Below are 57,671 nucleotides of genomic sequence, written 5' to 3' on the forward strand. Positions count from 1 at the left end.
ACTCCATTTTGCGCAGCATTCCCATCTGGTACTCTTCGCCGATTCGGGTTTCTCCGGTACAGTAAGAACAGACCGAAGACGGCGTGGTGAACCTGAGCTTGTAGCCGCGAAGGCTCGTCGTCTCAGATGCAGACTCGGCATGTTTTCCGAGCATGAACGCTCCTTGCCCGGTAATTCCGTTGATGAAAACTATTTTTGCGCTGCTGTTGACCTGGCGGATGTTGAACATGAACACCTCGCGTTCCGCCTGGGAGACGATGTCTCCTTTGGTGACCACAACGATGTCGGCGAACTTGAGCATCGGCCCGATTTTTCTTGGAGTGTGAACGCCTGAGAGGTTGTCAATGACGCAGATTGCAAGAACTCCTCTGATATGCGGCGAACAGCGATTGCAGAGGCCTGCGCTTTCGGTGATGAGAATGTCAAAGCCCTGCTCTGTTCCCCATCTGACCGCGTCCTCAACATTGCTGATGAAAAAATGATCAGGGCAGAATTTTCCGGCAAATCCTACCTGTACCGGAATGCCGTACTCGGTGTACCGCTCGCGGTCAAAGGAGGTGAGGCAGTCGAATTTGACAACACCTATTGTTTTTCCTCTTTCACGCAGGACATCTGCAAGCCGCAGGATAACCGAAGTTTTTCCTGATGAGGGCGGCCCTGCCACGGTTATCAGTTTCATGGAAAACTTCCTTAATGGTATATATTCAGCTTCTTTACATAAAAATATGGGATTATTTTTTCTGAAAAATTAATCACATAGCATTGACCAAAAATAGAAAATATATTTTTCGGCCCTGCCGCTCATTCGTGAATCATCACGAGCATCATTTTGAACCGAGTAGTCGGGTGTACCGCGTGCGGAACATTTGCCGGCATAATGATCATCTGCCCTTTCTTCAGATGATGAGGAACCCCGCCAACCGGAATGTCAGCTTCGCCCTCAAGCACGATTACCATTGCATCGTAGGGTGCGGTGTGTTCTGAGAGTCCTTCGCCTGCTTCAAACGCAAATGCGGTGACGGTTCCTGATTTTTTGTTGATAACCATTCGGGAAACAACCGATCCTGGCTGGTACTCGGTGAGGGAGCTGAGATCAACCGGTGTTCCGATCAGGGACTTTGGATCATAGTTCATATCGAAATATTGGTGCAGGAAGAGATAAACCTCTGTCTCGTATCAGAAAATTTTGTTTGGGGTAACCACGTGACACAGGTGTTCTCCGTGCATTCCCGCGAAGCGGTAAGCAGGCCGGAGGCATGCGTCACGTGGTTATTCCAAATGAAATCACATGATTTTGTATTTTTCAAAAAAGTTCTTCCGCCTCAGAACCACCGCATCATCACGATCGCATCCTCGCCGTCTGCGTAGTACTCGCCGAACAGAATAACATCCTCGTACCCGATTTTTTCATAGAACCCGTGCGCCGAACTGTTTCCTACCCGCACCTCCAGACTGCAGGCCCTGCAGCCGTCGAGGAAAAAATCCCGTTCAAGTTTTCTGAGAAGCAGCCGTCCGAGGCCGAAGCCGCGAAGCTCGGGGACAACCGCAAGATTACAGATATGACCGTACTTCTCCTCCTCAGTCTCCTCAATGGCTCCAGCCGCAAACCCCACAATCCGCCCGTCCGCCTCGGCAACATAAAACGAGGTCAGAAACACCGTCATCATCTCAATCATTCCCTTGTAGTCCCAGGGGTCTGAAAAGCACATCAGCTCAATCCGGTAAATTTCCGGGATGTCCTCAATTGTTGCCTTGCGGATAATGCAGCCTGCCACCGTTCCGCCAACCCCGTTCACCACTACCATTGTTATTTTAGTATTGTCACCGAACTATATTATAGGGAGTCTTACCACGCATGGTTACCATATATCCGTTTACCGGCCTTCATCCATCAGACGCGGCGTACCCTCTCGTCCCGTCAGTTCCGTATGATGTTATCAGTGCCGAAGAGGCAGCAGCTGAGATTGCAAAGAATGACAAAACCCTTCTTCGCGTCATCAGACCCGATGCCGAATTACCGGACATCGACCCGCATGATGACCGCATCTATGAGCGTGCCCATCAGATGTTTGAACAGATGAAGTCGAGCGGCCTTCTCGTCGATGACAGTCATCCGGCATTTTACCTCTACCGCATCACTCTTGGCGGCGAGACGTTTACCGGTCTCATCTCCTGCGTCAGCGTTGCTGAGTATAAGGATGATATCATCAAAAAGCATGAGCTGACCCGCTACGACAAGGAAGAGGACCGCACCCGCCACATCGATGCCGTCTCCGCCCACACCGGTCAGGTGTTTTTGCTGTACAAAGATCCGGGCACTGTTCACGCCCACATCTCGGCCCTTGCAGACTCCATGCAGCCGTTTGGCGAGTACCGCTCTGCGGGAGGCAACCTGCATCAGATCTACCGCGTCGATGATGCCAAAGAGATCGCAAAGCTTGAACAGATGTTTGCCGCGATCCCGAATCTCTACATCGCCGACGGCCACCACCGGGCGAAGTCCTCGGCAAATGTGTTTGACCGAAGATCTGCCGAAGGCAGATCTACGCCTGACGCCGAGCGGTTCATGAGCGTTCTGTTTGCCCATGACAAAGTGAGAATCTACGGCTATCACCGTCTGGTCCGTGACCTTGCAGGCATGAATGCCGATCAGTTCCTCGGCGACCTTGGTTTACGGTTTACCGTAACGCCGGTCAAGAAGATTGACACGACGAAAAATGCTGTTCCGCCAATGGCAAAAGTTGACGGCTCGACCCATATCATCCATCTGTATCTGGAGAGCGAGTGGTATGAGCTGACCCGTCAGGTTGACCCTGCTGCAGATGCGATTGAAAGACTCGACGTCTCGGTCCTGCAGGAGTCGGTGCTTGATGACATGCTTGCCATCATCGATCCCCGCGGCGATCCACGCATTGCGTTTGTCGGTGGCATTGTTCCGCTCGCAGATGTCGTCAAAGAAGTGGACGCAGGCGAGTACTCGGCAGCATTTATCATGCAGCCGGTCACCGCCCAGGGCGTCATCGATGTTGCGGACAATGCAATGATTATGCCGCCGAAGTCAACATGGTTTGAGCCGAAACTTTTGTCGGGCATGGTCATCCACGAAATACATTAATATTTTTTCACATATTTTTTTTGAACTGTCTGGATGTGATTACTCCAAACAAAAAATCCTGTACACAAAAATTCATAAAAATATTTCATCACGATTTTTTCAAAAAAAAATTCATAAAATACGTTCACGGGTTACCACGGAACATAAAAAAAAGATTGCCGGTTACTTCCGGAACCCGGCTTTCACATAATTTTCTGTCGTGATAACTGGTGTCCCGGCCATCACGAAGTAGGTGTCATCGATAGGTTCAATCGAACAGAGCCACAGGTCCGCATATCCTGGCGTTTCATTCCACTGATAGTCATAGCTAATCCCTCCGCCGGATTTTGCATTTATCACTGATTTTCGGATTGTCGATGCTCCGAACAGATCGGTATAGTGCATGGCGTTTTCTCCGGCCATCTCCGGATGCTGTAAGTTGGCATATACCGTTCCATTGTAATCCATGATCGTCAGATCACTGATATTTGTGGATATCTCCTCAGTAAACAGTGTTCCATTTGCGCCGGGATTGTCCACAATTTTTTCGATGACACTTTCGATCCCGTTGTCATGGGCGTATCCGACAACTGCCCGGGCAACAGCCACAACATCTCCTCTGAGATTGTTATTGATCTTCGTATAATTTGTTGATCCAGGACTCACACCCACAATAAACCAGTCATCATTTACCGGCATCACATAGGCGATAGTGAAGAGTCCTGCCTCAGGTATCTGGGTATCATCCGAGGCCTTGAAGTAGGTTACGTATCCTCCACCCTGTTGTGCGGTTGTGATCATATGATCCATATAGGATGTGCCGTACCGCCCGCGTACATTGATGTAGTTCAGACCGATTTTGTCCTTTTTCTCAGGCGATGCTGCAAGAATTGTTCCGTCACTGCTTACGGCATACATTTCATAGAAATAGAAACCCTCGTTGATACGTTTCATTGCAGCATCTGATCCACTTGTCACTGCGTACCTCCACACTGCCGTCACCTCACTACGCATCTGATCCGGTTCTGGAGTAAACTGATCCTCATAACTTACTGCCGGGACATACTCTTTTTTGGTGAGATAGATGGTAAACTCATTTTTGTGGACGAACGTTTTTTCCCATGCAGTGGTGATTGAGGTGTTGTCTCCTGCATACTGATATGCGCCGGACACTCCGTCCTGAAGAACAATGATACTGTCTCCGATCTTATTTGGCACACCTTTTTCCAGTTTGGTTCCGATGTACTCCTGTTGTGTTGCATAGGTGATGACTCCCTCGTGGTTGGTGAGAAGGACGGTATAATTCCCGTAAGCGACGCCAGTATCAGAGAGGAGCTCATGCTCCTCCAGGAGATGATAGAGTTCGGCGACGACGAGCAGACATCCCTTATACTCGCCCGTAGGACTGAAAACCGGGGCATAAACCAGTTCCATCCATCCGAGATCAGGAATGTAAACCGGACCGATTCCAAAAACTCCTCCGGCAGCAATGAAGTCCTTCTCGGTTGGCACAGGAACTATATCAGATATTTTTCCCTGTGAGGAGATGGGTGCTTCAACGCTGCTTCCGGTAGCATTGTCATAGTACACAACTCTGTTCATCCAGATGTTTTTCGCATAATAATCTACTATAATATCATGTACATCCTGTTCGGTTTCCACCCTGCCTATCTGATCAGAAAGATAGTACAGGTCAAGAGTGGGAGTGAGATCTGCGTTTCTGAGATTTTTCGCGAACTCGGCAAGTACTTCTTCAGTTTGATCGTTTACAGGAACTTCGTTGTAGATGATCTGTTTTTCTGCAGTTATGCAGCCTGCAGATAGTACCGCAACCACACATCCGATCAGTACTATCAGAAGCAGTTTGTGGGTATGTTCAATTCTCATTTTTTTTTCTCCTGGGTTTAGCTCAGATGATACTTTTCCATCAGTTCCGCACGTTTTCCTGATGCTTCCAGATCTGCGAGACCTCTGTTGATGACATCCTGCAGAGGAATGTTGCCGTTCTGTATCGCAACGCCGCCGCGGTCTCCGGTTTCATACGTGGAGACGATCTCAATGTCTGTCTCATTTGCAATTACCTTAAGCAGTGGTTCGCTTACCGCGATGCAGTCAATCTCTCCTGCGTTGCATGCGTCTAGGAGATCGTTGTAGGATGCGTACTCTTTGATAACTCCGGCTTTGACCATTTTCTCGTACTGGTCCTTGCCGAACTGTTCTGTGAGCCATTCTTCGATGATGGTCCTTGTGATAAAACCGGTGACAGCTGTGCCGGACTCAAACTGGGTTTTTGTGATCAGATGATCTCCTGCACATCCGATTCCAAGGCCGGCAGTATAGTACGGTGTTGAGAAGGTAACTCTTGACTCCCGATCATCAGTGATGATCATGCCTGAGTACCACATATCGATTTTACCGGTGACGATCGCGTTGATGTTCTTTGACCATGGAATATCCACATAGGTCACGGTAAATCCGTTCCTTTCTGCAATCCATTCAAGTGCCTCAATATCATATCCGGTAAGGTTTCCATCTTCATCAAGGTAAGTGAACGGCCAGTTTTCGGTTGAGATACCGACCCGGTACTCGTCCTTCAGCTGGGCCACGTAATGTTTCTGCAGAATTTTGTCGTACTCGCCTGACGCGACGACGTTCTTGAGACCTGCATTGATTTTTGCGATCAGCTCTTCGTTTGATTTGTTTGAGGCAAATACCACATCTTTTTTATCGGAGAGGTATCCAAGGAAGGTGAGGGGTGAGTACTCGCGAAGTTTGTCGCCGAGAACATTATCTGCACCAATGACTGCTTCTGCTTCGTTGGTCAGAACTGCGTAGAGGGTGGCGTCCTGCGTGTATTTGATGATGATCTTCTTCTCATCGATCATTTTGTTGAATGTTTCCGTACCGAAGTGTTCTTTGAGCCAGGTTTCGTAGATACTTCCTCTCTCACAAGTGATAGTAACGTTTCCCGCAAGAACATCATCCATGGTGACGTTGGCATTTTTTCTGATGACAACTGCATATCCGGCAGTGATGTACGGGTCAGAGAGCAGATATTTTTTCTGATGTTCGGGTGTTTTGACGGTGGCGGTTATCAGATCAATTTCGCCGACGGTGAGTTTTGACGGACAGTCTGCATGCTCCCAGAATTCATAGATGAACTCAATACCCTGATCTTTTCCGATCGCATTGAGGAGATCGACGTCAATTCCATACGCCTCTTCGGTCTGCAAGATCTGTATGGAAAATGGAGCAAATGACGAGCTGATACCTACAGTATAGACTGGTTTTTCCTGTATGCATCCGGCTGCAACAACTGCAGCGCCGAGAACCAGGAGTACCATGATGAAAATTGGAAGGAGAGTTTTTTTCGCCACGACAATCACCTGATAATATTTCTATATTATTTGACGTCATTACATATTCTCTTTGTGCAGGTCTCGACTCTGAATTTTGATCATTTCTCTCTATAAACTAAAAAATTGTCTTTTTACTTCTGATGATGAAGTTCGGTTGTGTGCCGACTTTTCTGTAAAATATCTGTGTTCCGTTTTTCATTTATATTGAGCAATACCGTCCCTGCCAATCGCATAAATGATTCGTCACTTGGCGTCTCTCCAACTTTCCTCACTCTTCTTTTAATCTCGGCATTTATGATCCAACTCGTTTGCGTTTCCGTGAGACATTTGAGGCAGATAACTCATCAACGTCAAGAATTTCTTGACGGATTTTATTTTGCAGGTGTTAACCCCTTAGATATGATTCAAGATAGAGATGCTATCTGGAAACCATAAAAAATATTTCATCACGATTTTTTTTCAAAAAAAATTCATAAAATATGTTCATGGCATCATCATGAAACATGAAAAAAAAGATTGCTGGTTACTTCCGGAGCCCGGCTTTCACATAATTTTCCGTCGTGATAACTGTTGTCCCGGCCATCACGAAGTAGGTGTCATCGATAGGCTCAATTGAGTACAGCCACAGATCCGCGTAGTTGGGAATGCCCCCATCATCCCACTGATAGTCATAGGCAATTCCACCGCCGGATTTTGCAATTATCACAGATTTGCGGACCACCGATGATCCGAACAGATCGGTATAGTACATGGCGTTGTCTCCATTCATCTCCGGAACCTGCATGTTGGCATGTACTGTTCCATTGTAATCGAAGATCACTATATTATTTACATTTGTGGATATATCCTCGGTAAACACTGTTCCGTTTGCTCCCGGATTGTCCACTATTTTTTTGATGGCACAGTCGACCCCTTTGTCATGGGCATATCCGAGAATTGCCCGGACAACAGTTGCAACATCCCCTCTGGCATTGTTATTGATCTCCGTATAATTTGTTGCCCCAGGACTTATACCCATAATGAACCAGTCATCATTTACCGGCATCACATAGGAGATCGTAAAGAGTCCTGCCTCAGACAGCTGGGTATCATCCGAAGGATCGAAGTAGGCTATGTATCCTCCACCCTGCTGTGCGGTTGTGATCATCTGTTTCATATAGGATATACCGTACCGTCCGCGTCCGTTGATGTAGTTCAGGCCAATAGTGTCCTTTTTATCAGGAGGTGCGGCAAGAATCGTTCCGTTAGTACTTACCGCATACACTTCATAGAAATAGAATCCTCCGTTGATACGCTCCATCGCAGGTTCTGATCCACTGGTAAATGCATATCTCCATATTGCCGTCACATCGTCACGCATCTGATCCGGTTGCGGGGTAAACTGATCTCCATAGTTTACCGGTGCGGCATTATCATCTTTGGTGAGGAAAATGGTGTACTCATTTTGGTGAACGAGCACCTTCTCCCATGCTGTGGTAATTGAGGTGTTGTTTTTTCCTACATACTGATATGCGCCGGTTAGATCATCCTGAAGAATAATTATGCTGTTTCTGATCTTATTTGGAACTCCCTTTTCCAGTTTGGTTCCAATATACTCCTGCTGTGTTGCATAGGTGATAACTCCCTCACGGTTGGCGAGGAGGATGGCATAATTTCCGTAAGTGACACCATTATTTGCGAGACGTTCGCCCTCCTGCAGGAGGAGAAAAGCTTCTGTTGCGAAGAGCAGACATCCCTTGTACTCGCCCGTGGGACTGAAGACCGGTGCATAAAGCAGCTCCATCATTCCGAGATTAGGGATGTAGATCGGGCCGATAGTGACAGCTCCGCCGGCTGAAATGAAGTCCTCCTCGGTTGGCACAGGAACTGTATCAGATATTTTTCCCGGTGAGTAAATGGGTGTTTCAACAGTGTTTCCGGTAGCATTGTCGTAGTAGACAATTCTGTTTATCCAGATCTTTTCTGCATAATAATCGTTGATGATTCGCTGCACATCTTTTTCTGTTTCCGCTTTACCGATCTGATCACCAAGATAGTACATGTCAATAACGCAGGTGGTATACATGGTTCTGATATCTTCGGTGAACTCAGCAAGTGCCTCTTCGGTTTGACTGTCCAGAGGACCTTCGATGTAGGTGATCTGTTCTTCTATGGTTACGCAGCCTGCAGATAGTACTGCAATTACACATCCAATCAGTACTAGCAGAAGCAGTTTGTGGGTATGTCCAATCCTCATAATGAATCCACCTCCCTCGGGTTTAACTCAGATGATATTTTTCCATCAGTTCCGCACGCTTTCCTGATGTCTCCAAGTCAGCGATACCTCTGTTGATGACGTCATGCAGGGGAATGTTTCCGTTCTGCATTGCGACAGCGTAACTGTTTTCCCTTGTTTCATACATGGAGACTACCTGGATGTCTGTCTGATTCACCGTTATCACAAGCTTTGCTTCATCTATTGCGATGCAGTCAACTTCTCCTGCGAGGCATGCGTCAAGAAGATCGCTGTAGGATGCATACTTTTTGATCATTCCATCTTTGACCATTTTCTCGTACCTGTCTTTACCAAACAGTTCTGAAAGCCATTTTTCGGGTATGGTATCTGTAATAATACCAATGACAGCTGTGCCTGACTCAAATTTGTCCTTGGTGATCGGATGATCTTTTGCAGATCCGATTCCCATTCCTGCGGTGTAGTATGGTGTTGAGAAGGTAACTTTGGCGGATCGTTCATCAGTGATAACCATCCCTGAGTACCACATGTCAATTTTGCCGGTGGCAACCGCGTTGATATTTTTCGACCATGGGATATCGATATACTTCACCGCAAATCCATTTCTTTCTGCAATCCACTCAAGTACCTCCATATCAATTCCGGTCAGGTTTCCATCTTCGTCAAGATAGGTGAACGGCCAGTTCTCTGTTGAGATGCCGACCACATACTCGTCCTTCAGCTGGGCCACGTGATGTTTTTGCAGAATTTTGTCGTAGGTTTCAGATCCGACAACGTTTGTGAGACCAGCATTAATTTTTGCGATCAGCTCTTCGTTTGATTTGTTTGCGACAAATCCTACTTCCTTTTTGTCGGTGATGTATCCAAGGGAGGTGAGTGGTGAGTATTCCTGAAGTTTTTCTCCAAGAACATAGTCTGCACCAATAACTGCATCTGCTTCTTTGGTGAGAACTGCGTAGAGGGTGGCGTCCTGTGTGTATTTGGCGATGATCTTTTTCTCATCGATCATTCTGTTGAATGTCTCCGTGCCGAAGTGTCCTTCGAGCCAGTTTTCGTAGACGCTTCCTTTCTCAAAGGCGATAATGGCGTTTCCTGCGAGAACATCATCCACAGTGAGGTTGGAATCTTTTCTGACAACAACTGTATATCCGGCGGCGATGTACGGATCTGAGAGCAGATATTTTTCCATGCGTTCCGGTGTTCTGACCCAGGCAGTTATCAGATCAATTTCTCCGTTATCGAGTTTTGATTGAAGGACTGCATGTCCCCAGAATTCATAGACGAATTTGATGTCCTGATCTTCAGCGATCGCGTTGAGAACGTCGATGTCAATTCCATACGCCTCCTCGGTCCCAGGTATCTGCATGGAAAATGGGGAAAATGATGGACTGACACCTACGATGTAGGTCGGTTTTTCCTGTATACATCCGGCTGCAGTAATTGATGCACCGAGAAGCAGGAGCACCACTATGAGTATTGGAAGGGAAGTTTTTTTCACGCCATAATCACCCGGTTGATATGTATAGTATTATAGGACGTCAATACATATTGTCTTTGTGTGGTTTTAGACCCAAAAATTATGACTGTTTTTTTTCACCGCTAAAAAATTATATTTTTATTTTTGATGATGTTCGGTAGTATACCGACTTTTCTGTAAAATTTCTGCTGATTGGTTTTTTCCTTGATGCTCAAACACCTAATTTTCTGTGATCCACTCTTCATTGAATCACGGCATCTATGATTCAGTTCCTTTGCGTTTCCGCGGGACACTTGAGGCAGATAAATCATCAATGTCAAAGATTTTGAGACGGATTCAATTTTGCGAGTGCTGACGCCTTAAAGATACGATTCAAGATAGAAATGTTATCTGGAAATCATAAAATATTTTATCACGATCGTTTCAAAAAAAATTGCCGGATTAGTTCCGGAGCCCGGTCTTCACATAATTTTCTGTTGTGATAACCTTTGCCCCAGCTAACGCGAAGTAGGTGTCATCGATAGGTTCAATCGAGTACAGCCAGAGATCCGCGTAACCTGGCATGTCCTCATTCCACTGATAATCATAGGTAATTCCACCACCAGATTTCGCAGTTATCACGGATTTACGGACGACTGATGCCCCGAACACATCAGTATAGTACATGGCATTGTCTCCGTTCATCTCCGGAACCTGTATGTTGGCATGTACTGTTCCATTGTAATCGAAGATCACCAAATTATTTACATCAGTGGATATATCCTTCGCAAACAGTGTTCCGTTTCCGCCGGGATTGTCCACAATTGTTTGGATGGTACTCTCGACACCTTTGTCATGGGCGTATCCGACCATCCCCCTGGCAACAGCCACAATATCTCCTCTGAGATTTTTATTGGTCTTCGTATAATTTGTTGATCCAGGACTTATCCCCAGAATGAACCAGTCATCATTTACCGGCATCACATAGGCGATCGTAAAGAGTCCTGCCTCAGCTATCTGAGTATTATCCGAAGGATCGAAGTAGGTTACGTATCCTCCGCCTTGTTGTGCAGTTGTGATCATCTGCCTCATATAAGGTATACCGTATTGTCCGCGTCCGTTGATGTAGTTCAGACCAATAGTTTCCTTTTTATCAGGAGGTGCGGCAATCATTGTTCCGTTCGTACTTACGGCATACACTTCATAGGAGTAGAAGCCCCCGTTGATGCGTTCCATCGCATTATCTTGTCCGCTTGTCAGTGCATATCTCCATGCCGCAGTCACGTCGTCGCGCATCTCATCTGGTACCGGGGTAAACTGATCCTCATAACTTACTGCAGGGGCATTATCTTTTTTGGTGAGGAAAATGGTGTACTCATTTTTGTGAACGAACACCCTCTCCCATGCAGTGGTAATTGAGGTGTTGTCTCCTGCATACTGATACGCACCGGTTACATTCTCCTGGAAAATAATTATACTGTCTCTGATCTTATTTGGAACTCCCTTTTCCAGTTTGGTTCCAATATACTCCTGCTGTGTTGCATAGTCGACAATTTCGTCATGGGTGGCGAGGAGGATGGTATAATTTCCGTAAGCGACGTCATTACCAGCGAGACGTTCGCCCTCCTGCAGGAGAAGATAGACTTCGGAGATGAAAAGCAGACATCCCTTGTACTCACCCTCAGGAGTGAAGACCGGTGCATAAAGCAGTGCCACCATGCCGAGATCAGGAATGTAGACCGGACCGAGACCGATCGCTCCACCGGCTGAGATGAAGTCCTCCTCGGTTGGCACAGAAATTACATCAGATATTTTTCCTGGTGAGTAAATGGGCGATTCAATGCTGCCTCCGGTAGCATTGTCGTAGTAGACGATTCCGTTGAGATACGTGTTTTTCGCATAATAATCGTTGATAATATCATGTACACCCTGTTCTGTTCCCGTTCTGCCTATCTGATCAGAAAGATAGTACAGGTCAAGAAGGGATGAAATATCCATGGCTCTGAGACCGCCAGCGATCTCAGCAAGTGCCTTTTCTGTTTGGCTGTCCAGAGGAACTTCGGTGTAGGTGATCTGTTCTTCTGTGGTTACGCAGCCTGCAGATAGTGCCGCAATTACACATCCAATCAGTACTAGCAGAAGCAACTTGTGGGCATGTTCAATTCTCATAATGAATCCTCCTCCTTCGGGTTTAGCTCAGATGATATTTTCCCATCAGTTCCGCACGCTTTCCTGATGTTTCTAGGTCAGCGAGACCTCTGTTGATGACGTCATGCAGGGGAATGTTGCCATTCTGCATTGCGACAGCGCATCTGTTTTTCGTATCATAGGTAGAAACAATTCTGATGTCAGTTTGATTCTCCATTACCCTAAGCAGCGGTTCATTCACTACGATGCACTCAACTTCTCCTGAGAGACATGCGGCAAGGAGATCATTGTAGGATGCATACTCTTTGATCATTCCGGTTTTCACCATCTCCAAGTACTGTTTCTGATCATACTGGTCTGCAAGCCAGTCTCCGACTATGGTATTCGTAATAAAACCGGTGACAGCTGTGCCTGACTCAAATTTGTCCTTGGTGATCGGATGATTTTTCGCAGAGCCGATTCCCACTCCTGCGGTGCAGTATGGTGTTGAGAAGGTAACTTTGGCGGATCGTTCGTTGGTGTTGACCATCCCTGAGTACCACATATCAACTTTACCGGTGGCAACCGCGTTGATATTCTTTGACCATGGGATATCGACGTAGGTCACGGTAAATCCATTTCTTTCTGCAATCCACTCAAGCGATTCCACATCAAATCCGGTCAGGTTTCCATCTTCGTCAAGATAGGTGAACGGCCAGTTCTCTGTTGAGATGCCGACCACATACTCGTCCTTCAGCTGGGTCACACGATGTTTCTGCATAATTTTGTTGTATGGTTCAGATCCGACAACGTTTGCGAGACCAGCATTAATTTTTGCGATCAGTTCTTCGTTTGATTTGTTTGCGACAAATCCTACTTCCTTTTTGTCGGTGATGTATCCAAGGGAGGTGAGTGGTGAGTATTCCTGAAGTTTTTCTCCAAGAACATAGTCTGCACCAATAACTGCATCTGCTTCTTTGGTGAGAACTGCGTAGAGGGTGGCGTCCTGTGTGTATTTGGCGATGATCTTTTTCTCATCGATCATTTTGTTGAATGTTTCCGTGCCGAAGTGTTCTTCGAGCCAGTTTTCGTAGACGCTTCCTTTCTCAAAGGCGATAATGGCGTTTCCCGCGAGAACATCATCCACAGTGAAATTGGAATCTTTTCTGACAACAACTGTATATCCGGCGGCGATGTACGGATCTGAGAGCAGATATTTTTCCATGCGTTCCGGTGTTCTGACCCAGGCAGTTATCAGATCAATTTCTCCGTTATCGAGTTTTGATTGAAGGACTGCATGTCCCCAGAATTCATAGACGAATTTGACGTCCTGATCTTCAGCGATCGCGTTGAGAATGTCGATGTCAATTCCATACGCCTGCTCGGTCCCAGGTATCTGCATGGAAAATGGGGAAAATGATGGACTGACACCTACGATGTAGGTCGGTTTTTCTTGTATACATCCAGCTGCAGCAACTGATGCACCGAGAAGCAGGAGCACCACTATGAGTATTGGAAGGGAAGTTTTTTTCACGCCATAACCACCAGGTTGATATGTACAGTATTATAGGACTTCAATATATATTGTCTTTGCGTGATTTTAGACCCAAAAACTATGACTATTTTTTTTCACCGCTGAAAAATTATATTTTTATTTTCGATGATAAAATTTTCACTCGAGTTTTTTTTCAAAAAAATATTTTTCATTTTGGTATGAAAAGTTATGCGTAGCCTGCCGGATGATCATCTTCATCGGCTGCTTCGTCATCGGAATTCCCTGCAGATTTTTTTCCATAGAATTTTTCGTAAAATGTTTTGAGATTCTCTTCGCATTTTTTCACGAGGTTTGGGTCCACGTTCTCGATTGGAATGTTTCGTCCGATCTCTGCTGCAAGAATCTCCACCAGCTGAAAGACCGAGTCGGGTGTCATTTTGACTCTGCTTTCCTGGCCTGAGTAGAGCATGACGATCATGTCGACCGTCCAGTACGGATTTTCTCCTTCCCGTTTGTAGGTGTTGACATCCACCGTGTGCCAGTCTTCGTCCATCGTTCCTGCCGAAAGCGTGTATGCCTGCTGGACGCGGTTGCCGTAGAGGGCTGTCAGATGCTGGATTACCCATGCAGCACTCCGGCTCTTTTCGTCCTTGATTGCATACAGCAGATCCTCAAAAAATGCCGCGGCGTTTACATGGCATGCGGTCATCACTACCATGGTTGCGGACGGCCCGAGCAGCATCGACATTGCATTCACGATTCTCGGGAATGTCTTGCGGTCAATCGGGTCCACGAGATGGTACTCGAACACTTCCCGGATCGGATCAAGAACGGTCGGCGTTTTTTCCAGAATGTCAGCAAACTGTGCAAGGTCAGCGAGAAACTGTGCGGGAACCGGTTTGTGCGGACGCTCCATCTCGCCATTTTCTTCAGATTTTTCTGCTGCTGCCGGAGCTTCGACTGCTTCAAGCTGGATGATATCTTTTTTTTCTGTTGCGGCAGGGGTTTCTGAGGGAAGAGGGATCGCTTCTGTTTCCGCCTTCTTCTTTGTAACCCTCCGCTTTTTTGGAGGATTTTTTTCTGCCGGTACGGTATCTGTCGGACGATCCTTCTCCTCAGTCATACATACTCATTGGCGAGAGAGCACAAAAACATCATCGGTTGTGCGAATCGTGGATGGCTCTCATGAATTAAGATGAAATGCTTGACTATGCAGAAAACTCGTGAAAACAATTTTCAAAAATAGGTTGTACCCGAGAGGGGTGGGTACATGTACAACCCTTGGGACACGGTTAGATGTATGGGTTGCGCAGTGGTTTGAGTGCAGCGTGCTCCGCGTGATTGCGGTGCTCGATGTAGCTCTTGTTTTTGTCGATCTTCTCGGTTGCGAGTTTGGTGACGAGTTCAAGTCCTGGCTTGACGCCGTCCATAGACTCTGCAACGATCCATCCTGCTTCGACTGCCTTGTTGAAGGCTGCCTCTCCTGCTGCGGAGCGGACGAAGACGGTAGACCATCCGTCTGGAGTTCCGACGGATCCGGTAGAGATATCTGCCATGTTTGCAACGTAGTCAAGACATACGTGGCATCCCGGCTGCTCGTACTTGTGGGTAACTTTCAGCGGGATCTGAGAGTTCACACCGCGCTCGGTGTAAACACTGAACTTGCCCTTTCCGATGTCCATCTTGGTGACGTTGTCGATCTTGGTTGCACAGTGGTCTTCAACCATCTGGAAGAGACCCTGGTACGGGAAGTTCTCCATACAGAAAATACCCATTGCCAGTGCAATCTTGTCTGGAACGTCGCGCATTCCGATCGGATAGAGCTGTGCCTTACGAAGTGCCTGAATCTGACAGGGAGTACCAACAATACCGATCTTATCAAGACCGTAGCTGCGGGTTGCTTCCTTGATCAGGGCCATGTTCGGAGAGATCGAGTATTTCGTTCCACGTGCTGCGAGAAGCTCGTCAACGGTGGTGGCGATCATCGGCTCTGGCTTGTATGCCTCGTCTCCTGGTCCAGCGACGATTGCTCCGTCAATAATGCCTGTCTCAAGTGCGTAGGCAAACATTGCGGTGACGATTCCTCCGTCCTGGGACTTTGCGAGAATGTCTTCACAGCCGGCTTTGGCTTTGTAGACTGCCTTGTATTGTCCAAGATATTCCATTTTTTTCGCCTCCGACCTTATGGTTTCATGACCTCTGTAATGAGGTTCGTAATCGATTCATACTGTCCACAGACGTCGAAGCTGAAGAAGCTTCTCGGGCACTGTGCATAGCATGCGCCGCATTTGATACACAGATCGCGCTCGACCTGCGGCTTGCCGTACTGCATGGTAACTGCACGAACAGTACATGCTGCTGCACAGCTGCCGCATCCGCAGCAGAGGCCCTGATTGATGACTTCGGTCATCAGGTCGCATCCGCATGCCTCGGTTCCTGCTGCTGCAAGGTTCATCAGCGGGGTAAGGTATGCAGTTGCAAGTGCCTTCTGTTCGTCGTTGCCTTTCAGCAGTAAGTATGCCATTAAGCACACGTTACGGATCTGCTGCGGGGTCGGTGCACATGCTGGGATGTAGACATCGACCTTGATCAGATCGCCGATCGGCAGGAAAGCCTCGTGCTGGGGCTGGTTCTGCTGGCCACCACGGCAGAAGCGTGTGGTGTTTCCATAGCAGGCGCATCCTCCAAGAGCCACAACGATTGTTGCGTTCTCACGGGTTTCCAGAATTTCTTCCATTGAGCACTCGTCATTTAAACAGACGGAACCCTCGACCAGTGCGACATCCATCTTCGGGATGTGGCGCACATCGGCGAGCGTCAGGCAGTAGACGAGGTCAGCGTATTTGTCAAGGATAGTAAGTAATCCTTCGTAGTTATCTGCAAGGGACACGAGACATCCGGTACATCCGCTCATGTGTACGTGTCCTACAGTAATCTTGTCAGCCACTGGCTTCTCCTCCTTTGGTTTTTGAATAATTGGCTTTTGTTCGACCTTCATGTCAGCCGGCTTTGCCTCGTTAACAGGCGATTTGTGCATTGCTGACACAGGTTCATCCTGTTTACTGGCAACAGGCTTTTCGTCCTGCGTTCCCTCGCTGACATCGCCTTTTCCGAACAGTAAGCTTTTGAATTTATCGAATAATCCCATTTTAGCTTCCTACTTCTTTCAAGATGATACTAACAGTTTTGGGAATGGCCCCTTGTACTTCCGGAGTCAGCTCAAGAGCGAACTCTTCGCTGTCCGGAGCTGGTATATACGCGGGCTGGCATCCGAGAATAATAATATCCATTTTTCCTTTCAGTCTGCCGATAGGATCCAGCAGATTTCCGGAATGGGCATCCATGTAACGCTCTTCCCTGCCCTCTGGCAGAAGGTCAACGGGGATCTTTGTCAGGTTTCCGGGTTTTCCCCCAAAATCCATGCAGTCCACAATGATCAGTTTCTTCGTCTCTTCCGGATCGATCATGGAAAAAACAAGGTGAGGGCCGCCAAGGCCCACATCCATAGCTTTTACATTGTCGGGAAGTTCATGTTCGGAAAGTGCTCTGATTACTGCGGGACCAAATCCGTCGTCGCCGAAGAGTTCGTTACCGACACCGGCGATTATTACTTCTGGAAACAGTCCATCCATGTATATACTCACTCAAGGAGCTTCTGTGCCACAAGCCGGTTGTCTTCATCCAGTACAATCATGTGAGTTGCACAGGATACACAGGGGTCATATGCACGGACAATGACTTCTGCAAGTTCCCATGGTGCGCCGGTAAGTGCACGGCTGCAGGTCGGGAAGTTCCAGGTGGTCGGAACGAGCATAGAGAACCACTCGACTTTGCCGTTGCGTACCTTTGCGAGGTGAACGTCTGTGCCGCGTGGTGCTTCGTTTGCTGCCCATCCGATGGATCCGTCGCCCTGCGGAATGACGTCTGCGACGACACTGCCGGAGGTGTTGATGGCATCTGCTGCCTCAATCATCTTGTAGACGGAGTCCATGTATTCCATTTCACGTGCAATGTTGAGTCCAATGGCTCCCTTGCGGTCGTAGTTTCTGTACGTTGCAAGACGTGCACGTGGTCCGACTTCGACGGGCTGACCGTCGTAAAGTGGGACACCAGTGCATGCCTGCATCTGTGGCCAAGCTTTTCCGCCTGCTTTGGTGGTTCCGCCAACCGGGTATGCCGGGTCTTCGAGGGTAATTTCCTCTTCGCCCATGTACCAGTCCCAGGGTCTGACTTCGAGCCAGCGTGCCGGGTCCCAGGTCGGGTGCTCGTCAAGAGAAGAGCTTCCGTAGCATGGGTCGGTTGCCATGTAGCCCTGGTCGTGGAAACCAAGGGTCTTCGGAATAGTGACTTCGCGGCCGCACATCTCTGCCCAGTCGCGTTTGCCATAGTTCTCGAAGACTGCAATCATGAACTCCATCTGTGCACGTGCAAGCGGAAGTGCCTGCTTTGCAAGATCGTAGATCTTGGTTCTCGCGCGTGGAGTGATATTTTTGTACATACCACCAACACGGGTGTTGGACGGGTGTACTGCTTCTCCGCCTACGATCTCACCAATGGTCTGACCGATCATACGCAGAGTCTGGATACGTTTTGCAACGGATCTGACCGGCTCCTCGGGAGAGAATGGGTTGATCTTCGAGTCAGTGCCTGGCAGGTACATATCCGGCAGTGCAAGAATGTCATGCAGTGCGTGGGAGTGCAGTCTGTTTGCACACTGGAGAATAATACGCAGAAGATATGCGTCGTCTGGGATCTCTACACCCATCGATGCTTCCATTGCCTCTGTTGCGGCAAGGGTGTGGGCAATCGGACAGATACCACACACACGGGATGCGATCTTGGGAACCTGCTCATAGGTCTTACCGATGGCAAGCTTTTCTACTCCACGAACCGGTGTGATGGAAAGCCAGTCTCCGCGCTCAATGATTCCTTCATCGTTTACTTTCAAAACGAGCTTGGAGTGACCCTCATGTCTGGTGGTCGGGGAAATTTCTACTACTTTCGACAATGTTATCGCCTCATCCTAAATATTTTAGGTTGTTCGATCAGCTATACAGGAAAATTACCATTGTCCTTTTGGGTTAATGACACGTACCGAAGTACGCTATCTTAATTTTCTTTCATAGGATTTATTAAAGATTTCCTCTTTCCGTGGACAGAGATTTCCCCGAATTTTCTGATATTATTTGATGATTCATACGTCACACATTACAACTTCGCCAAAGGTGTTACTAAATATGTTGTGAATAGTACTTTGTGGAAAATGATCCGGATTTTTCCGATTTTCTTCGAATTTTGTGGCATCTGATTTCTCCGTATCCGGCTCTTTCTTATGCGCTCCGGGAAAATGCCGACAAAATTTGTATTAAACAAAAGTAATTTCTAAAAAAAGTAGGTTGGGAGTGTTATATGTTCAGCTCTTCACGCAGTTCGGCAAGAGTCGCCTTGCGCTCTGCGTATGCATCATGCTGGTGAATGCTTTCCTCGTTCGTCTGGCGGATGGTGATGTGGGTGTCGCCTGGGAGATTGACGAATGTCGTCACTACCTGACGGGCCATCTCACGCACACAGTCCTCCACAAACCGTGCATTCTTGTGAGCTGCCATGACAACATAACTTTCATCCCCGCGCTTGAGGAGTTCATAGATCTTTGCACTCATGGACTCTTTGAGAACGTTCACGATCGACTCAAGCGGAACAACGATGTCATCATCTGTCTCCACACAGAGGAATCCGCGTCCGCGCTGGTTGTGGCTCGCCATCGGAACTTCCTGGAAGAATGCATCAATTTTATCGTCAGTGATCTGCAGGTCCTGCATCACTCGCATTGCATGATCCTTCATGATGTTTTGTGCACACGGGCATGCGGTAATACCGGTAACCTCTGCACCTACACTCTTGCGGACGATTGGTTTGCCTTCGGTTCTCTGGGCGATCGCATGAGCGTAAACGTTCACGACCTCCTGACACGAAGTCTTGGAGACCGGGGTGTCGCGGTTGATCATGTAGAAGCTGCGCATGAACACTTCGGTTCTGTCTGCATACTCATGATGGTCGAGAAGTTTTCGCGAAACAATTCCACACACATCTTCAATACCACGGACATCGCCGGAGGTTGCCTGCTGCAGTACCTCGTCGATGACCTCAAAGTTGCGGGAAAGGTTTGCGCCTTTCAGGCTGCTTGGGAGATCGACAAAGACGTCGAAGTCGGAGATGAATATTGCCGGGCGTGCTTTGCCTGGGCGTCCAACAACAACGAGCTTCTTGACGTTTTTCACACCGACACGGGTCAGGCTGATTCGTACGTCAGGAGCAGTGGACTGCACATCTGGTAATGACATTATACTGTATCCTTCGTTACTCCGCCAAAATATTCACAACAGGAACTGGCAGGTTAACGTGCATCTATCTGTATAGCCACGAGGGTATATAATTTATACGTGTCCTGACCTATGTTATCACTGACGCGTATGCTGAAAAAATACTATGACGCCGACGTTGATTGGGCGGTAATCGCCGAAAAAACGGTGGCGGTGATTGGATACGGTTCTCAGGGACGCGCCCAGGCCCAGAATCTTCGTGACAGCGGTCTTGCTGTTATTGTGGGGGTTAGGCCCGGAAAAAGTTTTGAAGCGGCAAGTCTGGATGGTTTTACTGTGATGCCGGTGTGCGATGCGGTGAAGGCGGCGGATGTTGTTGCGATGCTGGTCCCTGACGAGTCGGCTGCGGAGATATTCCGCCGCGAGATTCTTCCCTGGACACATGATGGTCAGGCGATTGTGTTTGCCCATGGCTTCACTCTCCACTACGGCCAGATAATTCCTCCGCCGAATCTGGATGTTGTGATGGTCGCACCAAAAGGTGTGGGCCCGCAGGTCCGCGAGTTGTATCTTGCGGATTCGGGTGTTCCTTCCATTATCGCGGTTCATCAGGATGTGACAGGGAATGCGAAAGAGACTGCCCTCGCATTTGCGAAAGGTATCGGCTCGGCCCGCTCTGTTATTATGGAGTCCAGTTGTGCTGAAGAGACCGAGACCGATCTCTTCGGAGAGCAGGCGGTCATCTGCGGAGGCGTGGTGAATCTGATGAAGGCCGCCTACGATACCCTGGTCGAGGCAGGCTACGAACCAGAGATTGCCTACTATGAATGCATGCATTCACTGAAACTTATTGCCGGTCTGCTGTCTGAGGGAGGGTTTACGATGATGCATGATTCGGTGTCGAAGACTGCCGGGTACGGCGGTCTGACCCGCGGCCCACGTGTAATAGGACCCGAGGCAAAAACCGCGATGAAGGAGATCCTCGCAGAGATCCGGTCAGGCACCTTTGCCCGCGAGTGGCTTCTCGAAAATCAGGTGAACCGCCCGCAGTACACCGCGCTCGTGCGGCTCGAGAAAGAATGTGAGCTGGAGAGAGTTGGCGGTGAGGTTCGCAGGATAATCTCCAAGAGAAAATAATTTTTTGTTTGGTTCTGATCAGCTCCGCCCACGGAACACACTGAACACACGGAATTTTACAGAAAAACATCACGGAGCAGACGTGAACAGCACGGAAATTATTTTTTCGAATATTTTTGAATTCTGTGGTGTTCACGTCTGTTCCGTGATGTTTTCTGCGATATTTCAGTGTGTTCCGTTTTTCCGTGGGCGGAGCAGCGAAACAGTGAACAGGCCGCAACCTCCAGAATATTTATTACCTCTTACCACCGAAATACCAACTGATCGAAATGGTATAGATTCTGAACCGTCCGCTATTTGGAGAATATTATAGTCGCACCTCAGTGAATACGCTGAGGCCCTCCTTCGGACAGAATCTATGATCTTCTCCATATTTTTATCGTACTCTCCACGGTTACGTGTAGTAAATGTCACAACCACTGTCTTACCCACAGGTTAAACGGAATAATTATGATTGGAACACCAACGAAACGAGAAAACAGATCGCATCCTACCGAGATGTACAGCTTGAAATCCCGGATCAATAAACATGGTTTGATTGCAAACCCTGTGCCCCAGAGATGCAACTGGAGTCAGATGCATCAGCACCGCCGTATTACCAATTACAAAAGATAACGAGGGCAATCATGCCCTCCACGTTTTTATCCCCTTCCCGGGGGAAGAACCTCAAGCCAGTAGCCGTCAGGGTCAGTGATGAAATAAATTCCCATCTCTTCATTGATAAACTCAACGCAACCCATCTTCTGGTGTTTTGCAAGAGCGCCTTCGTAATCGTCAGTACCAAACGCAAGATGAAACTCATTGTCACCGAGATCGTAGGGCTCGTCGCGGTCCCGCAGCCAGGTCAGCTCCAGCTTGTGGCATCCTGATCCGTCTCCCAGATACACGATAATAAACTCCCCGGACTCAGGAGCAATGCGTTTCACTTCAGTGAGGCCAAGGGCCTCCTCATAAAACTTCATCGACTTTTCCAGATTCAGCACATTGATATTATTGTGAATCATCGTGAACTTCATACCAAAACAGTTGTATCTGATCGGTTATCTACTCTGGGGCCTTGGCTTATCGTTGATAAACAGCCCACGGAAAAATGGAGTACACGGAAATTTCACAGAAAAAACATCACGGACCAGACGTGAACATCACGGAAATACATTATTTTCGAATTTCGTGATGTTTTTTCGCATGTTCCGTTTTTCCGTGGGCTGAGATGCGATGAATAACCAGTAGCCGAATCACACTATTTTATAATGCACCTTGCCGGATAACTAACTACACACCCCATGACGCAGGACATCCAAAAAACTCTGGAAGCGTTCTTTCACCACCAGACGTTTCGGCCCAATCAGGAAGAGATCATCAGCGATGTGGTCGCGGGCCGCGATGTTCTTGCAGTCATGGCAACAGGCGGCGGAAAATCCCTCTGCTACCAGCTTCCGGCCATGATGCTTGACGGCATGACCGTCGTAATATCGCCCTTGATCGCCCTCATGAAGGATCAGGTGGACGCTCTTCTGGCTCAGGGAGTTCGCGTCGGGACGCTTAACAGCATGCAGACCTATGATGAAAAACTCCGTGTCGAGCGGGAGATCTCATCCGGCAGTCTTCGCATCCTCTATGTCTCGCCCGAGCGTGCCGTCACTCCTGCATTTTTTCAGGTCCTCTCCCGCTGTCGGGTCGCACTTTTTGCGGTGGATGAAGCCCACTGCATCTCAATGTGGGGTCATCAGTTCAGGCCCGAGTACCGCGAGATCAAAGTTCTGCGGGAAAAGTTTCCAAACGTCCCCGTCATCGCCCTCACCGCGACCGCAACCGAACGGGTCCGCGAGGACATCGTCCGCGAACTCGGCATGAAAAATTCCCGCGAGTACGTCGGCAGCTTCAACCGGAAAAATCTCAGATACGAAGCCTACGAGGAACCGACCGGCATGGTGCGGATCCAGAAAATTGTCAGCTACGTGGTTGCCAATCCGAATGTTTCCGGCATCATCTACTGCTTCTCACGGGCAAGCTGTGAGGAGGTCGCAGAGCGTCTCAGACGCCACCGCATTCTTGCGAGCCCCTACCATGCCGGCATGCCGACTCCTGAACGCAACCGGATTCAGGAAGGATTTTTGAACAACACGATTCGCGTCATCTGTGCAACGGTCGCGTTCGGCATGGGAATTGACAAACCTGATGTCAGATACGTCATCCATGCCCATCTCCCCAAAGACCTTGAGTCCTATTATCAGGAGACAGGCCGGGCAGGCCGCGACGGAAAGCCGTCGGACTGCATCCTCTACTACTCAGCAGGCGATCGGGCAAAGATCTCGTCCATGCTGGAACGCGAGTTCACTGATGTGCAGAGGCTGCGGATTGCGAAGGGAAAAGTTGCTGATATGTACAGCTACTGTACGACGTCCGGATGCCGGCGTAAGCTCCTCCTCTCCTACTTTGGCGAGGATATTTCGCCATGCAGAAACTGTGATATCTGTGACCGGTCTAATACAAAACCAAAAAAGGTCGCGGCCCCGTCAGGAGATCTTCCAAAGATCGTGTTTGATGCTGCAAAAGATCTCAGCGGTCAGATGACGATGTCATCGTTTGTTTCGTTTCTTCTCGGCCTTGACCGGGCGCACACGAAAAGTTCCGGTCTTACGAGTCATTCATTCTATGGAGCGGCAAAGGATTACGGTCGGGCTGAGGTGATGGGTGTTGTGCAGGATCTTATTGCTGCCAAAAAACTTTCTTTGAAGGGAAAGTCAGTGATGAAACTCTGCGTTGCGGAGAAGTAATTTTTTTGAGAATCGCTCCTCTCAAATCGATTCAAGAATCTCTACCGTTCTCTTCAGAAGAGATGCCGCTTCCTTTGAGTCCTCTCTCGCACTGATGCAGAGATGCAGAACATTTCGATAAGTTAACACCGCAATCGAAAACGGCATTCCTCCTTTTGCCACGCAACTGAACTCCATGTCTGTGACTGCGACGCTCTCACCAAAGTTCAGGGCGCCATCCGGCACCACACCCGGGTTGGTCAGAAACGGAAAGCCGGCAAACTTTTTCGTGTCATCTGAAGTCAGTCTCGCATCAAAGAACGGCTTTGCCGCTCCGACACCGATTGAGTTTTCTTTCAGCTCCCGTGAGAGCTCTACTGCTGACGAAACAGTTTGGGAAAAATTTTCGCCGCAGACTACCGGCGACCAGTAGGCAACCGTGTAGTTTGCTGCGAACACACTCTCTTCTTCAGAAATATATCTGCGAAGATCAACCGTCGAACAGAGCGGAATTTTTTTTGGGCGTTCGCCTTCAAGATGATCAGACAACGCTTCCGCATATGTAGCGATGAGGAGATCATGCACGGTTGCGTCAAAAGATTTTGCAAAAATTTTCATTCGTGCTAAGGTCTCGGGTCCCAGTGCGGCCTTGAGAAGCATCGTGCGGGAACTTTGATCAGTCGAGAGAAAATAATTTTTGTACGAAATAGTTTCCCGCGTCCGCTCCTCTTCATCCAAAAATAATTTCGCAAGTTGTTCTTCTGAAAATTTTTCAAACACCACTGCAAGTGTTCGATCAATTTTTTTTGGCGAAAATTTTTTTGCAGAAAATTTTTGCATCCGATACTGATCAGCGACATGCTTCGCAACATCCAGCAGTCCACGGAAATCAGTAAGAAGATGTGCCACAGAAAAAATAAGCGTGTCAGAATCTTTGCCGCGGCAAATCGTTATCCGCAGCAGTGCATCACTTTCTGGATGCAGCGTTGTCATGACCTGATCAGGCGTCTGATCTGTTATGATAACTGGAATTTCCCCCTCGCTCAAACAAAAATCTCCCGATTCTCTTCCCCCAACAAATCTGCTGGAAAGAATTGGAAATTCCTCACCAACGCGGGACACCGCGTCACGCAGAAGATTCGCATCAATTCGCCCCGCAAATGCAACCGCAAAACAGATCTGAAATGCATTTCCCGCATCTCCCAGATACAACTGAAACAGATCCAGTGGTGATGCAGAAATTTTTGTCACTTCTTCTCTCCGATCTCCTCAAGAATCTCGCAGAGATACTCCCACACGCGATTCGCAGAAGAGATCTGCATCCGCTCTTTGGGCGAGTGGGCACCGGTAATGTTCGGCCCGATAGCGATCATATCGAGTTCGGGCCGGACTCTTTTGAACAGCCCGCACTCAAGCCCTCCATGCGTCGCCCCGACGAGAGGCCTTGCCCCGTACATTTTTTCATGCACACGAATCGCTGTCTGCAAAAGCGGTGAGTTTGGGTCAGGCATCCAGCCGGGGAATTCATTTTCTGTGATAACAACCGCCCCGCATTGTTCAAACAACTCTGCAATACTTTTCGAGACCGCGAATTTCTCAGACTCAGAGACACTTCTCTGCAAAGTTGTGATCGCGAGCGAGTTATCCTTCATCTCGATTGCCGCCAGATTGGTTGAGGTCTGCACAAGATCAGGAATCACCGCACTCATCGCAATCACCCCGTTCTGACATGCGTTCAGGGCAGCAATCAGTTCCCGGGCCACATCATTCGGGATGCTTTTCTCCTCGACCTCTTTTGGCTCAAGCGATAGCGAGATGTGCGGATCAGTCTGTTCATATTTTTTTATGGTCTCGCATTCAAACGCAGAGAACATGTCCCTGACATGTTCGACGTCCGCCTCCGGAATACCGAAGACAGCCTCTGCATGTCTTGGTATCGCGTTCGATAAATTTCCTCCCGAAAGTCTGCAGACGGTTATCGCCGTAATTTTCGCAAGAAATTCTGCAAGAATTTTTATTGAGTTCGCCCGTCCGAGATGAATCTCCATTCCTGAGTGTCCGCCGGAAAGTCCGTCGATAGTGATTCGGAAGTAGACATTTTCTGCCGGAGACGAAACTGGCGTCCACGAGATCTCAGCAACCGTCTCCACCCCTCCGGCGCATCCGGTACAGATTGCTCCCTCCTCCTCGCTGTCAAGATTGATCAAGAGCGAGCCTTCAAACATCTCCGCAGACACCGCCTTCGCTCCCGTAAGACCGGTCTCCTCATCGACTGTGAATAGGCACTCGATTTTTCCAGCCCTGATATTTTCCGTCAGAGCCGCAAGACTGTAGGCGATACCAATACCGTTATCTGCACCAAGTGTTGTCCCTTTCGCGTAGATCCAGTCGCCGACAATTTCTGTCTCGATCGGATCTGTCTCGAAGTTGATCGTCTTCGTTTGATCCTTTTCACAGACCATGTCCATGTGGGACTGCAGAACAACCGCGGGAGCATCCCTGCAGGCAGGATCCGGCTCGCGGACGATGCAGATGTTGCCTGCGGCATCCTCGCGTGCAGAGAGATGGTGATCTCTGGCAAATGCCAAAAGATACTTCCGCATTTTTTCCTCGTGCTTTGAAGGGCGGGGAATTTTTGTGATCGCCTCAAAGTACTCAAGAACTGGTCCGTGATTCATGAGAGCTCCTGCCAATTTTTTGGTTTGTAAGATATTAAGCGTAAAAAATTATCATCCTTCGGGTGAGACTCATCGGCTTTTGTATCCTTGGTCTCGTTTGGGGTAACCACGGAATGCACGAAAATTTTCCGGAGCTTCACAGAAAATTGCATATCTTCAGTCTACTCATCACTTCGTGAAAATACACGGAGAATTCCTGCGGCGCCAGAGTTCACGGAAAGATTTTCGATTTTTTTTAATTTTTCTTTTATGTTTGCGAAAATGAATAAAAAAATATTTTTCCGTGCATTCCGACTCCGCAGACATTCTCCGTGCATTCCGTGGTTACTCAAGCGAGACCCGCAACACAAACCAAACCTCACCCTACCATTTATTGCCTCCTGCCTGCTATTACTAGATTATACCATGCTTGAAACACTTTTGGACCCTTCGGTGCTGCCGTGGGTTCTCATCGTTGCCGGTGCGATTTTCCTTGTCATCGAAGCGACAACGCCGGGATTTTTCATGGCTGTGCCCGGAACCGCCATGATTGTTCTCGGACTCATGGTCCTCGCCGGAGTTGATATCTTTGCGTCACCAATCGGTGTCGGCGTTGCCGTTCTCGCCGCAATTGTTGCGGCGGTGATCAGTGTTCTGTTGTACCGGAGACTGTCTCCGGATCAGGAACCGATCACAACCGGCAGGGACTCGCTTATCGGAAAAACCGGCCATGTTGTTGTTGAGGTGGTTCCGGATACGATCTCAGGCAAAGTCGATATCGCAGGCGTTGTCTGGAGCGCAAAAAGCACGGGCGCAAAAATTGCGGCCGGAACAAAAATACAGGTGACCGCCGCGAGCGGCGTTCACATAACCGTTGAGGAGGTTTCCTAAATGGACATATTTACTCTCGTTTCTATCGTACTGATAATTATTATTCTCTATATCTTTGCAAAAGGTGTTGTGATCATCCAGCCGTACCAGAAGGGTCTCGCCATCCGTCTCGGAACGTATGTCGGCCAGATGAATCCTGGATTCAAATGGGTCGTGCCGTTCATCACAACGGTCATCAAACTGGATCTCAGAACCCAGGTCATTGATGTTCCGTCCCAGGAGGTTATCACGAAAGACAACTCGCCGACCGATGTCGATGCGATCATCTACGTCCGCGTGATGGATCCTGAGCGGGCATACTTTGAGGTCTCAAACTATCGTCAGGCAACGGTCGCCCTTGCGCAAACGAGTCTTCGTGGCATCATTGGTGACATGGAGCTTGACGAGGTTCTCTACAACCGTGATATGATCAACCGCCGCCTCAGGGATATTCTCGATAAGGAGACCGATCAGTGGGGTGTCAAAATCGAGCGTGTTGAGATCAAAGAGGTCAACCCGATTGGTGCTGTCAAGCAGGCAATGACCGAGCAGACCGCGGCGGAACGTGAGCGGCGTGCGGCAATTCTTCGTGCTGACGGAGAGAAGCGTGCGGCAATTCTGAAAGCCGAAGGTCTTCGTCAGAGTATGATTCTTGAGTCTGAAGGTGAGCGGCAGAGTAAGATTCTCCGTGCTGAAGGTGAACGTCAGAGTAAAATTCTGCAGGCACAGGGAGAAGCCCAGGGTCTGCGGATTGTGGCGCTCGGTTCTCGCCCTCTTGACAAGAGAGCGATAACGGTTCTCTCGCTGAACGCTCTGCAGAAGATGGCGGATGGCCAGGCAACGAAGATCATCTTCCCGTTCGAGGTTTCGACCCTCATCAAGCAGGGGGCAAAGTTCCTTGGAGCTGAGGATCTTACCGAGGTCGATGATGCGGCCCCGCTCGATCTTGATGAGAGCATCCTTGGCGATCTTCCAAACCCTGCAGAGATTGCGAAGGTCGTTGACTCGATCAAACCACCGGAGGATCCGGCAGCTGAAGCCGCAGCGGCAGATGAAGTTCCGCCGATTTCGGGATCAACATAATTTTTTTTCGTTTTTTTGGTTTTTCCATTACGTTCTGCTCCGCCCACGATTTGCATGCCTTCGGCCTGCTCACTGCTTCGCAGGAAAATCTGAAGACACGAAAATTTCACAGAAAAAACATCACGGAGCAGACGTGAACATCACGGAAATGATTTTTAAAAAAATATCATGCGATGCTGCAAAATGTTTCATGGCAAGTTTTCAAAAAACGAATTAAATTTTTTTGTTGTATCAATGTTTTAGAGTTCCGTGTTGTTCCCGTCTGCTCCGTGATGTTTTTTCTGTGGTATTCAGTGTGTTCCGTTTTTCCGTGGGCGGAGCAACGAAGTAGTGAGAAGGACATGAGAGTCGTGTGGCGGAGCAGAACATAACACCCCCTCTTGCCCAATACGAAACTGCATTATAGTTTTCCCTCCTAAGTATTCATCAAACGAACCGGAGGGAACGACAATATCGCTGAGAAGAATTACCCGTCGCAGATCTACAGAGCCGCAAGTACAAACTTCCCTCCCTCCTCCCTCCTCCTCCCTCACCACTCCGCCCGTGGACGACGAATCCTCAGACGACATCCCGGCGTTTTCTTATGGAAGGTTCACATTCGATTATGCCGTGAACTTTGCCGGTCTCTCCCTCGCAATTGAACAGAACCGCGGCATGTATCATTATCACCGTGCGATTGGAAAAGCAGTTCGCGAAGCAACCATCTCCTCCTCAGCAGATGCCAGAATGATCATTCATCCGGTTGAGCCGCTCTATGTTCCTGATCCGGTCACCGACTTTCTCGAGATAAAGTTCAGTGAGATGATGATCGAGCCGAACGGTAAAACTGTCATCTTCCTCACGTTCCCGATCGAGATCGGCGTCTTCATCGAGTCCAAAGGGGAGACCGATGTCATCGACGTGTTCACCTTCAAGCCGCCAAAGTACTCCATGTACGGCTCATCCCACCGCGGTGTCATCACCAAATGGCACAAATCGCAGATTCATGCCTACCCCCCGCAGGCGAAAAATTACGAAGAGGGAGTTCTCAGGCTCACCATTCAAAACACCACCGACGAATGGGTGTATGTGTCACGCGTCATCATCTATGAAAAAGGAATGTTCCTCCACTATGATAACGCGGTCGTTTCAATGGCCGCGGAGATGACCATCCTCAACCGTGAAAGTGCAGACGTTGTGGGCATTGACCGGCCTCTCAGACCTGAGATGTCCCGCTCGATTCGGCTCTACAAACCAAGAAAGATGTCGGCCTTCTCCAATGTCTCCGGTTCGATTGTCGATACCGTCTTCACCATGGACCTGGGGCTGATCTGAAATGGCGGAAATTAACGTTACCGGCATCATGGAGAGTCTGTTCAACGGGGCGGGATCGCTTACCACAAGCGTTGAAAACACGAGTTTCCTCGCAACAAAACCCTTCGAAAGTTTTGGCATCGCCATGACCTACGGCGACATCATCGCTGTTGTCGTCATCATTGCCGCGACCTTCATCATCGCAAAACTGCTCTCCAACATCGTGCGCAGGATGTTTTCCGGCAAGATTGACAAAGGCAATCTCGCCTTCATGGAAAAGCTCACCCGCTGGACCATCTACTTCTTCGGATTCCTCGCGGTCAGCACTCCGCTCGGCATTGACTTCAGCGGCTTAATGGTTGCCGGAGGAATCATTGCGGTTGCGATCGGTTTTGCCAGTCAAAGCACTCTTTCCAACTTCATCTCCGGTCTTCTGCTGATGTTCGAGCGGCCGGTCGGCCTTGGCGACAACATTGCCGTCAAAGGAACCGAAGGATATGTCGAAGACATCGGCCTGATGTCAACAACGCTTCGCACCTACAAAGGCGTCTATGTCCGCGTGCCAAACGAAGCGATGTTCACCTCAGACATCACAAACTATGTTGCCCATATTGCACGGCGCTTTGACTACAACATCACCATCCGGTACAAGGATGATGCAGAAAAAGCGATGAAAATCATCAAGGAGACGGTTGACAAACATCCGTATGCCCTGAAGAGTCCTGCCCCTTCAGTGTTCGTGGACAATCTCGGCCCGAACGGCTCGAACCTTCTGGTCCGTATCTGGGCTCCGTCCGGATACTGGTGGGATGCGAAGACCGAACTTCTCGGAAAGATTGTGCAGGCCCTTCGCGCTGCAGGCATTGTCATCCCGTTCGATCAGAATGTGGTCTGGTTCGGCCATGATCAGAACAAGTCGCTGGACCGGGCAATGTACGGCCGTCCGATACAACCCTCCTCCTCTCCCGAATACCTCCAGACAGCCGGTCCCGGCAGGGAACAGTCTGCTCCGGAAAATACTGCCCAGGTGAAATAATGGTAAATCTCAATGCATGTTTTTGCTCCCTCAATGATGAGTCCCTCGAAGTCCGCCACGCCGCTGTTGATGCAATTGCCGAAGTAGGTCGCGCCGCACCGGAAAAAATTGTGCCGATTGTGATTGCGGAAATGCCTGATGCAACACTTGACACCCGCTGGTATCTTGGACGATCACTTGTCAAGATGGGGCCGGGAATTATTCCAATCATTTTAGAGTATGCGGAGATCGAACAGAACATGGACATCCAGAAATATTACGGAGCGGTTCTTTCTTCGTTTGGCGAGGACGCGGTGCCGTCCCTAATCTCGCTCTTCTCTTCAACGAACCCCACGGCCCGTGGCATGGCGTCTGCTGCTCTTGAGCGGCTGGAAGCAAAAGCTGTTCCTGCACTTGTTGGGGCAGCGAACGGACGCGACCAGCAGGTGAAACTCTGCGCTGAGCTGACGCTTGCAAAGCTCCACATCTTTGAATACTAACACTAACAGTAACACTAACACTCCGAAATGGCTGAACTTGCAACCTCCCCCCGCTATCGTGCGTATCTGGATCACTTGATCAGTGAACTCGATCGGGCGATGGTAGTTGCGCAGGCAGCAAAGGCGAAAGGTTTTGATCCGCGAACCGAAGTGGAGATTCCAATTGCAAGCGATCTTGCAGGACGTGTTGAGGCGCTCCTAAACTACAAAGGAGTTGCCGATTGTATCCGTGAGCTGGAAGAGCGGATGAGCCGCGAGGAAGCATCGCTGAAGATCGGCGATGCGTTTGTGTCCCGCCAGTTCGGGGAGACGACCCGCGAAGAAATTCTTGACCATGCGATTCGTGCGTCGATGGCACTTCTCACGGAAGGTGTGGTTGCTGCGCCCACCGAAGGTATCGGCAAAGTCGGCGTCAAGAAAAATGATGACGGGTCAGAGTATCTGGTCATCTATTATGCAGGCCCGATCCGTTCCGCAGGCGGAACAGCGCAGGCACTGTCTGTTCTCGTCGGCGACTATGTGAGGCGACTTCTGAACCTTGATCGCTACAAGCCGCGGGAGGATGAGATTGAGCGGTATGTTGAGGAGATCAAGCAGTACAACGGCATTCAGAGTATGCAGTACCTCCCCAAAGATGATGATATCCGTCTCATCATCCGGAACTGTCCGGTCTGCATCGACGGCGAACCGACAGAGAAGGAGGAGATCTCCGGATACCGGAACCTTGAACGCGTGGAGACCAATGTCGTCCGCGGCGGTATGTGTCTGGTGATCGCCGAAGGTATCGGACTGAAGGCGCCAAAGATTCAGAAAAATGTTGCAAAAATGCATCTTGACGGATGGGAGTGGCTGGAGACACTGATCTCAGGAACTGCGTCCGCATCGGACGAAGAGGAAGAGCCGGGCATTCATCCGAAAGACAAGTACATGCGTGATATGCTTGCAGGCCGGCCGCCGTTTTCGTACCCGATGCGAAAAGGCGGGTTCCGCTTACAACTTGGCCGCGGAAGAAACACCGGGTTTGCAACCTGCGGATTTAATCCTGCGACACTGCATGTGCTGGATGATTATCTGGCGGTCGGGACCCAGATGAAAGTGGAGCGGCCCGGTAAAGCCTGCGGTGTTGTGCCTTGCGACACGATTGAAGGGCCGACCGTCCGCCTGACCTCCGGCGAAATTTTGCGAATCGATACGCTGGAAGAGGCGAACAAGCATGTCGATGCTAAGGAGATCGAGTACATCCTCGACGTTGGCGAGATGCTAATTTCGTACGGCGAGTTCCTTGAGAACAATCACGTACTTGCGCCGCCAAGCTACTGCGAGGCATGGTGGATTCAGGAAGGCGGCCCCCGCCATCCCGAGAGTGAGGCTGAGGCAATCTCATTCGTTGCGGAAGGTGCTTACCTGCATCCAAACTTCACCTGGTTCTGGGATGACTGCACTGAAGAGCAGCTTCTCTTCCTCTCTGATGCCGTAGCAAAGACGGCATCTGTCAAAGACGGTGTGCTCTACATCCCGCAGGATCCTGCGGTGAAGGCAGTGCTTGAAGAGCTCCTTGTTCCTCACACGGTGGAGAACGGTCAGTATGTGATCAAAACGCCGCTTGCCTTAATCGCGGGTCTCGGTCTGTCATACTCACTTGAAAAGAGCGCGACATGGAACACGCTGCCGCCTTTCACGAACGGTCTTGCGATGGCCGCGTACCTTTCAGGGATGAAGATGCGGTCCAAAGCCGGCACCCGCATTGGCGGACGCATGGGAAGACCCGGCAAGTCCGCTCCCAGAAAAATGAAGCCGCCGGTTCACGTACTGTTTCCGATCGGTGAGTCGGGAGGCATGAAACGGTCGATCGACAACGCGGCAAAGTTCTGCAATGCAGACCTGTCGGGTGACATGTTCTCGGGAACTGCGGTGACGAGCGGACAGGTGGAAGGCATGATTCATGTCGAGACCGGAGAGCGGAAATGTCCGTCCTGCGGTGCGGTGACGTTCAAGAGCAGGTGCAGCTGCGGCTCACACACCGACGCTGTTTACCGTTGTCCGCGTTGCAGCACACTCGGCCTGCCGGGCGAAGAGCAGTGTATGCGATGCGGCGCTCCGCTTACCTGCCAGAAGGACAGCGTGATGAGTCTTCGTCAGGAGTATAACGCGGCGCTTGCGGTGACCGGTCTTGCGGCAAATGCCATTCCTGAACTGAAGGGAGTCCGCGGACTTATCTCCAAAGAGCGTGTGGTTGAGCCGCTCGAGAAAGGAATTCTTCGTGCGGCAAACGAAGTGTATGTGTTCCGGGACGGAACGGTCAGGTATGATATGATCGATCTGCCCTTGACGCATTTCCGTCCGGCAGAGATTGCGGTTACGGTCGAAAAACTTCGGTCGATCGGGTACACAAAGGACATGCACGGTGCTGAGCTGACCTCTCCCGATCAGCTGATTGAGTTGAACCCGCAGGACATTCTTGTCTCTGAAGACTGCGGCGAGTATCTGGTGCGGGTGGCGACCTACATCGATCAGCTGCTGGAAAAACTCTACGGACTTGATCCGTTCTACTGTGCAAAAGTGCCTGAGGATTTAGTCGGCCAGCTGATTATGGGTCTTGCGCCGCACACGAGTGCGGGAGTTCTCGCACGGGTTATCGGGTTTACGAAGGCGAAGGCAGGATACGCTCATCCGTTTTATCATGCGGCAAAACGGCGAAACTGCGACGGGGACGAGGACTGCGTGATGCTTTTGATGGACGGACTCGTGAACTTTTCACGGTCCTTCCTTCCCAGCACCCGCGGCGGCACGATGGATGCCCCGCTCGTTCTGACCACGACACTGAATCCGAAAGAGGTTGATAAGGAGACGCTGAACGTGGATGTGATGAGCCGCTATCCGCTTGCGGTGTATGAGGCGTGCCTTACCTACACGCCGCCAAAGAATCTGGAAAAAATTGTGGATCATGTGGAGAACCGTGTGGGAACTCCCGAGCAGTTTGAAGGTTTTTCCTTCACGCATGATACGCAGGACATCTCTGCAGGCCCGCTTGATACGATGTACACGAATCCCATTCTGAAGGGAACGACCGACAAGATCAAAGCAGAGCTTGATCTTGCCGACCGTATCAGGGCTGTTGAGACAAACGATCTTGCGGAGCGAATCATTAACAGCCACTTAATGCCTGATATGATCGGCAACCTGCGTTCGTTTTCGAAGCAGTCATTCCGCTGCCCAAGATGTAAGACAAGTTTCCGCAGAATTCCGATCTCAGGAAAGTGTACAAAATGCGGGGCTGTGTTGAAGGCGACGATGCATAAAGGAAATGTGACAAAGTATCTGGAGATCTCGAAGTACATGGCCGAGCACTACCAGCTGTCCGAGTACACGAATCAGCGTATTGCGGTGACCGAGATGAACATCTGGTCAACGTTCGGGCAGGAAGAGAAGCAGCAGATGGATCTGTCTGACTTTTTCTAACGGAATTTCCCATTTCTAATGATAAGGTGAAGGTGTGGAGCTTTTGCTCCACACCTTCACCTTACAGAAATGATAAATTCCGATGCACTCGCCGCTCGGCCCCGCCGGGGCTCGCGGCTGCGGAAAACTGGTTGACGGGCACCCATTTATTTTTTTTTGAAAATATTTTTGCGAAATTATTTTTGAAAAATCTGCTGAGAAAAAAATAATTGGTAAATTGATTTTATTTACGGGCTGACTCTGTGTCGGTCGCGGGGGAAGAGTACGCCTTCGCGGATGTTCTGCAGGTCAAGCATGGTCATCACAAGACGCTCTGCACCAAGTCCCCATCCTGCGTGCGGCGGCATGCCGTAGCGGAACGGGTTGAGATAGAACTCGAATGCGTCCGGGTTGAGGCCCTTTCCTTTGATCTGTTCGACAAGTTTGCTGTGAACATGGCAGCGCTGGGCTCCGGAGGAGAGTTCCATTCTCGGGTGCATCATGTCAAACGCACGGCAGACTTCGGGGCGGTCTTCAAAGGCCATGGTGTAGAACGGTCTGGTTGAGGACGGCCATTCGGTGACGAAGTACATGGTTCCCATCTCTTCGCCGACGACTTTCTCTGCTGCGGTGGTGAGATCGTCGCCGAAGGTGAGTGATTCGCCTTTTTTGCTTGCGATCTCAATTGCTTCCTGATAGGTGATCTTCGGAAAGGGTGCAGTTGGCACCTCGAAGTCGTTTAAGCCAAGGGTGGCGAGTTCATTCGAACAGGTGTCGGCAACTTTTTCATAGGCATAGGAGACAACCTCTTCGAGGATCTTCATCACATCTTTTTCATCTGCGAAAGACATCTCGATATCAATCGAGGTTGCTTCGTTTAAGTGGCGGACGGTGTTGTGCTCTTCTGCACGGAAGATCGGGCCGATTTCGTACACACGGTCGAATCCTGCACTCATGAGCATCTGTTTGTAGAGCTGCGGGCTCTGGTTGAGGAATGCTTCCTTGTCAAAGTATGCGAGAGGGAAGAGTTCGGTTCCTCCCTCCGTTGCGGCTGCGACGACCTTCGGGGTCTGGACCTGCGTGAAGTGGTGGTCCCAGAGGAACTCGCTGACTGCGCGAAGTGCGGCGTTTCTGATTAAAAAGATCGAGTTGACGCGGGGTTTTCTGAGGTCAAGGTAGCGGTTGTCGAGTCTGGTATCCAGTTCTGCCGGAACTTTCTCGGAAACATCCAGCGGCAGAGGGGTGTCTGCACGGGAGATGACCTTGAGAGTTTCCGGGACGAGTTCGCGTCCTCCGGGTGCTTTGTCGGTTGCCTTGACAACTCCTTCACAGGAGATGACGGACTCGCGGCTTGCTTCCTTGACTGCGGCGAGCACTTCAGGGCTGACCTTTTTCTTCGGGATGGTCACCTGAAGGATTCCTGTTCTGTCGCGAACGAGAAGGAACGTGAGGCCGCCGAGGTCACGTTCTTCGTGAACCCATCCGGCAACTTCCGCACGTTCACATTCGGGGGTGACGTCTTTTATTGGGATGCGCATAAAATCTCTGTATTATTTGCTGTTGAGATAGATTAGTGTTTGCCGTGAGTGGTAGTCACGGATTTTTGGGTCGAAAAATATCTGTGATCATTGGGTTTGGTTGGCACTATTTTCGGAAGTAAATCACTCACAATATCGGAAGTGAAACGCCGATAATATCGACAACGGAAAACCACCATTTGGATTTTTCATCATCCCATACGGCTCGAACTTCCTTATCGTCAAAAAACCGGATAGATACTTTATTCAATGACAACCCCTTTCGTTCCATTTCGTGATCCTGATCACATTTTTCCATGAAATAAATGGCGCGTGATCACATTTTTACACAGAATGGATTTTGCGCAATAACATATTTTGAAAAAAAAAGAAATCCAGAGAGAAGCTTACCGTTCCTCTCTCACCATTACGATGCACTTCTTCGGGCACTCGTTTGCACAAATACCGCATCCCTTGCAGTACACCAGATCGATCTCCTCATTGTCAGGATCGATCACCGCATCAGGACAGAACATCGCACAGATACCGCAGTGATTGCAGATATCGCGGTTCACCACCGGACGGAACGTCCGCCATGAACCGGTAAGCCCTGCTGCCCCTTCCTTTGGAACACTGATCGTCATCTTCGGCATTGCCATTTACTTCACCTCTTTGTATGCTTCCTTTGCCGCCGCAACGTTTCTTGGGTCGGCAAACGTCTCTGTGATAGCTTTCGTTCCTGAGTCCGGCGTAAAGAGGCCAAGCTTTGCAAGCGCTCCAATTACCGGCGTGTTCAGAATCGGACTTCCGGCAACAACCAGATTCTCGCGAAGCGCAATTCCGGTCAGGTCTGCTTTGTGCACGGTGAACTGTTTTGGAAACTGCACATCCTCATGCGTGTTGATGAAGATCGAACCGCCCTCCTTCAGACCGTCCAGCACATTTACGGTGTCCATGACGGTCGGGTCAAGGATGATGATCATGTCAGGCTTTCTGATCTGGGAGTAAATCCTGACCGGAGCGTTATCGATCCGGACGAACGATACGATTGGTGCACCGCGGCGTTCTGCTCCATAGAACGGGCAGGCTGTTGCAAACTTGCCGTCTTTCACGGCTGCTGCTGCCATCATCCGTGCTGCGGTCACACCGCCCTGGCCGCCGCGTGAGTGAATACGAATCTCGTACATTACTGCTCCTCCGAAGGAATACCGAACCAGAACTCGGTACCGACTTTTCGTGTGCGGACGAAGTTTGCCATATCCTCATACGTCACTTCCTGACCACCGAGGCCGGCGATCACACTTGCAATTTTTGCCTGCGGGTATCTCGCCTGAATCTCTCCGGCAACAACACCGCCGAAACCAAACGAGTAGTCGCGGTCGATCACTACCAGATCCTTTCCTTCGATCTTCATATCGACCGGGAATGGACGCAGCCAGCGGATGCGCATCACGCCTGCCTTGACTCCCTCTTTCCTGAGGAGATCTGCGGCGACCTCTGCCTCTTTGCCAAGAGTTCCCATCGCAACGATCACGACATCTGCATCATCACAGAGGTACTCCTCGATCGGAGCATAGCTTCTGCCGAAACGTTTGGCAAACGCAGCTTCCGTCTCGGCAATCACAGTGCGCGAGGCACGCATTGCTTTTTCCATGTCATGACGGAACGTGAAGTGAATGTCAGACGGAGACATTGCGCCGTAACCTTTTGGATCATTCACATCGATCTTGTGCGGCAGAGAGATCTGCGGAACAAAGTCTCCGGGCTCGGTCATCTCGAACGGCTGCATGATGTGGGAGAGCAGGAATCCGTCCATGTTGATCATCACCGGCAGGAGAACACGGTTGTCCTCTGCGATTCTGAACGCCATGATCGTTGCATCGTATGCTTCCTGAACTGTCGACACATACACCTGAAGCCATCCGGTGTCGCGCTGCGAGAGAGCGTCAGAGTGTTCGGCCCAGATGTTCCATCCGGGAGCGAGCGTTCGGTTGATCTGGCCCATTACGATTGGAAGTCTTGCACCTGCTGCCCAGTGGAGCATCTCATGCATATAGAGCAGTCCGTGCGAGCTGGTTGCCGTGAACACACGGACGCCGGTAATTGATGCACCGATACATGCGGTCATCGCAGAGTGTTCTGACTCGACCGGAATGTATCTGGCAGTCATCTCGCCGCCGTCCACGTACTCTGCAATTGCTTCGATGACTTCGGTCTGCGGGGTGATCGGATACGCTGCGACCACGGTCGGCTTCACCATCTTCACGGCAGCTGCCATGGCCTTGTTGCCGGTTGACATCACCAGTTTATCGCTCATGCGTTTTCCTCCGAGTAGGCAGCTTCTGCTGCGATTTTTTTCAGGTTCTTGTCAACCTGTGCCTGAATCTTTGCAGCAGTTGCGTCATCCACTTTGCGGAATCTTCCCTGCGCCTTCAGATAGTCAACAACCGGTGAGGGCTTCTTCATTGCTGCGCGTGACGGTGCGCTGATGGTGAATTTGTCGTACTCTTTTTCCCAGAGTACCCAGATGCCGGACTTGACCGCCATCTTTCCAATCTCAACCGTCTTCTCTGACGGTGTTCTCCAGCCGGGCGGGCAGGGAGCTAAGATGTGGATAAACTTGGGGCCAGGAATTGAGAGGGCCTTCTTGACTTTGTTGTAGATGTCAGCAGGGTACGATGCACATGCGGTTGCCTGGTAGGGCAGGTTGTGTGCTTCGATGATTCTGTCGAGATCTTTTTTGTTGACCGTTTTGCCGTTCGGGGTCGTCGTGGTGATTGCACCAAGCGGTGTTGCTCCCGAGCGCTGCATACCGGTGTTACCGTAGGCTTCGTTGTCGTAGCAGATGTACAGGAAGTCCTCTCCGCGTTCGAGAGCGCCGGAGAGTGCCTGAATGCCGATGTCAGCGGTTCCTCCGTCGCCTGCGTACACGATGACGTTGGTCTTCTTTCCAACTGCTCTGAATGCCTCGCTCATTCCTGAGGCACAGGCGGCGGCAGCTGCAAAGGCGATGTTATACACAGGGACTGTGTGCAGCATGTAGGGATAGACTCCCTGGATGACACTGTTGCAGCAGGCAGGAATTACGAGAACCGTATCCTTTCCCGCGGCCTTCAGAATATAGCGAAGTGCCAGCAAAGATCCGCACCCGGCACAGGTGGACGGACATTTTAACAGCATTTCCTCTTTTGGAATTTCCGTCATGAAATAGTATCATATTTGTCATGATTAATAATGAGGCTTTTTCTTGGGTATGATAAATTTCATCAGAGACTCTCCCCTTCGCCAGCAAAACTTTATATCCGCGCTTATCCATGAACTGTTATATGAGTCAAGACCCGAATACGGAAGCAGATCCAAAAAAAGTCCAGGAACTGCAAAAGGAAGTCGAGCGTCTCAATCGGGAAAAGGCCGAGGCCCAAGCACAGGCTGAAGCTGAGGCGCATGCTGCTGCTGCAGCCGCAGATGAAAAGGCAGCAACCGAGATGAGAATGAAACAGGAGCTGGAGTCTCAGAAAATAGCAGCTGATGCAAAGATGCAGTCTGAGCTCGAGGCGCAGCGCCTTGCAGCAAAAGAGTCGGAGCTCAAACAAAAGGAAAAGCAGGCAGTGAACAAGAGCCGCAAACGAAAAATTATCGGCGGAATTATTCTCCTGATTATTCTGGTCCTTATTGTGCTTGCAGCCTCCGCATCAGTTCAGGTACAACCCGGACAGGCAACGAGCTATCCGTACATCACAACCTATGGCGTCTGGTTCCCCATCGGTCAGCCGGTTGATATCAGCGGTCACACCCTGATCGCCCTTGCTGACGGAAATGAGATGATGTTTTCTGCCGACGGCAGTGTCACGAAGCTTGTCCGCAACCAGCCGATAACGATCGGTGAGCAGAGCGCGAGGCTGACCACACTGTTTGGAAAAGTTCCCCTGATGACGATCAATTACAAGGTTATTCTTGAGTATCAGGGAAATACTCCTGACAATCAGGCATACTTCAAGATGCTTATCCAGAGTGATAAGTCGATCCCTGAGTTTGCGGTGAAGTTCCTGCTGCCGAAGAATGTGATTGCCCAGCCGATGGCATCATAACTTCTTTTTTTATGAGTGTGAAAGAGTCTGTCCTCCGGGTTCTTGAAGAGAGGCGGGGGTCGTTTGTTTCAGGCGAGGATCTTGCGGCAACTCTCGGTGTGTCCCGGTCTGCTGTCTGGAAGGCGGTGAAGTCGCTTGAGACAGAAGGGCACTCGGTTACTGCGGTGACGAACAAGGGCTACTGTCTTGATACCGAGTCAGATATTTTGTCGCAGGAGGGTATCCGCCCCTGGCTGCTGCCGAAGTATCAGCAGCTGCCGATCACCATTCACAAACGTACCGGCTCAACAAATGATGATGCGAAGGCTCTTGCGGTTGCAGGAGCGGTTCACGGAACTATGGTGCTCGCTGAGGAGCAGACCGCTGGCAAGGGTCGGCTTGGCAGATCTTTTTACTCGCCGAAGAGTTCGGGCATCTATCTGAGTGTGGTGCTGCGGCCCGAACTTTTGTTTACGGACGCGGTGTTGATCACGACTGCTGCGGCAGTTGCGGTCTGTCGTGCGATTGAGGAGATGACGGATCAGACTCCTGAGATCAAATGGGTGAACGATGTGTTTGTCGATGGCCGAAAGGTCTGCGGAATTTTGTGCGAGGCGGTCAGCGGGTTTGAGTCAGGCCGCGTTGAGTGTGTGGTGGTTGGTATCGGGATCAATGTTTCCGCGTCAGAGTTTCCTGAGGAGATTCGTTCTGTTGCAGGGTCACTGTTCGAGGAAAATCCGGGATTTTCCCGCAACCGTTTTGCGGCGGCTGTTGCAAATCATCTTTTCACTCTCTCAGAGACGATGACCGACCGGTCGTTTCTTGAGGAGTATCGCAGTCGGTCCATGATTCTTGGAAAACCGATCCGGTTTTTGGAAAAAGGGGTATGGTATGATGCGGTCGCGGTTGCGGTGGATGACGCGGGCGGTCTTGTGGTGGAGACTGCTGCCGGACGACGGACGTTGTCTTCCGGAGAGGTCAGTGTCCGGCCGGTGTAATTTTTTCATTCTGTTTCGTTCATCGAAACGCTGACCATTAAAACCCAGTCGTCTCCGATCTGTTTGACATATGCCAGCGAGAATTCTGTTGTCTCTTTTGTCTCCAGCGGCATGTTGGTGTACCGGAATCCTCCCCCATCCTCTGCAAACATCATTACCTCGCGGATGATGGACGTTCCATAGATATCGGTCGCACCCATAAGATTTGTTCCGACAATCTCAGCGTTTGAATCATGCACAATGACATTTCCGGATTTGTCAAAGATGTTCAACTCGATATCTTCACGGTAATGACTTCTGTTATTGAGCGATGCTACTGCCGCCTCTCTGCCGTTTTCTGAGATGAGCACCTCAATTGAACGTGCATACTGGATCATATCTGTCCGCACGGTTGGCGGAACAACGGCAGTAATCTCCGGATGGAACTCTCCTGCGGTAATGTACCATTCATCGTTTACCGGCAGTACATAACTGATTTTCACTTCAGTTTGCATATCATCTACCGGATTTTCATACACATTGGTCACATACCCGCCACCCTGCAGGGCGCGGTCGGTAAACATCCAGAGAGTGTGCACGCCATTTGCATCCTCAAAGTTCATCCTGTTTTTTCCGATAATTTCTGCACGATAGGGATTGGAAAGCACGGTTCCGTTCATGTCGAAGGCGGCAATGTAATACTCTTCTGTCGTGAAATCACCGTTTGGGTCATTGAACTCTGCAAGTGCTGCGGTTTGCCCGTTCTCTTTGGCAAACAGGTATGCGGCATTGACAAACCCTTCCAGATTCATATTTGTGGATTTTTCCGGATGGGTAATTTGCTGACTGCTGTTGATCTCAGAGGTCACCACAACGATTGGTATATAATTGCTGTCCTTGTTGTAGTCGTTTGCTGTATCCCATGTTGCGGCCTGCCGGGTGATCTTGAGTTTCGCATAGTTGTACTCGGAGTATGTGGCAACTCCTGATTTTGTATCAAGAATTGCCTGTAGAACCTGATTCAACTCTGTCTGATTTGGAGACTTCAGCTGCATAATATCCGTGGTGTACTGTGCCCGTTCCGGATAATACAAAATACGCCCTTTTTCGTCCACAATCCATGCACTGTATCCGGTGTTCTTTTGGAATCCGTAGATCGTATTCTGGTAGAACAGCGATGAATCAACAACTGTAACGAGTGCTCCTTTGTACTCATTGCCACTGGTTATCAGCGGTATCACAACGGCGGCGACGGTACGGTTTCCGTGCTGAAAGTGGCCATAGTTCAACTGGGGCGAGTCTGCAGTGATGTTGAAGTACGGATCTGTTATTTTGGTGTTCAGATACGGACTAAGATAGGTGTTGTCCGGACTGATGTCACGAACGATCTTGTTCTCGTCTGCGATCATGATCACCTCAACCTCCGGATAGGTGAGATACAGTTTGTTGAACTCCTGATCTGTCAGCGTTTTATTTCCCATATCATTTGCGATGGTGTCTGCTGCCTGTATCAGTGCTTCCTGCAATTTTGCAAGTTTGCTGTCAATCTCTTGGGTCAGATTTTTGGTTGCCTGTAACTGGTCTGCGTACGTTTCTTCAAGGGGAATTTGGGTCTGTTGCTGATTCAAGTCGATGCATCCTGCACAGAGCACAGAAAGACTAAGGAGTACAAAAACAGCAATTACGCAACTGGATCTATGATTCATAATCTTTTTTCCATTAACCATGGTGGTTTTTTGGGGAGTGAATGATTGTATTGGTATTTTTGAAAAGATGACAAAATACGGTTTTGTTCAAACCGAATTCTATCTATCCGATACTGATCTACTTCCAGTGTATATATTGTCCATATGATAATATTAACGTTTGTTTGAAATTTATTTTTGAATGTATTATCATCCCCAGACCAATAGAACAGTGATTATGATCCCGGCGAAAAGTATCGTCACTTCCCGCATGATTCTGATGATGCATCCCCCGCCTTCATCGAGTGTTCGTTCGGGAGAGCCGATCGTGTAGACGCCCGGCTTGTCAAACATAATGCCGCATCCTCCAGCGATGAGGCTCATCGGGATACCGCCATTGAATCCCGGACGTTTTTTGTGATCAGCACGGTATGCGGTGACAGCCTGGCGAAAACGACCGCGGCAGGCAAACAGAATTACCAACAGACCGCCTGCAATCCGTGCCGGAATGTATGCGAGCACGTCGTCCATCCGTGCCGCAAACCAGCCGATGCGAATACGATCATCCTTGTAACCGAGCATCGCATCCATCGTGTTTGCCGCACGGAAAAGTGCAGCTCCCACAATGCCCATCCCGAACAACAACTCAAAGACCGCAAACCAGAACAGCGGAGCAACAATACTGTCCACCAGATTCTCCGCAGCCGACTCGTACGCAGCTGATCTGATATGCTCATGCGACAACTTCGCCGTATCGCGGCTGACCAGCAGCTGAACAGCAGCTCTCCCTTCCGCATCACCCTTGGCAAGCGCTGTCTCCACCGCTGCCACATGCTCCTCAAGCGATCTCCATGCAAAACAGAATGACAGCAGCACAACAGCAATCGGCAGCTGAATGTACCACCACTCAGACGGCCATGAGACTAAGAGGAACGGCAGAGTGAACGCAGCAACCGTCAGCAGCCAGCCGAGGATGCCAACAAACCTCTCCAGTTTTTTCGGATAATAATTTGTCCTGCCCCAGAGCCCTATCAGGCTTCCAAGCAGAGCAACCGGATGGAACCTTGAGTGGGGGTCACCTATCAGTCTGTCAAGAATCAGTGCAAAAAAAAGAGTTATTGCGCCGAACGCCATGCGATGATGACTCCGGCGAGCATGATTAAGTAGATGATGATCGTCATGGCAAGCCCGTCAATGTTCAACGGAAGGTACTGCCAGAGAATCAGAATAACTGCCGCAATGATCGGCATAATCGCAATCACCGCAAAGCTTCCCGTACCGCTGCCGAGATCCTTCGAACGTTTTCGTTTCGGGACCTCGATCGGCTCTTCAGGGAAGATGATCGGTTCCGGTGCCGGTGTCGGGCAGGACTTCAGCACATTAATCGTGAACGACTCGCGCCGCATGCCGTAACCGGTGATCACCTGCATGTTGAAACTTCCCGACCCTGCCTCTTCCCTCATCTTGATCTCAAGCTCGGCCTCGCTCTCGACATAGATGTTTTCATAGGTAAAGTTGGTGTACGCGGATGCTTCGCATCTGAGTGTTGCATGGGTCGGCGAGCCGTGGTTTATGAACCGGACGTGGAGTGCGGTTCCCGCACTCACGTCCACCGCGTCGGTGGAAAGTTCTAACGAATTAATTCCAAGACGATTCAGCTGAATTTCAACAATGGCCATATACGTTCAACCTCATTTTTCTTCTTTGGGAAGAAGGTTTGCGATGCCGGAGGATATCGGGTACACCCGTTTGCAGGATGTGCAGGTCAGCAGTCCTTCGACAATATCTGTATCATTACCCTCCATCTCTGTAAGCATAAAGTTTCCTTTGCAGACAGGGCAACAGATGATGTCGAGGACCCAGCGCTTCATCTTACAGCTCGTTTCTGATGTCGATGATCTGTGACTGTTCGGGTCCGGTTGAGATGATGCCGACCGGACAACCGGTGTCTCCTTCGATCTGATCAAGGAACTTCTTGACCGCGGGGGTGAGTTTGCTGTACTCTTTGACGCCAAAGACGCTCTTGTCGATGTGGTCAACGCCGGTGATGGCGATTGCCGTGCAGCCGTTGATCATTGCGGAGTAGCGTGCCATCTTTCCGTCCCATGTACCGATTCTGCGCTCGCGGCGGGTGACGGTACCGAACTCCTGAATGCCCATTGCCATGGAGTCGTCGTGGGAGAGTTCGGTCGGGAACGGGCCTTCGCCTACTCTTGTCGGGAATGCCTTGAAGACAACGATGACGTCGTCAATCTTGGTCGGACCGACACCGACATCTGCTGCCATCTGGGATGCAGAGGTGTCTTTGCTGGTGACATACGGATAGTTTCCATAGTAGAGGGAGATGCCGAATCCTTGCGTTCCTTCAATGATGACGGCGTCGCCTGCGTCGATTGAGTCGTTGACATTCTGGGCAACGTCGACAATGTAGGGGGCGAGTTCGGGGACGTCGCGTGCGAGCCGTGCGGTTCGCATTACGCGGTCTGAGTTTGCGGGTCCGCATCCTGAGCCGGTTGATCCGACGGTTTTTGAGAGGTGGGCGTCGTTTTTGTCCTTGAAGATGTGCTCTTCTTCGATGACACCGCAGCGTCCGTCGATGAAGGTGCGGTCTCCGCATTGCAGCGTCTCAAGCTCGCGGGCGAAGACCCGCGGGTCAACCAGCACGCCGCTGCCGATCATGAGTTTTGCGTCCGGGTAGACAAAACCTGACGGCACCATGCGCACGCCGTATTTTTTGTCACCGACTTCCACGGTGTGACCGGCGTTCGGGCCGACACCACCGCGTGCAATAATTTTTGCTTTATCCTGCTGGGCGATGTGGGCAACGATTTTTCCTTTTCCTTCGTCACCAAAAAAGCCGCCGACAATGATCGTGCTTGGCATATGTGTATCAGTAGTAATAGGCTTGGAACTCACATAAGGTCTTGGTTTTCGTTGGTGGTTTTTACTAAATTCTGCCTCCCACGGAAAAACGGAAAACGCGGAGTTTCACGGAAAAAACATCACGGAGCAGACGTGAACAGCACGGAATTCACATTAAAAATGTTACTTCCGTGTGTTCTGTTTTTCCGTGGGCGGAGCATGACCTGTGGTGAGCATTACTGAACATATTTACGATCTTCATCGTTTTCGTCTGACTCCTCCTCTTCAAGGATGCTTTGGAATCCGTCGCAGGGGCCGATAATGATGTGGTCCAGAAGTTTGATGCCGAGGATTGTTCCTGCTGCCTGGATTTTTTCGGTGACTAACATGTCCTGTCTGCTTGGTGTGAGGTTTCCGGACGGATGGTTGTGAATGAGAACTATTGCTGCGGCACGGTCGGTGACGGCGCCAGCAAACACTTCTCTTGGATGTACATGGCTTTCGTTGACAAGTCCGCGGGTGATGAGGCGGATGTTGAGTATTTCGTGTGCGCCGGAGAGGGTTGCTGCAACCACGTTTTCCTGTTTATCGTAGCGGTACTGGCTGACGAAGGGCAGGATGTCTTCTGCACGCTTGATTATTGCATGTTTTCTGTCGGGCGGAGGAAACCTGCGGGCAAGTTCGAGTGCGGCAAGTATCTGACAGGCTTTGGCAGGTCCCATGCCGTCTATTGACGAGATATCTTCAATGGTTGTGTTGTAGGTGTTTTTCATCAGAATGTCTGCGACCGCTTTTCCGATTTTGAGTGCATCGTTTTTTGCTGTGCCGCGGCCGATGATTGCCGCGACCAGCTCTGCGAGTATGAGGCTTTGCGGTCCGTTTGCTATCAGCTTTTCCCGCGGCCGATCTATCTCGGCGGTGTTTTTCAGACTCATCTCAGTTATGTGAGTATTGATTGGAGAAAAGTAATTAAATTATCGTGAGGTTTTTTCAGAATTCATTCACAATTATTCTTTCGAAGTCCCCATCCCAAACCTTTATTCCCCAACTTCGGCAAATACTATGCATGGACACTAAGACATGCATTGCAGATGCTTTTGCCGGTGAATCACAGGCAAACCGTAAGTACAAATCTTTCTCAGAAGCTGCCGCAGACGAGGGATACGACCACGTTGCAAAGCTTTTCCGTGCAACCTCCGCAGCAGAGGAGATTCATGCACGCCGTCTTCTTCGTGTCGGCGGATACATCGGAACGACCGTTGCAAACCTTGAGGCAGGAATGGCAGGTGAGCTGCATGAGACCAACGAGATGTACCCCTCGTTCATCAAGATCGCAGAAGCCGAAGGTCGTCAGGATGCACTCATCACCTTTGAGCATGCAATGAAGGCAGAGGCGGCTCACGCTGATCTCTACAAGCAGGCACTCGCAGCAGTGAAGGCGGGCAGAGACTTCGAGGTCAAGACTGTGTATCTCTGTCCGGTCTGCGGCAACATCGAGATCAACAAGACCTCCGACCGCTGCCCGATCTGCGGCATCCCGGGCGCATCCTTTAAGATCATCGAGTAAATTTATCATCCCCATTTCTTTTTTTTCGGGCCGCCCACGGAAAAGCGGAACGCATGCCTTTGGCCTGCTTACCGCTTCGCGGGAACACACAGAAAACTTCACGAAAAAAAACATCACGGAGCAGACGTGAACATCACGGAACTTTGAATTTTTAAAACACAAAATGCCTGCCCGCGATTTATCTCGAATATATTTCCGTGGTGTTCCCGTCTGCTCCGTGATGTTTTTTTCTGTGAAGCTCCGTGTATTCCGCTTTTCCGTGGGCGGAGCAGCGAACACGGCAGAACGGCGTGTGGAAGGCATGCGAATCGTGGACAACAAAATCATCCCCGCGCTTCCGTGAGTTTATCACCTCGGCGACCGATGTATTAACCAATGAATATTGGCGCTTTTGCACGGGATCATTTCAGTCTCATTGTTATTGCCGCAATTTTTCTCCTCACCCTTATTCTTGCCCGCGACTATCTTTTCATTGCCGTCTTTTCCTTATCGATAGCTGTGGTCTGCATGCCGCTGCATAGATGGCTTAGTCAGAAGGTTCCTGACTGGGTTTCTGCCGGATTTATTTCCACCGGCATCACGGCAGGAGTTGTCGGTGTCGGTATTGGAGTGATTGTTGTTCTGTTGTCGGACCTGGAGTATCTTGTTTTCATGCTGAAAACAATCATAGACAAGATTTTCCTGATTCTTGGTCATGTAGGAGGAAGTCATGATGCGGGAGGGCTTGTTGATGCATTTACTTCGATGCTTACGGCAGCGTTTCCCAAACTCGTTGTCGGGTTCGCAGGGTTTGTTCCTGCCCTGATTATTGATATCATTCTCTTCTTTGCCCTGCTCTACTGTTTCATCGTTCTGGGCGACCGGATCTGGCGCGACCTCTGGTCGGTTATTCCGGAGTCCTCGAAGGGCAACATGGGTCTGATGTCTGTAAAGACCAGGGATATTCTCTACGCACTTTATGTCGTGCATGTCTTCCTTGCGGTGCTGACGTTCTTCCTTGCGTACGGATTTTTCCTTATGCTCGGTTACGGTCACGAGATGTTTTACGCGATGCTGTGTGCGGTGTTTGCGTTAATTCCGTTCCTCGGCCCGATCATGGTTCTGGTGTTTGTGGGTCTGTACTCGCTTGCGATCGGTGACTGGCGCGGTGTTGTTCTTATCTGTACGATCGGATACTTCCTGCTCTGTGTGGTGACGGATATTGTTCTTAGGCCGCGACTTACCGGACGAAAGGTGGAGATCCGGCCGATGCTGATGTTTGTCGGATTCTTCGGCGGTGCTATGGTGATGGGACTTTTGGGTTTTGTCCTCGGCCCGGTTCTTTTGGTTTTAACAATGACCGGCTATGAGATCTTTATCAAAGAGGCACGAAAGGAAAAGCAGGTTCAGTCGGAAGTGACTGATTCTGTTTCCGAGTAATTTTTTTGTGCGGTTAAGTTTGTTTGTTGGCAACTAACGTTCGCCGTATATCGTAGCTCCGCCCACGGAGCACACTGACCACACGGAAATTCTACGGAAAAAAACATCACGGAGCAGACGTGAACAGCACGGAATTCTAAAATAATCTATTTTCATATTATTCTTGTCTGCTCCGTGATGTTTTTTTCCGTGGGCGGCTATGGATAAACTGTCGCAATCCCACTCTTTTAATTTATCCACGTCATAGATTTGGTCATGAGCGCTCATGATATTACCATATATTCCACAAAAAACTGTCCTCACTGCAATAATCTGAAGCAGTGGCTTGATGAAAAAGGAATTTCTTACCGTTCAGTTGATGTCGGCAAGGACGTTGATGCCGCACGGGAGATGATTGATCTTACCGGTCAGCGCGGGGTGCCGGTAATTGTGATCGACGGCGAGGTTGTTGTCGGGTTTGACCGCCGGAAGATCGAGCCGCTGCTTTCGATTGATAAGACCGGACATATTCCTGATGATCATGAGCTGATCATTGTCGGGTCGGGTGCTGCAGGGCTTTCTGCTGCGATGTATGCCGGGCGAAAGGAGATTGAGACGCTGGTGATCGGCGGGGCACGCGGGGGAATGGCTGCCAGGAGTTCGGAGATTGAGAACTATCCGGGATTTTATCAGATTAGCGGGGAGTCGCTGATGAATCTGTTTGTGGATCAGGCCGAGTCGTACGGCGGTGTTATCTTTGATGATGTGGTGACCGGATTTTCTAAGTCAGACGAAAAGTTTTTGATTGAGACGCTTTCGGGCAGAACGTTTACTGCTGATGCGGTGATTGCTGCACTCGGCAGATCGCCGCGTCTGAGCGGAGCTCTGGGCGAGGAGGAGTACTTCGGGCGAGGGGTTTCCATCTGTACGACCTGTGACGGTCCTCTGTTTAAGGGAAAGGAGGTTGCGGTCTACGGCGGCGGAAACACGGCGGTTGATATGGCTCTTGAGCTGAGCGATGTTGCTGCCAAGGTGACACTCATTTCCCGCAGTGCTCTGAAGGCTGATGAGTTGTCGGTGGACCGGCTGAGGACGCGGAAAAATGTGGTTATTGAGACCGGTTCAGTTATCACGGCGCTTCACGGGGACAAAACGGTTCGGTCTGTTGATATTGCCCTGGCTTCTGATATGCAGAATGTGAGGTCGCTTGCAATCGATGGTTTGTTCCTCGGCCTTGGTCTTACACCGAACACGGCGGTGTTCAAGGGTCAGGTTGCGATGAATGCGTCAGGCGAGATTGTTGTGGATGAGAACTGCCGGACGAATGTTCCGGGTCTGTTTGCTGCCGGCGACGCGACGTCAGTTGAGAGCAAGCAGGTCGGTGTTGCTGCTGGTGAAGGGATTAAGGCGTCTCTTGCTGCGTATTCGTATCTGAAGAAGCGTAGTTTGTGAGAGGGGGACAGGTTCTTATAGGGACCCATACATAAGAATATCAAAGGAGGTTTGTTCCCATGCCGCCACGACGCCGTACGCGATTTGATCAGGATCAATACGAGATGCTTCGCCGCTGTTCAGAAGCGATGGATTTTGCGGAGTGGAACGGCTGGTATGCGGAGGATCTTGCAAAGACCCAGTATCTGCGGAGTACGGATTCCTACGGGGCGCACCTTGCCGGTGCGGATCTTGCGTACTGGTATTTGGAGGGTGCGGATCTGCGGTATGCCCAGCTGCAGGGTGCGGATCTTTCGTATTCGTATCTGAAGCGTGCGAATCTTGCGAACGCGAATCTTTCGGGTACGAATCTGTGGCGTGCATTCCTTGGCGGAGCAGAGCTGTCGGGAGCAAATCCTGATGCTGCGGTGTATGACGGGGCAGGAAAGATCAAGTACGATGCAGACCAGGCTTCTCTTCTGCGGTCAGCTGCTGAGTCAGGAAATATTGCTCTCTGGAATGACTGGTATCAGAAGGAGCTTTCCAAGGATGGGAACGATATTCGGATGTACGGAGCACATCTGGAGGAGGCGTCTCTCCGCAATCTTGATCTGAGCGGGGCGGTTTTGTGTTATGCGCATCTTGAGGGTTCGGATCTCCGGCATGTGAAGCTATACGGTGCGAATCTTTTGCATGTGCATCTGGAAGGTGCTGATCTGTGGCAGGCTGATTTGTGCGATGCTGATCTGCGGCATGCGGAGCTTGGCGGTGCGAATCTTGCGGGCGCGAAGAAGGATAGGGCGCTGTTTTAATTCATCATAGCTCCGCCCACGATTAATCAAAGTCTCTTAACGAAAAAAATTATTTTTCTGGCAGGGCACGCAGATGTATTTTCCGTCCACCAGTTTTGCCAGACCGTCTGCAACCTGTTCACCGCAGACCGAACAGACAACATTGTTGTAGATGTTTGCCTCCTCTGGACACGGCTGCTGCACTTGTTTGATCTCGAAGAGTTGTTCAGCAGGCGTTGCAAGAATCTGATCCACATGTTCATGGGCGAATCGGTGGAACTCTTCCTGTTCGGCAGGGGTTGCCAAGCCGCCCATGATCTTTGGCCGAAGAGCAACCATTCCCGCATTCTTCGGAATTGCATCAGGGATTGCAACAAGCCGGATGGAGGTGTTGTTGTCGCGGCGGTAGAACGAAAACGCAGTTTTTCCCCAGTTGTTGACGAAGAGATTTCCTTTGCCTGCGGTGCAGCCGAGTATTACCTGAACTGCATCAACCGTGCAGGAGTCGGTCTCAGCAATTGCCACGATCTCTTCATCCTCAGAGAAGTCGAGGCCCAGTTCCTTTGCGGCAAGTTCGCAGGCTTTGTATCCGACGGCGAGCCCGCCGCAGGAGTGACCGTGGAATGCTACGGCATCCGAGTAATCTTTCATAGCAACATAGTCGTCCTTTTTCCTATTAATAGTATTGATATGAAAATACGTCCGTATGTTTGGCGAGTGTTCTTGCATAAATTTATTACTCAGTATGAAAAAATAGTATTTTGATAACATGTTTGTGAGCAAAAAAATATTATCTGTGTTTCTTGTTTGTGTCTTCCTCTCTCTTTTCTGCATAAGTGCAGGTTGTGTCTCTTCTCCTGAGGGTAGTGATGGTGCTGGCACTATCACGGTGATTGATGCGTTCGGTCGCGAGGTTACTCTGCCTGACAATCCGCAAAAAATCGCGGTTTCCGGATCAGGTTCGATGCGGTACTTTGTGTATCTGGATGTGAGCCTTGACCGCATTGTTGCGGTTGATTATCAGGACAGCGCCCTCTTCACTCGTCCAAACGAGTTGAGACCCTATCTGCTTGCAAACCCTGAGATCAAAAATCGTTCCGAGATTGGTTCTGCAATGGCTGTCGTTGACAATGAGAAACTTCTCGCATCAGGTGCAGAGGTTCTGTTTATGGGGGGCGCCAGCAGCTCAAACGTTGCGACCGCCAACATGATCACGGAAAAGACCGGTATTCCTGTGGTGATGTTTTATGTCGGCGACTATGTCACCAAAGGTGATCAGATCCGTGAGACTTTGCGGATGCTCGGGAAAATTCTGCACACCGAGAAACGTGCTGATGAGATAGTCGCGTACTTTAACGGGGTTGAAGAGGATCTGAAAGGCCGCGTTGCGGACGTGCCGGACGCGGGAAAACCGACGGTGTATGTCTGTGGAATTTCCTACAACGGAGCTCACGGAGCTGACGGGACCGATCCGAATTATCTGGCGTTCACTCTGCTTGGTGCAAAAAATGTTGCCTCAGATATTGGCGAAGTGAGCCAGACAGGTTACGCAAAAGTTGCGAAGGAGCAGATTCTTGCCTGGGACCCTGACATGATCTTTGTGGATCTTGGAACGCTTACCGCAGCAGAAGGCGGGGCAGTTGCCGAGTTCGGCAGTGATGCAGCGTATCAGGGGCTGTCTGCGGTGAAGAACGGCGAGGTGTATGCGGTAAATCCTCACACGTCGATGAACGTGAATCATGAGACAAGCCTTGCAAACGCGTACTATATCGGAAAAATTCTGTACCCTGAGCAGTTTTCTGATATTGATCCATCAGCAAAGGCTGATGAGATTTACGAATTCGTTGTCGGTGCTCCGGTGTACTCACAGCTGAAAGCGAATGTGCAGAACATGTCGTATCAGAAAGTGGCGGTGTAGATGCAGATGAAGCATCTTTTTTTCTTTTTGGTTCTTGTAGCGATACTTGCGGTCTGTTTTTCTGCGGGATGTATCAGCAATCCTGATAATTCGGATGCCACCGTCACGGTGACTGATGCTGCCGGCCGCGAGGTTGTTATCCCTGCGGACCCGCAGAGAATTGCGGTGTCGGGTTCGGGATCCACGCGGCTTGTTGCCTATCTTGGCGCTCTTGACCGCGTTGTTGCGGTGGACAGTCAGGATGGGAAGACTACGTCTTCGACCGACCTCCGGCCTTACGGCCTTGCAAACCCGGGACTCCGCACTCTTCCGGTTCTCGGAACCGTGAAGGGCCAGGTCGATCCAGAGCTGCTTCTTGCGGCAAGCCCTGATCTGATTCTGAAGAGTTCGAGCGGGGCTGATCTTGCGGGTGAGGCAGATGAACTGACGGCGAAGACCGGTATTCCGGTGGTGTTGTACTCGCAGTATGATCCCGGGACAAAGCCTGAGGAGTTTGCAACAAACCTCAGGCTCTTAGGAAAAGTTCTCGGCAAGGAGCAGCGTGCAGAAGATATTCTTGACTACTTTGCAGAGATTGAGGGTGATCTGAACAACCGGACGAAGGATGTTTCGGATGCAGAAAAACCGCTGCTGTATGTGGGCGGCGTCGCATACTCGGGCTCGCATGGTTTTTATTCGACCCAGCCGAACTATCTGCCGTTCCGGTATCTTCATGCGGTGAATGCTGCTGCGGGAACCGACACCGGAGTCGGTACAACCGAGAATGCAAAGATCGCGAAGGAGCAGATTCTTGCCTGGGATCCTGACATTGTGTTTGTGGACCTTGCAACCCTGACCGCTGCGGGCGGAGGATCGATTGTGGAACTCTCGACTGATCCTTCCTACAACTCGATGAAGGCTGTGCGTTCGGGCGAGGTGTATGCGGTTCTGCCCCATACGTCGATGGGTGCAAACTATGAAACAATTCTTGCGGACGCGTACTATATCGGAAAGGTTCTGTACCCTGACCGGTTCGCAGATATTGATCCGGCAGTAAAGGCTGATGAGATCTATGAATTCGTTGTCGGTGCGCCGGTCTACTCACAGCTGAATGCAAACGTCCGGAACCTGTCGTTCACGAAGCTGGAGATTCCTCTGTTGTGAGAGCTGCCATGGACACTGAAACTTCGTCCGGACAGTACCGGGCATATGTCGCACGAAAAATTGCGCTGATTCTTTTTGGCGTTGCCTTCACCGTGATCATGTTTTTTGTGTCGGTGTCGGTTGGTGCGGTCTCGATTCCGATCCCTGATATTCTCGGAACACTGCTCGGCGGGCAGGGAACCGGACTGTTTGAGCGAATCATCTGGAACATCCGAATCCCGCAGGCGCTGACGGCAATCGTTGCGGGAGCCGGTCTTGCGATTGCGGGCGTTGCGATGCAGTCGATTCTCCGCAATCCTCTTGCATCTCCTTTTACGCTGGGCCTCTCAAACGCTGCGGCGTTTGGTGCTGCGATCGGTATTCTGCTGTTTGGTGCGGGAACGACCGGCAGCAGTATTGCTGATGCGGTGGTGGTGAACAATCCGTATCTGACAACACTCTGTGCATTTATTTTCAGCATGCTGACGACGGTGATTATTCTTCTGATTGCCAGGATGCGGTCGGCGACTCCTGAGACGATGGTTCTTGCGGGCGTTGCGATAAGTTCGCTTTTTAGTGCGGGACTGATGGCGATTCAGTACTTTGTGGACGATACGAAGCTTGCGTCGATTGTGTTCTGGCAGTTTGGGGATGTGTCGCGTTCAAGCTGGACCGAGCTTGGGATTATGGCGGTGGTGGTTGCTGCGGCGTTTGGCTACATTTTGTTTAAACGCTGGGACTACAATGCGATCGATGCGGGTGATGAGACGGCACGCGGTCTCGGGGTGAATGTTGAGCGGACGCGGCTGGTTGGGATGATTGCAGCGTCAGTTATCAGTGCGGTTGTGGTGGCGTTTCTTGGGGTGATCGGTTTTGTGGGGCTGGTCTGTCCGCATATTGTGCGTCGGCTGATCGGTGATGATCATCGGTTTTTGATTCCGGGAAGTTTTGTCTGCGGTGCGGTTCTTCTGCTGGTGTCTGATACGGTTGCCCGGACAATTATTGCGCCGCATGTTCTGCCGGTTGCGGTGCTGACCGCGTTTCTTGGAGCTCCGGTGTTTCTGTATCTTATTATTCGGGGGCGGCGGATGTGAAGGAGGAGTCTTTGGAGCATGGAACTCATGAGGGGCATCATGTGCATCCGCATTCGCATGTGGAGGGCTACATGCATACGCATGATCACTCGCATGACTGCCCGCACGAGCACCACGGAGCTGTGCCGGGCAGGGCTATCCTTCAGGTTGCGGGGGTGAGCTTTGAGTACCGGAGCGATCCGGTTCTTGCGGATGTTTCGATAGGGGTTGCACGCGGAGAGATTCTTGCGATTCTCGGACCGAATGGTGTGGGGAAGTCGACGCTTCTGAAGTGTATGAATCTGATTCTTACGCCAAAGACGGGCACGGTTCTTCTGGAGGAGAAGGATCTGATGAGAATGTCTGGCCCTGAGATTGCGCGAAATGTGGGGTATGTTGCGCAGCGGAATGATTCTGCGAAGATGAGTGTGTTTGATACGGTGCTTCTCGGGCGAAAGCCGCATCTTGGGTTGCGGGTGAGTGAGCGGGATTATGCGATTGTTGAGCGGGCGCTGTCCCGTCTTGGTTTGTCGGAGATGCAGCTCCGCTCTATTGATGAGCTGTCGGGGGGTGAGCTTCAGCGGGTGTGTATCTGTCGTGCGATTGTGCAGGAGCCGTCTGTTCTTCTGCTGGATGAGCCGACGTCGGCTCTGGATCTGTGTCGGCAGATGGCTATTCTCGGGGTCATCCGGGATGTGGTGGATCATCATAATGTGGCAACTGTTATGACGATGCATGATCTGAATCTTGCGTTGCGGTTTGCGGACCGGTTTTTGTTTATGAAGGATGGTATGGTGTATGCGGCGTGCGACCGGTCCGGTGTGACTGCTGATGTGATTGAGGCGGTGTATGGTATTGCGGTGGATATTGTGATGCATAAGGGTCTGCCGATGGTCGTTCCGCGGTAATTTTTGAAAAATATTTTTTTCTTACTACTACTACTACTATGTACTGTACTTCAAACAGTACTTCGCTAATTATTCGCTTCATCATTCCATCCATCCCGAATGTATATCTCTGTTATTGGTTGGAATCTCTCCCTTATCGCATCCCAAACCATTATTTTAAATTGTTGAAATCTGAACTTATTTTCCTCCACAATCACTCTATTATCCCTAACTGAAAAATATCTTCTTTGAATTACCACCCAAACGTTTTTCAGAACAAATGCAATAAGTGCATAAAAATATCTCAGGGTTGGTGATTTTGTGGTGGTTTTTATTTTAACCTGATTCCTCAATCTATACGATGCTTCAATAGAAAATCTCGAATAATATGTTTTCCTAATTTTTCTTGGGCTACCTCTGAATTTGAAGACAACAAATGTTTTTACATCTATTTTGTCTTTATTTTAATCAACTCTTCCCCTCCTCACATCTATTGCAATGATTGTCTCAACACGTTTTTTTCTTTTTCCAATTGAATATGGTGTAAATCCAGGGACTTCCCGATTCAGAAGAGCAACCATTTGTTTACTTTGCTTTTTTACCGGAACAATATATGGAATTTGTTCTGATTGAAGATAAGAAAAAACATCCACTGCATAAAATCCCCTATCCAGACACAGCACTTCCACCTTAAGAAAATGCTCTCTTAAGACCTGAATACATTTTTTTACCAAATCAACTGTTTTCTCCCCAACTTTGACAGGAAAGACGGCAAATGTTACGCGCTCTCCTCGTACCATGCTGTAGAGGGAGACGTAGGTATAAAATTTCTTTGTCGATTTCTTTTTCTGGCCCAGGATTATGTAGTCTTTGTTCTGTTCGTCTATTTTTCCGTAGTAAGGATCATTGGTGAGATCAATAGCAAACTGATATTTTCGGCCAGGGATGAGAAGGAGTGAGCAGGAATGAAAGAGTATCCAATGATTGAGAGATTCGAGGGAAAACAAAGATAGTTTGGAAAGATGATGCCTCAGCGAGGTCTCACAGGGGCAGGTTTGTACAACAGTTCCAAGTGAATGTAAAGACAGACATTGAGATGCAGTTCCCACAGCAGCTGTCAAGATGGTGGTTTGATCCAAGGAACCTTGGATCGACAGATACAGATAACGATCCAAAGATGAAACAACAAGTCTACTGCAATCGATTGAACGAAGAACTATTTTTCTATTAGATGAGGAGGAAGCCCAATTTACCATGAAAAAATCACGGGGGAAGTATAAATATGTTCTGATTTGTGAGGGGGGGCAAAAAATGGGGCGGGGAAAATTAGTGAAGTACTGTTTGAAGTACAGTACAGTGTACTAAAAATGAGAGTTTGTTTTTTTTAAGGGGAGTGATGAAGTGACGAGTTTCATTGCCTGATTTTTCTGTCTTTGGCCTCGTTTGGAATAATCACACTGTGGAAGTCTAATATTATGTATCTTCACCAGTTCCTATGTCATGTCCCCGTGCCAGACTCTTCAGCGGATACTTGATCAGCAGT

The 57,671-nt window shown here is 49.9% G+C and carries 52 protein-coding genes (2 of these 52 only partly in view); 19 read left to right on the plus strand and 33 right to left on the minus strand.

Translation table 11 applies throughout. From position 1 onward, the window contains the following. The 3 genes from McpCs1_RS02540 to rimI all read right to left on the minus strand — a co-directional run. Positions 1–679, minus strand: partial view of a GTP-binding protein gene (locus tag McpCs1_RS02540; protein ID WP_338095688.1) — the 5' portion only. 8 nt of this gene lie to the left of the window's left edge; only the first 679 of its 687 coding nucleotides appear in the window; its start codon is at positions 677–679; its stop codon lies off the left edge, out of view. A gap of 122 nt (positions 680–801) precedes the next feature. Further along, positions 802–1,134 carry a cupin domain-containing protein gene (locus McpCs1_RS02545; protein WP_338095689.1) on the minus strand — a complete coding sequence of 111 codons (333 nt, stop codon included), beginning with the start codon at positions 1,132–1,134 and terminating at the stop codon, positions 802–804. 188 nt (positions 1,135–1,322) lie between these two features. Beyond that, the gene (rimI, locus tag McpCs1_RS02550; protein WP_338095690.1) at positions 1,323–1,805 is read right to left on the minus strand and encodes a ribosomal protein S18-alanine N-acetyltransferase; all 483 of its coding nucleotides are present in this window, start codon (positions 1,803–1,805) and stop codon (positions 1,323–1,325) included. Between the two features lie 50 nt (positions 1,806–1,855). Between rimI and McpCs1_RS02555 the strand changes: the two genes are divergently transcribed. Continuing rightward, the gene (locus McpCs1_RS02555) at positions 1,856–3,115 is read left to right on the plus strand and encodes a DUF1015 domain-containing protein (RefSeq protein ID WP_338095691.1); all 1,260 of its coding nucleotides are present in this window, start codon (positions 1,856–1,858) and stop codon (positions 3,113–3,115) included. 162 nt (positions 3,116–3,277) lie between these two features. On the opposite strand, the gene McpCs1_RS02560 is transcribed toward McpCs1_RS02555, so the two are convergent. The 12 genes from McpCs1_RS02560 to mptA all read right to left on the minus strand — a co-directional run bounded on the left by McpCs1_RS02560 (position 3,278) and on the right by mptA (position 20,105). Beyond that, positions 3,278–4,981, minus strand: coding sequence for a cache domain-containing protein (locus tag McpCs1_RS02560; protein WP_338095692.1), 1,704 nt, complete (start codon positions 4,979–4,981; stop codon positions 3,278–3,280). A 17-nt stretch (positions 4,982–4,998) separates the two neighbouring features. Continuing rightward, complete coding sequence (locus tag McpCs1_RS02565) at positions 4,999–6,438, minus strand: transporter substrate-binding domain-containing protein (RefSeq protein ID WP_338095693.1); 1,440 nt, start codon at positions 6,436–6,438, stop codon at positions 4,999–5,001. 538 nt (positions 6,439–6,976) lie between these two features. Then, complete coding sequence (locus tag McpCs1_RS02575; RefSeq protein ID WP_338095694.1) at positions 6,977–8,689, minus strand: hypothetical protein; 1,713 nt, start codon at positions 8,687–8,689, stop codon at positions 6,977–6,979. Positions 8,690–8,711: 22 nt separating this feature from the next. Continuing rightward, positions 8,712–10,184, minus strand: coding sequence for a transporter substrate-binding domain-containing protein (locus McpCs1_RS02580; protein WP_338095695.1), 1,473 nt, complete (start codon positions 10,182–10,184; stop codon positions 8,712–8,714). A gap of 420 nt (positions 10,185–10,604) precedes the next feature. Beyond that, complete coding sequence (locus McpCs1_RS02585) at positions 10,605–12,311, minus strand: cache domain-containing protein (protein ID WP_338095696.1); 1,707 nt, start codon at positions 12,309–12,311, stop codon at positions 10,605–10,607. Between the two features lie 22 nt (positions 12,312–12,333). Next, positions 12,334–13,803: a transporter substrate-binding domain-containing protein gene (locus McpCs1_RS02590; protein WP_338095697.1), complete on the minus strand. Its 1,470-nt coding sequence runs from the start codon at positions 13,801–13,803 to the stop codon at positions 12,334–12,336. Positions 13,804–13,990: 187 nt separating this feature from the next. Then, positions 13,991–14,887 (minus strand): hypothetical protein, encoded by an 897-nt coding sequence (locus McpCs1_RS02595; protein ID WP_338095698.1) that lies wholly within the window; start codon positions 14,885–14,887, stop codon positions 13,991–13,993. 169 nt (positions 14,888–15,056) lie between these two features. Further along, positions 15,057–15,929, minus strand: coding sequence for a coenzyme F420 hydrogenase subunit beta (gene frhB / locus McpCs1_RS02600; RefSeq protein WP_338095699.1), 873 nt, complete (start codon positions 15,927–15,929; stop codon positions 15,057–15,059). Positions 15,930–15,946: 17 nt separating this feature from the next. Next, a complete protein-coding gene (gene frhG / locus McpCs1_RS02605) occupies positions 15,947–16,912 on the minus strand; it encodes a coenzyme F420 hydrogenase subunit gamma (protein ID WP_338095700.1) in 966 nt (321 codons plus the stop codon). Between the two features lies 1 nt (position 16,913). Beyond that, the gene (gene frhD / locus McpCs1_RS02610) at positions 16,914–17,396 is read right to left on the minus strand and encodes a coenzyme F420-reducing hydrogenase, FrhD protein (protein ID WP_338095701.1); all 483 of its coding nucleotides are present in this window, start codon (positions 17,394–17,396) and stop codon (positions 16,914–16,916) included. 8 nt (positions 17,397–17,404) lie between these two features. Beyond that, positions 17,405–18,772 (minus strand): coenzyme F420 hydrogenase subunit alpha, encoded by a 1,368-nt coding sequence (gene frhA / locus McpCs1_RS02615; protein ID WP_338095702.1) that lies wholly within the window; start codon positions 18,770–18,772, stop codon positions 17,405–17,407. Positions 18,773–19,169: 397 nt separating this feature from the next. Further along, positions 19,170–20,105: a GTP cyclohydrolase MptA gene (gene mptA / locus McpCs1_RS02620; protein WP_338095703.1), complete on the minus strand. Its 936-nt coding sequence runs from the start codon at positions 20,103–20,105 to the stop codon at positions 19,170–19,172. Between the two features lie 129 nt (positions 20,106–20,234). Between mptA and ilvC the strand changes: the two genes are divergently transcribed. Beyond that, positions 20,235–21,221 (plus strand): ketol-acid reductoisomerase, encoded by a 987-nt coding sequence (gene ilvC, locus McpCs1_RS02625; RefSeq protein WP_338095704.1) that lies wholly within the window; start codon positions 20,235–20,237, stop codon positions 21,219–21,221. 641 nt (positions 21,222–21,862) lie between these two features. Here the strand turns inward: ilvC and McpCs1_RS02630 are convergent. Next, positions 21,863–22,237, minus strand: coding sequence for a VOC family protein (locus McpCs1_RS02630; RefSeq protein ID WP_338095705.1), 375 nt, complete (start codon positions 22,235–22,237; stop codon positions 21,863–21,865). Positions 22,238–22,504: 267 nt separating this feature from the next. Here McpCs1_RS02630 and McpCs1_RS02635 point away from each other — a divergent pair, with 267 nt between their 5' ends. Continuing rightward, the gene (locus McpCs1_RS02635) at positions 22,505–23,998 is read left to right on the plus strand and encodes a RecQ family ATP-dependent DNA helicase (protein WP_338095706.1); all 1,494 of its coding nucleotides are present in this window, start codon (positions 22,505–22,507) and stop codon (positions 23,996–23,998) included. 21 nt (positions 23,999–24,019) lie between these two features. Here the strand turns inward: McpCs1_RS02635 and McpCs1_RS02640 are convergent, their stop codons facing one another. After that, the gene (locus McpCs1_RS02640; protein ID WP_338095707.1) at positions 24,020–25,228 is read right to left on the minus strand and encodes a hypothetical protein; all 1,209 of its coding nucleotides are present in this window, start codon (positions 25,226–25,228) and stop codon (positions 24,020–24,022) included. Next, positions 25,225–26,655 carry a beta-Ala-His dipeptidase gene (gene pepD, locus McpCs1_RS02645; protein WP_338095708.1) on the minus strand — a complete coding sequence of 477 codons (1,431 nt, stop codon included), beginning with the start codon at positions 26,653–26,655 and terminating at the stop codon, positions 25,225–25,227. The genes McpCs1_RS02640 and pepD overlap by 4 nt, the downstream gene beginning before the upstream one ends. Positions 26,656–26,916: 261 nt before the next feature. Here pepD and McpCs1_RS02650 point away from each other — a divergent pair, with 261 nt between their 5' ends. The 6 genes from McpCs1_RS02650 (at position 26,917) to McpCs1_RS02675 (ending at position 34,854) form a co-directional block, all read left to right on the plus strand. Continuing rightward, positions 26,917–27,525 (plus strand): NfeD family protein, encoded by a 609-nt coding sequence (locus McpCs1_RS02650; RefSeq protein WP_476738686.1) that lies wholly within the window; start codon positions 26,917–26,919, stop codon positions 27,523–27,525. Beyond that, positions 27,526–28,587 carry an SPFH domain-containing protein gene (locus McpCs1_RS02655; protein ID WP_338095710.1) on the plus strand — a complete coding sequence of 354 codons (1,062 nt, stop codon included), beginning with the start codon at positions 27,526–27,528 and terminating at the stop codon, positions 28,585–28,587. Between the two features lie 543 nt (positions 28,588–29,130). Next, positions 29,131–29,901, plus strand: coding sequence for a DUF432 domain-containing protein (locus tag McpCs1_RS02660; RefSeq protein ID WP_338095711.1), 771 nt, complete (start codon positions 29,131–29,133; stop codon positions 29,899–29,901). 1 nt (position 29,902) lies between these two features. Continuing rightward, positions 29,903–30,916: a mechanosensitive ion channel family protein gene (locus McpCs1_RS02665; protein WP_338095712.1), complete on the plus strand. Its 1,014-nt coding sequence runs from the start codon at positions 29,903–29,905 to the stop codon at positions 30,914–30,916. Further along, the gene (locus McpCs1_RS02670) at positions 30,916–31,395 is read left to right on the plus strand and encodes a HEAT repeat domain-containing protein (RefSeq protein WP_338095713.1); all 480 of its coding nucleotides are present in this window, start codon (positions 30,916–30,918) and stop codon (positions 31,393–31,395) included. The genes McpCs1_RS02665 and McpCs1_RS02670 overlap by 1 nt, the downstream gene beginning before the upstream one ends. Before the next feature lie 27 nt (positions 31,396–31,422). Beyond that, positions 31,423–34,854: a DNA polymerase II large subunit gene (locus McpCs1_RS02675; protein ID WP_338095714.1), complete on the plus strand. Its 3,432-nt coding sequence runs from the start codon at positions 31,423–31,425 to the stop codon at positions 34,852–34,854. A 227-nt stretch (positions 34,855–35,081) separates the two neighbouring features. Here McpCs1_RS02675 and aspS read toward each other — a convergent pair whose 3' ends face one another. The 5 genes from aspS to McpCs1_RS02700 form a co-directional block, all read right to left on the minus strand. Continuing rightward, on the minus strand, positions 35,082–36,371 hold the full coding sequence (aspS, locus tag McpCs1_RS02680) for an aspartate--tRNA(Asn) ligase (RefSeq protein WP_338095715.1): 1,290 nt from the start codon (positions 36,369–36,371) through the stop codon (positions 35,082–35,084). Between the two features lie 386 nt (positions 36,372–36,757). Further along, complete coding sequence (locus McpCs1_RS02685) at positions 36,758–37,009, minus strand: 4Fe-4S binding protein (protein ID WP_338095716.1); 252 nt, start codon at positions 37,007–37,009, stop codon at positions 36,758–36,760. Continuing rightward, the gene (locus tag McpCs1_RS02690) at positions 37,010–37,537 is read right to left on the minus strand and encodes a 2-oxoacid:acceptor oxidoreductase family protein (RefSeq protein WP_338095717.1); all 528 of its coding nucleotides are present in this window, start codon (positions 37,535–37,537) and stop codon (positions 37,010–37,012) included. It lies immediately after the preceding gene. Next, positions 37,537–38,667 carry a transketolase C-terminal domain-containing protein gene (locus McpCs1_RS02695; protein WP_338095718.1) on the minus strand — a complete coding sequence of 377 codons (1,131 nt, stop codon included), beginning with the start codon at positions 38,665–38,667 and terminating at the stop codon, positions 37,537–37,539. The genes McpCs1_RS02690 and McpCs1_RS02695 overlap by 1 nt, the downstream gene beginning before the upstream one ends. After that, positions 38,664–39,554 carry a thiamine pyrophosphate-dependent enzyme gene (locus McpCs1_RS02700; RefSeq protein WP_338095719.1) on the minus strand — a complete coding sequence of 297 codons (891 nt, stop codon included), beginning with the start codon at positions 39,552–39,554 and terminating at the stop codon, positions 38,664–38,666. Before McpCs1_RS02700 ends, McpCs1_RS02695 begins: the two co-directional genes overlap by 4 nt. 122 nt (positions 39,555–39,676) lie before the next feature. On the opposite strand from McpCs1_RS02700, the gene McpCs1_RS02705 reads away from it, so the two are divergent. Further along, positions 39,677–40,438 carry a hypothetical protein gene (locus McpCs1_RS02705; protein WP_338095720.1) on the plus strand — a complete coding sequence of 254 codons (762 nt, stop codon included), beginning with the start codon at positions 39,677–39,679 and terminating at the stop codon, positions 40,436–40,438. Positions 40,439–40,449: 11 nt separating this feature from the next. Beyond that, positions 40,450–41,415 carry a biotin--[acetyl-CoA-carboxylase] ligase gene (locus McpCs1_RS02710; protein ID WP_338095721.1) on the plus strand — a complete coding sequence of 322 codons (966 nt, stop codon included), beginning with the start codon at positions 40,450–40,452 and terminating at the stop codon, positions 41,413–41,415. A gap of 5 nt (positions 41,416–41,420) precedes the next feature. Here the strand turns inward: McpCs1_RS02710 and McpCs1_RS02715 are convergent, their stop codons facing one another. The 6 genes from McpCs1_RS02715 to McpCs1_RS02740 all read right to left on the minus strand — a co-directional run bounded on the left by McpCs1_RS02715 (position 41,421) and on the right by McpCs1_RS02740 (position 46,876). After that, a complete protein-coding gene (locus McpCs1_RS02715; protein WP_338095722.1) occupies positions 41,421–43,022 on the minus strand; it encodes a cache domain-containing protein in 1,602 nt (533 codons plus the stop codon). 267 nt (positions 43,023–43,289) lie between these two features. Beyond that, positions 43,290–44,213 carry an adenosylcobinamide-phosphate synthase CbiB gene (cbiB, locus tag McpCs1_RS02720; protein ID WP_338095723.1) on the minus strand — a complete coding sequence of 308 codons (924 nt, stop codon included), beginning with the start codon at positions 44,211–44,213 and terminating at the stop codon, positions 43,290–43,292. Further along, positions 44,195–44,758 carry a DUF7524 family protein gene (locus McpCs1_RS02725; protein WP_338095724.1) on the minus strand — a complete coding sequence of 188 codons (564 nt, stop codon included), beginning with the start codon at positions 44,756–44,758 and terminating at the stop codon, positions 44,195–44,197. Before McpCs1_RS02725 ends, cbiB begins: the two co-directional genes overlap by 19 nt. Before the next feature lie 12 nt (positions 44,759–44,770). Continuing rightward, the gene (locus tag McpCs1_RS02730) at positions 44,771–44,950 is read right to left on the minus strand and encodes a methytransferase partner Trm112 (protein WP_338095725.1); all 180 of its coding nucleotides are present in this window, start codon (positions 44,948–44,950) and stop codon (positions 44,771–44,773) included. 1 nt (position 44,951) lies between these two features. Further along, on the minus strand, positions 44,952–45,962 hold the full coding sequence (locus McpCs1_RS02735; protein WP_338095726.1) for an adenylosuccinate synthetase: 1,011 nt from the start codon (positions 45,960–45,962) through the stop codon (positions 44,952–44,954). 215 nt (positions 45,963–46,177) lie between these two features. After that, positions 46,178–46,876, minus strand: coding sequence for a JAB domain-containing protein (locus tag McpCs1_RS02740; protein ID WP_338095727.1), 699 nt, complete (start codon positions 46,874–46,876; stop codon positions 46,178–46,180). 131 nt (positions 46,877–47,007) lie between these two features. Here McpCs1_RS02740 and McpCs1_RS02745 point away from each other — a divergent pair, with 131 nt between their 5' ends. The 4 genes from McpCs1_RS02745 to McpCs1_RS02760 all read left to right on the plus strand — a co-directional run bounded on the left by McpCs1_RS02745 (position 47,008) and on the right by McpCs1_RS02760 (position 51,149). Further along, positions 47,008–47,508 (plus strand): rubrerythrin family protein, encoded by a 501-nt coding sequence (locus McpCs1_RS02745; RefSeq protein ID WP_338095728.1) that lies wholly within the window; start codon positions 47,008–47,010, stop codon positions 47,506–47,508. Positions 47,509–47,883: 375 nt separating this feature from the next. Further along, positions 47,884–48,927, plus strand: coding sequence for an AI-2E family transporter (locus tag McpCs1_RS02750; protein WP_338095729.1), 1,044 nt, complete (start codon positions 47,884–47,886; stop codon positions 48,925–48,927). A gap of 255 nt (positions 48,928–49,182) precedes the next feature. Beyond that, entirely contained in the window at positions 49,183–50,358 is a 1,176-nt protein-coding gene (locus tag McpCs1_RS02755) for an FAD-dependent oxidoreductase (RefSeq protein ID WP_338095730.1), read from the plus strand. 59 nt (positions 50,359–50,417) lie between these two features. After that, positions 50,418–51,149: a pentapeptide repeat-containing protein gene (locus tag McpCs1_RS02760; protein ID WP_338095731.1), complete on the plus strand. Its 732-nt coding sequence runs from the start codon at positions 50,418–50,420 to the stop codon at positions 51,147–51,149. A 36-nt stretch (positions 51,150–51,185) separates the two neighbouring features. Here the strand turns inward: McpCs1_RS02760 and McpCs1_RS02765 are convergent, their stop codons facing one another. Next, complete coding sequence (locus McpCs1_RS02765; RefSeq protein ID WP_338095732.1) at positions 51,186–51,779, minus strand: FmdE family protein; 594 nt, start codon at positions 51,777–51,779, stop codon at positions 51,186–51,188. A 145-nt stretch (positions 51,780–51,924) separates the two neighbouring features. Here McpCs1_RS02765 and McpCs1_RS02770 point away from each other — a divergent pair, with 145 nt between their 5' ends. Genes McpCs1_RS02770 through McpCs1_RS02785 form a run of 4 tightly spaced genes read left to right on the plus strand, consistent with a single transcriptional unit; the run spans position 51,925 to position 56,149 of the window. Then, complete coding sequence (locus tag McpCs1_RS02770) at positions 51,925–53,046, plus strand: ABC transporter substrate-binding protein (protein WP_338095733.1); 1,122 nt, start codon at positions 51,925–51,927, stop codon at positions 53,044–53,046. A 6-nt stretch (positions 53,047–53,052) separates the two neighbouring features. Then, the gene (locus McpCs1_RS02775) at positions 53,053–54,189 is read left to right on the plus strand and encodes an iron ABC transporter substrate-binding protein (RefSeq protein WP_338095734.1); all 1,137 of its coding nucleotides are present in this window, start codon (positions 53,053–53,055) and stop codon (positions 54,187–54,189) included. 8 nt (positions 54,190–54,197) lie between these two features. After that, complete coding sequence (locus McpCs1_RS02780) at positions 54,198–55,262, plus strand: FecCD family ABC transporter permease (RefSeq protein ID WP_338095735.1); 1,065 nt, start codon at positions 54,198–54,200, stop codon at positions 55,260–55,262. An 11-nt stretch (positions 55,263–55,273) separates the two neighbouring features. After that, entirely contained in the window at positions 55,274–56,149 is an 876-nt protein-coding gene (locus tag McpCs1_RS02785) for an ABC transporter ATP-binding protein (RefSeq protein WP_338095736.1), read from the plus strand. Between the two features lie 65 nt (positions 56,150–56,214). Here McpCs1_RS02785 and McpCs1_RS02790 read toward each other — a convergent pair whose 3' ends face one another. From McpCs1_RS02790 to McpCs1_RS02800, 3 genes are all read right to left on the minus strand, one after another. Next, on the minus strand, positions 56,215–56,481 hold the full coding sequence (locus McpCs1_RS02790) for a hypothetical protein (RefSeq protein WP_338095737.1): 267 nt from the start codon (positions 56,479–56,481) through the stop codon (positions 56,215–56,217). Positions 56,482–56,592: 111 nt separating this feature from the next. Then, the gene (locus McpCs1_RS02795) at positions 56,593–57,267 is read right to left on the minus strand and encodes a hypothetical protein (protein ID WP_338095738.1); all 675 of its coding nucleotides are present in this window, start codon (positions 57,265–57,267) and stop codon (positions 56,593–56,595) included. Positions 57,268–57,601: 334 nt separating this feature from the next. Continuing rightward, positions 57,602–57,671, minus strand: the end of a protein-coding gene (locus tag McpCs1_RS02800; RefSeq protein WP_338095739.1) for an MFS transporter. 1,154 nt of this gene lie beyond the right edge of the window; only the last 70 of its 1,224 coding nucleotides appear in the window; its start codon lies off the right edge, out of view; it ends in the stop codon at positions 57,602–57,604.

The sequence above is a fragment of the Methanorbis rubei genome, assembly GCF_032714495.1.
GTDB classification, from domain to species: Archaea; Halobacteriota; Methanomicrobia; order Methanomicrobiales; family Methanocorpusculaceae; genus Methanocorpusculum; species Methanocorpusculum rubei.

Excerpts from the sequence above, each read along its gene's own strand:
- ilvC (WP_338095704.1), top strand. The coding sequence starts at position 20,235 with ATGCTGAAAAAATACTATGACGCCGACGTTGATTGGGCGGTAATCGCC.
- aspS (WP_338095715.1), bottom strand. The coding sequence starts at position 36,371 with ATGCGCATCCCAATAAAAGACGTCACCCCCGAATGTGAACGTGCGGAA.
- McpCs1_RS02655 (WP_338095710.1), top strand. The coding sequence starts at position 27,526 with ATGGACATATTTACTCTCGTTTCTATCGTACTGATAATTATTATTCTC.
- McpCs1_RS02555 (WP_338095691.1), top strand. The coding sequence starts at position 1,856 with ATGGTTACCATATATCCGTTTACCGGCCTTCATCCATCAGACGCGGCG.
- McpCs1_RS02695 (WP_338095718.1), bottom strand. The coding sequence starts at position 38,667 with ATGAGCGATAAACTGGTGATGTCAACCGGCAACAAGGCCATGGCAGCT.
- McpCs1_RS02730 (WP_338095725.1), bottom strand. The coding sequence starts at position 44,950 with ATGAAGCGCTGGGTCCTCGACATCATCTGTTGCCCTGTCTGCAAAGGA.
- McpCs1_RS02665 (WP_338095712.1), top strand. The coding sequence starts at position 29,903 with ATGGCGGAAATTAACGTTACCGGCATCATGGAGAGTCTGTTCAACGGG.
- cbiB (WP_338095723.1), bottom strand. The coding sequence starts at position 44,213 with ATGGCGTTCGGCGCAATAACTCTTTTTTTTGCACTGATTCTTGACAGA.
- McpCs1_RS02745 (WP_338095728.1), top strand. The coding sequence starts at position 47,008 with ATGGACACTAAGACATGCATTGCAGATGCTTTTGCCGGTGAATCACAG.
- McpCs1_RS02545 (WP_338095689.1), bottom strand. The coding sequence starts at position 1,134 with ATGAACTATGATCCAAAGTCCCTGATCGGAACACCGGTTGATCTCAGC.
- McpCs1_RS02755 (WP_338095730.1), top strand. The coding sequence starts at position 49,183 with ATGAGCGCTCATGATATTACCATATATTCCACAAAAAACTGTCCTCAC.
- McpCs1_RS02775 (WP_338095734.1), top strand. The coding sequence starts at position 53,053 with ATGAAGCATCTTTTTTTCTTTTTGGTTCTTGTAGCGATACTTGCGGTC.
- McpCs1_RS02705 (WP_338095720.1), top strand. The coding sequence starts at position 39,677 with ATGAGTCAAGACCCGAATACGGAAGCAGATCCAAAAAAAGTCCAGGAA.
- McpCs1_RS02560 (WP_338095692.1), bottom strand. The coding sequence starts at position 4,981 with ATGAGAATTGAACATACCCACAAACTGCTTCTGATAGTACTGATCGGA.
- McpCs1_RS02650 (WP_476738686.1), top strand. The coding sequence starts at position 26,917 with ATGAATAAAAAAATATTTTTCCGTGCATTCCGACTCCGCAGACATTCT.
- McpCs1_RS02700 (WP_338095719.1), bottom strand. The coding sequence starts at position 39,554 with ATGACGGAAATTCCAAAAGAGGAAATGCTGTTAAAATGTCCGTCCACC.
- frhD (WP_338095701.1), bottom strand. The coding sequence starts at position 17,396 with ATGGATGGACTGTTTCCAGAAGTAATAATCGCCGGTGTCGGTAACGAA.
- McpCs1_RS02565 (WP_338095693.1), bottom strand. The coding sequence starts at position 6,438 with ATGGTACTCCTGGTTCTCGGCGCTGCAGTTGTTGCAGCCGGATGCATA.
- McpCs1_RS02585 (WP_338095696.1), bottom strand. The coding sequence starts at position 12,311 with ATGAGAATTGAACATGCCCACAAGTTGCTTCTGCTAGTACTGATTGGA.
- McpCs1_RS02630 (WP_338095705.1), bottom strand. The coding sequence starts at position 22,237 with ATGAAGTTCACGATGATTCACAATAATATCAATGTGCTGAATCTGGAA.
- mptA (WP_338095703.1), bottom strand. The coding sequence starts at position 20,105 with ATGTCATTACCAGATGTGCAGTCCACTGCTCCTGACGTACGAATCAGC.
- McpCs1_RS02765 (WP_338095732.1), bottom strand. The coding sequence starts at position 51,779 with ATGAAAGATTACTCGGATGCCGTAGCATTCCACGGTCACTCCTGCGGC.
- McpCs1_RS02595 (WP_338095698.1), bottom strand. The coding sequence starts at position 14,887 with ATGACTGAGGAGAAGGATCGTCCGACAGATACCGTACCGGCAGAAAAA.
- rimI (WP_338095690.1), bottom strand. The coding sequence starts at position 1,805 with ATGGTAGTGGTGAACGGGGTTGGCGGAACGGTGGCAGGCTGCATTATC.
- McpCs1_RS02750 (WP_338095729.1), top strand. The coding sequence starts at position 47,884 with ATGAATATTGGCGCTTTTGCACGGGATCATTTCAGTCTCATTGTTATT.
- McpCs1_RS02635 (WP_338095706.1), top strand. The coding sequence starts at position 22,505 with ATGACGCAGGACATCCAAAAAACTCTGGAAGCGTTCTTTCACCACCAG.
- McpCs1_RS02675 (WP_338095714.1), top strand. The coding sequence starts at position 31,423 with ATGGCTGAACTTGCAACCTCCCCCCGCTATCGTGCGTATCTGGATCAC.
- pepD (WP_338095708.1), bottom strand. The coding sequence starts at position 26,655 with ATGAATCACGGACCAGTTCTTGAGTACTTTGAGGCGATCACAAAAATT.
- McpCs1_RS02740 (WP_338095727.1), bottom strand. The coding sequence starts at position 46,876 with ATGAGTCTGAAAAACACCGCCGAGATAGATCGGCCGCGGGAAAAGCTG.
- McpCs1_RS02725 (WP_338095724.1), bottom strand. The coding sequence starts at position 44,758 with ATGGCCATTGTTGAAATTCAGCTGAATCGTCTTGGAATTAATTCGTTA.
- McpCs1_RS02780 (WP_338095735.1), top strand. The coding sequence starts at position 54,198 with ATGGACACTGAAACTTCGTCCGGACAGTACCGGGCATATGTCGCACGA.
- frhG (WP_338095700.1), bottom strand. The coding sequence starts at position 16,912 with ATGGGATTATTCGATAAATTCAAAAGCTTACTGTTCGGAAAAGGCGAT.
- McpCs1_RS02735 (WP_338095726.1), bottom strand. The coding sequence starts at position 45,962 with ATGCCAAGCACGATCATTGTCGGCGGCTTTTTTGGTGACGAAGGAAAA.
- McpCs1_RS02760 (WP_338095731.1), top strand. The coding sequence starts at position 50,418 with ATGCCGCCACGACGCCGTACGCGATTTGATCAGGATCAATACGAGATG.
- McpCs1_RS02670 (WP_338095713.1), top strand. The coding sequence starts at position 30,916 with ATGGTAAATCTCAATGCATGTTTTTGCTCCCTCAATGATGAGTCCCTC.
- McpCs1_RS02690 (WP_338095717.1), bottom strand. The coding sequence starts at position 37,537 with ATGTACGAGATTCGTATTCACTCACGCGGCGGCCAGGGCGGTGTGACC.
- McpCs1_RS02685 (WP_338095716.1), bottom strand. The coding sequence starts at position 37,009 with ATGGCAATGCCGAAGATGACGATCAGTGTTCCAAAGGAAGGGGCAGCA.
- frhB (WP_338095699.1), bottom strand. The coding sequence starts at position 15,929 with ATGGAATATCTTGGACAATACAAGGCAGTCTACAAAGCCAAAGCCGGC.
- McpCs1_RS02710 (WP_338095721.1), top strand. The coding sequence starts at position 40,450 with ATGAGTGTGAAAGAGTCTGTCCTCCGGGTTCTTGAAGAGAGGCGGGGG.
- McpCs1_RS02575 (WP_338095694.1), bottom strand. The coding sequence starts at position 8,689 with ATGAGGATTGGACATACCCACAAACTGCTTCTGCTAGTACTGATTGGA.